Below are 57,671 nucleotides of genomic sequence, written 5' to 3'. Positions count from 1 at the left end.
CAAGGCCCTGCGGGTCAACTCCGCGCTCCGCCCCTGGCCGCGCACCGGCGACGCCCGCCGGCTCGCCGGCGTCACCTCGCTCAGCATCACCGGCACCAACGCCCATGTCGTCCTGGAGGAGCCGCCGGAGCCGCCCGCGCGGCCGGCCGCGGGCCCGGAGCGGGGCATCGTCACGGTCTCGGCCCGCACCCGCGCAGCGCTCGCCCGGTACTGCGAGCGGCTGGCCGCGCACCTGTCCGCAGAGCCGGGTCCCGGCCCCGACCTCTGCCTCGGCGACGTGCTGCACGTGCTCAACACGGGCCGCGACCACCACCCGTACCGCGTCGCGTTCCCCGCCGCCTCCCTCGCCGAGGCGACCGCGGGACTGCGCCGGGCGGCGCGCAGGCTCGGCCGGGGGGCGCGTGCGCACCGCTCGGCGCAGTCCGCCACCGCCCGCCGCGTCGTCCTCGCCGTCTCACCGGAGGCGGACCTCGCCGAGGCGGACGCGGCCCGGCTGGCGGACGTGCACCCGGAGTTCGCCGACGCGCTGCGGCGCTGCGCCGAGGCGGCGCCGCCCGGCGGGCCGCCGGGCTGGTTCGCCCGCAGGTACGCGCTGTGGTGTCTGCTCCAGGCCGGCGGGCTGCGGCCCGACCGGGTGGTGGGCGGCGGCGCCGCGCTGCCGCTGGCCCGGGTGATCCGGGGGGAGACGAGCCTGGCGGACGGCCTCGCGGCGGCCGTCGCGGACCCGTACCCCGCCCGCACCGGAACCGGGCCGGGGTCCGGGCCAGGGACCGAACCCGTCCGGCTCGACGGGCCGGTCGTGGTCTGCGAGCTGGGCCCCGCCGCCGGCCCGCGGGACGACCTGCCGCCGGGCGCGGTCGCCGCGGGCGTACGCGGGGACGGCGCCCTGCGGTGCCTGGCAGACCTGTACGCCGCCGGGGCGGACCTGGACTGGGAGCGGGCGCACCGGGACTGCACACACGTCCGCGTACCGCTGCCCACGTATCCCTTCGAACCCGTCGTCTGCTGGTGCCGGGAGTTCGCCGGGGAGGATGGTGCCGCCACGGCAGCCGATACGCGCACCGTGCCCGACCCGGACCCGGCCGGGGCACCCGCGCCGCGTACCCGGGAGGAGTGCTCGCGTATACTCGCCCGCCTCTGGCAGGACGCGCTCAAGTCCCGCGAAGTCGGCGAGGACAGCGACTACTTCGCCCTCGGCGGCAACTCGATCATCGGCCTCCAGGTGGTGGCGTCCGTGTGGCGGGAACTCGGCGTCCGCGTCCGGCTCCCCGACCTGTACACCCACCCCACCGTGCGCGCCCTGGCCGCGGTGGTGCACGCAAGGCTCCTCGACGCGACGGGTGAGGCGCGCGACCGCATCCCGGCGGTCGCCCGGGGACCGCGCCCCCCGCTGTCGTCCGGCCAGGAGAGCCTGTGGTTCGTCGACCGTCTGCAACCCGGCAGCTGGGCCTACAACGTTCCCCTCGACCTGCACGTCCTCGGCCCGCTCGACCACGCCGCGCTCCAGGCGGCGCTGCGCGCGCTGACGGAGCGCCACGAGGTCCTGCGGACCCGCTACGCCGACGACGAGGGCCGCCCGTACCTCGTCCTCGACCCGCCGGACCGGCTGACCCTGCGGGTGGTGGACCTGCGTTCGCTGGCACCTGCGGAACGGGACCGGGAGGCGGACCGGCTGCTCGGGGCCGAGGCGCGGGAGCCCTTCGACCTGGCCGCGGGGCCGCTGTTCCGGGCGCTGCTCATCCGGCTGGAGGACGAGCGGCACTGCCTGGTGCTCACCGCCCAGCACAGCGTGGACGACGGCTGGAGTCCGCCACTGCTGCGCCGGGACCTGTGGGAGCTGTACGCGGCGCACCGCGAGGACCGCGCCCCCCGGCTGCCGGAACTGCCCATCCAGTACGCGGACTTCGCCGCCTGGCAGCGGGAGCACATGAGCGGCCCCCGGCACGCCGCGGAGCTGGCCTTCTGGACGGAGCGGCTGCGGGGCTGCACCCCGCTGGAGCTGCCCACCGACCACGCGCGCCCCGCCCGGCAGACGGGGGCGGGCGGGCACCACTTCTTCACCATCCCCGGTGATCTGGTCGACCGGCTGCGGCAGTTGGCCGCCGCGGAACGGGTCACCCTCTTCACCGTCATGGTCGCGGCGCTGCAGACGCTGCTGCACCGGCTGTCGGGCCAGGACGACGTGACGATCGGCACCTTCACCGCCGGGCGCAACCGGCCCGAGACCCACGACCTGTTCGGCTACTTCAACAACGCCCTGGCGCTCCGCAGCGACCTCGGCGGCGACCCGTCGTTCCGGACCCTGCTCGGGCGGGTCCGCGGTGTCGTCGTGGACGCGCTGGACCACGACGAACTGCCCTTCGCCGACGTCGTCGCCGCCCTCCAGCCCGTACGCGACCTGAGCCGGCACCCCGTCTTCCAGGTCGGCTACACGCATCAGACGATCCCCGCGATGGACGCGTATCCGCTGCCCGGCGGGCTCCGGCTGGACGAGGAGCGGGGGTCGGTGCTGCGCGGGCTGCCGCCGGGCATCACCAAGTGGGACCTGGACTTCGGGGTGTGGGAGGTCGAGGGCGAGGCGGCCATGGACGCGGTGCTGGAGTACAGCACCGACCTGTTCGAGGAGGAGACCGCGGGCGCCATGGCCCGCAGCCTCGTCACCCTGCTGGCCGGCATCGCCGACGCCCCGGACCGCACGCTCGGCGGACTGCCGCTGCGGACCGGCGCGGAGACCGCCGCGACCGTGGCGGACAGCGCGGGCGCGACGTGGATCACCGGGCCGGAGACGGTCCTCGACGGCCTGGCCGGGGCCGTGGCCGCGCACCCCGGGCGGCGGGCCGTCGTCCACGCCGGGCAGGAACTCGACTACGCCGGGCTCGCGGACCGTGTCGACCGGATCGCGGCGGCGCTGCGCGCCCGGGGAGCGGGGCCGGGCGGCGTGGTCGGGGTGCTGCTGCCGCGCGGCGTCGACCTTCCCGTGGCGCTGCTGGCCGTGCTGCGAAGCGGCGCCGCGTTCCTGCCGCTCGATCCGGAGTACCCGCCGCAGCGGCTCCGGTTCATGACCGAGGACGCCCGGCCCGCCGTGGTCGTCACCACGGCGGCGCTGGCGGACAGGCTGCCGGGCGGCGTCCCGGTGCTGCTGGTCGATGAGGCCGCGGCGGCACCGCCCGGCGCGGCCGGGAGCACCGCGGCCCGGTCACCCGGCCCGGACGACATCGCGTACGTGCTCTACACCTCCGGTTCGACCGGCGCCCCCAAGGGCGTCGCCGTCTCGCACCGCAGCCTGGAGTACTACCGGCGCGTCTGGCTCCAGGCCGCGGGCGGCGGCGGCCTGGTCTGGCTGTCGATGGCCAGCGCGGCCTTCGACGTCTTCGCCGGCGACCTGGTGCGCTCCCTGTGCTCCGGCGGGACCCTCGTGCTCGCCCCCGACGACGTGTGGTCCTCGTCGCGGGCACTGCACCGGCTCATATCCGAACAGCAGGTGCAGGCCGTCGAGTTCGTGCCCGGCCTGGTGCGCACCCGGCTGATCGAGTACGTCACCGAGCACGGTCTGCCGCTGGACTCGCTGCGCCTGGTCATCAACGGCACGCACGTGTGGGCCATGGAGGAGGCGCGCGAGGTGGCGGCGGCGCTGGGTGACGGCGCGCGGGTGGTGACGGTCTTCGGGGTCACCGAGGCGACCATCGACAGCTCCCTGTTCGACGCGACCGCCTCCGCGCTGCCGGACCGGGACCCGGTGCCCGTAGGCCGGCCCTTCCCGGGCACCGAGCTGTACGTGCTGGACGACCTGCTCCGCCCCGTGCCGCCCGGCGTCGAGGGCGAGCTGTACATCGGCGGCGCCGGGCTCGCGGCCGGCTACGTACGGCGGCCCGGCCTCACCGCCGCCCGCTTCGTACCCGATCCGTTCTCCGGCCGCCCCGGCACCCGGCTCTACCGGACCGGCGACCGCGCCCGCCGCCCGGCCGACGGCGAACTGCGGTTCCTCGGCCGGCTGGACGACCAGGTGAAGATCAACGGCCAGCGCATCGAGCCCGGCGAGGTCGAGGCCGCCCTGCGCGACCACCCCGGCGTGCTGGAGGCGCTGGCCGGGGCCGAGGCGGCGCCCACCGGCGACCGGCGGCTCGTCGCGCACGCGCTGCCCGCCCCCGCCGCCCGGCCGCCGACGGCCGCGGAACTGCGCCGGTGGCTGCGCGAGCGGCTGCCCGCGCATCTGGTGCCGGCCGCGCTGACGGTGGTCGACGCCCTGCCGTACTCACCCAACGGCAAGCTGGACCGCGCCGCCTGGCAGCGCGGCCTGACGGGACCGCCGGCCGCCGGGCGCGACCACACGGCCCCCTCCGACGCGGTCGAACTGCGGCTGCTGCGCGTGTGGGAGCGGATCCTGGGCGTCTCCGGGATCGGGGTCGGCGAGAGCTTCTTCGACGTCGGCGGCCACTCCATCCTGGGGGTACGGCTCCTCGACGCCATCGAGCGAGAACTCGGCGCTACGCTGACGCTCGCCCAGCTCTTCCACGACCCGACCGTCGAAGGGCTGGCCGCCGCCGTCCACCGGGAGAACGGCGCTGTCCCCCTGGAAAACGGCGCCGCCCCCCGCGGCTGCCTGCTCGCCATCCGCCCCGGGGGCACCCGGCCGCCGCTGTACTGCGTGCACCCGTCCGGCGGCGGCGTCCACCACTACTACCGGTTCGCGCACGCCCTGGACGCCGGTCAGCCGGTGTACGGGTTCCAGGCGGCGGGGCTGGACGACGGCGCCCCGCCCGACCCCACCGTGGAGCGGATGGCCGAGCGGTACGTGGCGGAGCTGCGCGCCCACCGGCCCACCGGCCCGTACCGGCTGCTGGGCTGGTCGCTCGGCGGCGTCGTCGCGTACGAGATGGCCCGCCAGCTCGCTGCCGCGGGCGTACCGCCGGACCTGCTGGCCATCGTGGACGCGGACGCCGCCGAGGTGTACGAACCGCCGCCGTCGGACGACGAGGCGATGCTGCGGCTCCTGCTGCGCGTGAACTCCGGCTTCACCGTCCCCGAGGACCGGCTCGCCCCGCTGACCGGGCCGGAACGGCTGGAAGCCGTCGTGGACCTGGCCCGGCGCTCCGGCGCGCTGCCCCGGCAACTGCCGCTGTCCCGGGTGCGGCAGATGGCCCGCGCCCTGCGGGACACCGACGCCGCTCTCGCGCGCTACCGCATCGGGCCGTACGCGGGCGACGTCCACGTCCTGCGTGCCGCGGACGGCGCCGGCCGCGGCCCCGGTCTCGGCTGGGACCGGTACGCGGGCACGGTGCGCGCCACGGCCGTACCCGGCGGCCACTATGACCTGTTCGACCGCCACCACGCGGCGCTGGCCGAGGCGGTCGAGGAGATCGTCGCGGCCCTGCCCGCCGCGGCGGAACCCGCAACAGAAGCGGCACCCGCCACAGAAGGAGAACCCGCATCACGATGACCGAAGCAGCGGACGACCGCCAGTACGACGTGGTGGTCAACGACGAGGAGCAGTACTCGATCTGGTTCACGGGCCGCGACCTGCCCGCGGGCTGGTCGAGGGCGGGCTATACCGGAACCCGGCAGGACTGCCTGGAGCACATCGACCGCGTGTGGACCGACATCCGCCCGCTCAGCGTCCGGCGCGGACTCGAGGAGACGGGCGGGGACAGCGCGGTATGAAAGGTCTGGGTGCCGACTTCCGGCGGCTGTGGTGCTCCTCGGCGGTCTCCAATCTGGGCGACGGCGTACGGCTGACGGCGCTGCCCCTGCTGGCCGCCGCGGTGACCCGGGACCCGGTGGCCGTCGCCGTGGTGTCCGTGGCGGCCGAACTGCCGTGGCTGCTGGTCAGCCTCCCCGCCGGCGCCCTGGCGGACCGGGTGGACCGCCGGCGGCTCATGGTGGCCGTCCAGCTCGTCCGGATGTGCCTGGTCGTGCTGCTCACGGCGGTCGTGCTGGCCGACGGTTCCTCGATCGCGATCCTGTGCGGCTTCGTGTTCCTACTGGGGATCGGGGAGGTGGTCTTCGACGCCGCGGCGCCCACGATCCTGCCGCGGATCGTGCCGAAGGATCAGCTGACGCGGGGCAATGCGCGGCTGTTCGGGGTGGAGCTGGGCGCCAACGAGTTCGTGGGACCGCCGCTCGGCGGCTTCCTCTTCCGGCTGGGGCAGGCGGTGCCCTTCGTGCTCGACGCGATCAGCTTCGCGGTGAGCGCTGCGCTGCTGGGCCGGATGCGGGGCACGTTCCGGCCGGACCGCGCCCCGGACGCCGACTCCTCCGCCGCCGGGCTGCTGCGCGAGGTGGGTGAGGGCTTCGGCTGGCTGTGGCGCAACCCGGTGATCCGGACCCTGTCGGTCGTCGTCACGTTCATGAACCTCGCCCGCGCCATGACCATGGCCATCTTCGTGCTGTACGCACTGGAGACGCTGGACCTGTCGGAGGTCGGCTTCGGCGTGCTGTCCAGCGCCGTCGCGGTCGGCGCGGTCGCCGCGTCCTGGGCCGCCGAGCGCATCCGCCCCGGCGTGGCGGGGCCGTGCCTGGTCGCGGCCGTCCTCGGGCACGGGCTGACCACCGTCGCGATGGGCGCGACCTCCAACCCCTGGGTGGCGGGTGTGAGCAGCGCCGCGTTCGGCTTCGCGACGATGACGTGGAGCGTGCTGACCGCCGCGGTGCGCCAGACCGTCGTGCCGGACCGGCTGCTGGGGCGGATCAGCAGCGTCCACCGGTTCCTGAGCTGGGGCAGCCTGCCGCTGGGCTCGCTGCTGGGCGGGGTGCTGGCCACGGCGTACGGGCTGCGCGTGCCGTTCGTCGCGGGCGGGCTCGCGGTCGTGCTGGCCGCCCTCGTCGCCGCCCGCGTCCTGCTGGGCGTCTCCGCGCTGCTGGAGGAGCACACCGCGGAAGTGAAGCACACCGAAGCCGGAGCCGACCCCCAGGGACCGCCGTGACCCGCGGCGGCCCCCGGGACGGCAGGAGAACGCGGACGGGTGGGAGCACATGACGCACGCGAAGGACGGCACGGTCGTCGTGGTCGGCGCCGGTGTCATGGGAGCAGGCGTCGCGGAGGTCACCGCGGCGGCCGGATACCGGGTCGTACTGCTGGACGTGACGGCCGCCCGGCTGGACGCCGCGCGGGACACCATCAGGCGCGGGCTGAGCGCGCGGAGCCTGCTGCAGCCCGGCGGGCCGCCGGTGCCCGAGGTGCTGGGGCGGATCTCGTACGGCACCGACGACGCCGTACTCGCGGACGCCGCCGTCGTCCTGGAGAACACCACGGAGGACCGTCACGCCAAACGGGACGTGCACCTGCGCATCGACCGGCTGTGCGGGCCCGGCACGCTCGTGGCCGCCAACACCTCGGCCATCCCCATCCGGCATCTGGCCGAGGGCACCCGCCACCCGGAGCGGGTCGTCGGCACCCACTTCATGAACCCCGTGCCGCACAAGCCGCTCGTCGAGGTCGTCAGGTCGGAGCTGACCGCGGACGGGACCGTCACCCGCGTGACGGACTTCCTGCGCTCCATCGGCCGCCGGGCGGTCGTGGTCGGCGACGCCCCCGGGTTCGTCTCCAACCGGATCCTGATGGCCGTGATCAACTCCGCGGCCCGGCTGGTCGAGGAGGGCGTCGCCTCCCGCGCCGACGTGGACGAGGTGTTCCGCTCCTGCTTCGGCCACCCCATGGGCCCGCTGGAGACCGCCGACCTCATCGGCATCGACACGGTCGTGCGCTCGCTGCGGGTGCTGCACGAGTTCACCGGAGAAGCCCAGTACGAGCCGCGGCCCCTGCTGCTGGACCTGGTGGCGCGGGGACGGCTCGGCGACAAGAGCGGGGAGGGCGTCCACGCGCGGCCCTCCGGGACGGGGAAGGGAGACAGCGCGTGACCGCATCCGGCAACGACCACGCATCCGGCAGCACAGCCGCGGACGCCGTACGGGAACGGGTGCGCGGCTTCCTGCACGACGTGCTGCGGCAGCAGATCGGCGACGACGTGAACCTCTTCGCCACCGGACTCGCCGACTCGCTGCTCGCCATGCGGCTCGTGACGTTCGTCGAGACCGCCTTCGGGCTCACCGTGGAGGCCGAGGATCTCGACCCCGCGCACTTCCGGTCCATCGACGCCATCACGGACTTCGTGCACCGCAAGCACGCCGGCGTCCCGGGGGAGGGCCCGTGAGCCCGCCGCCGCCCGGGGGCGGCCCCCCGGACTTCGCGCGCTTCGCGGCAGAGGTGGTGGGTCCCCGCGCCGGCGAGACCGACCGCGCCCCGGGCCTGGCCCCGGAGCTGATCCGCGAGGTGGCCGCGGCCGGTCTGCTCGGCGCGATGATCCCCGCTCGCTACGGCGGACTCGGCCTGGACGCACCGGCGTTCGGCCGGGCCTGCGCCGAGGTCGGCTCCTGGTGCACGGCGACCCGCGCCCTGCTGACCGTACAGAACATGGTGGCCGGGGCCATCGCCCGCTGGGGCACGCGGGAGCAGCGGCAGCGCTGGCTGCCCGGTCTCGCGGACGGCAGCCGGCTCGCCGCGTTCTGCCTCACCGAGGCCGACGCCGGCAGCGACGCCGCGGCGGTGGCCACGGAGGTGGCGGAGGAGGCACCCGCGGACGGCGGCGGGTGGGTCGTCGACGGGCGGAAGCTGTGGGTCACCGCGGGCGCGGTGGCCGACCTCTTCCTGGTCGTCGGCACGACGGCCGGCGCTCCCACCGCCGTCGTGCTGGAACGGGGCACCCCCGGGCTGCGCGTCGAGCCGGTCGGCGACCGGCTGCTGGGGATGCGGGGCGCGCTGGTCGCCCACGTCGGCCTGGCGGGCTGCCGGGCGCCGGCCGGCGCCCGGCTCGGGCCGGTGGGCGCCGGGTTCTCCCACGTGGCCGCGGTCGCGCTGGACCTCGGGCGGCACAGCGTGGCGTGGGGAAGCGCCGGGCTCGCCGAGGGCTGCCTGCGCGAGGCCGCGCGGTACGCCACCGTACGCCGTCAGTTCGGCCGGCCGCTCGCCGAGCACCCGCTGATCCGGAGGCTGCTGAGCGACATGGTCGTACGGGCCCGCTCGGCCCTGCAGTTGTGCCAGGCCGCCTCCGCCGCCCACGCGGCCCGGGAACCGGACGCGGTGCTGGAGACCATGGCGGCCAAGTACGCCGCGTCCACCGCCGCGTTCGCCAACGCCACCGACGCGGTCCAGATCCACGGCGCGGTGGGCTGCACCACCGGCCACCCGGTCGAGCGCTTCCTGCGCGACGCCAAAACCCAGCAGATCATCGAGGGCACCGACCAGATGCACCAGCTCGGCGTCTGCGAGCTGGCCCTCCGCGAGTACGGCGAGAAGCCCGGCGGGCCGGACCCGGTGGCCTCCGCGGTCCCGGGAGCCGGGCATGGCACGGCGGTGGAGGAGGGGGCCCGATGACCGGAATCGCCGCCATCCGGATCCTGTTGCCCGACACCCTCACCGCCCTCACCGCGCTGCCCGAGTACGCGACGCTGACCGAGGAGGACAGGACGCTGGCGGCGGGTCTCGGCATCGAGACCGTCGCCGAGGCCCCCGGCACCGACAGCGGCGAGCTCGCCGCCGCGGCGGTACGCGGGCTGCTCGCCGACCGCGGTCTCGACGGCCGCGACATCGACGCCCTCGTGCTCGTCGGCGGCCGGGTGCCCGCGTACTTCGTGGCCTCGGAGGCCACCCGGGTGCAGCACCTCGCGGGGCTGACCGGGGCGCTGTCCTTCACCGTCACCGACCTGGGCTGCGCGGCCAGCACCGGCGCGCTGCTCACCGCGCGGTCGCTGCTGGCCGCGACGCCCTCCTGGAGCCGGGTCGTGATCGCCCACGGGTGCCGTCCGCCCGGCCCCCGGAGGCTGCGCAGGCCGGTCACCGTCAACGGGGACGCGGGCATGGCCGTGCTCCTCGAACCGGACGGCGCCATGCGCGTACTCGACGTGGAGATGGAGACCGACGGCCAGTACTGGGACCTCTTCCGCGTCGACTTCCGGGACCGGCCGCCCGCCGAGTGGGCGGAGGTCTGCACCGACGAGTCCCGCTACTCCTTCCGGCTGGCCGTCGAGAGCCAGAAGCGGTTCGCCGCCCTCAACCAGCGGCTCCTGCGGCGCAGCCGGCTCGACATGTCCGACGTGGACCACGTCGTCATGCAGAACCTCTCCGAGGGCGCCTTCCGGTTCTACGAGGAAGGGCTGGGCCTCACCGTCGCCGCCGTGTGCCGGGACAACCTCCGCCGCTACGGGCACCTCGGCCCCGTCGACGTGCTGGCCAACCTCCACGGCGGTGCCGCCGGCGGCGAGTTCGCGCCCGGGGACCTCGTCCTCGTGATGAACAACAGCCCGGTGGCCGCCTGGAGTTCGACCCTGATCGAGGTGTGACGATGACCGAGCGGGAACCGTATGTGAAGTGCCTGGTGTGGGATCTGGACGGCACGGTGTGGGACGGCACCCTGCTGGAGGACCGGGACGTGCGGCTGCGGCCCGGCGTACGGGACACGCTCAGGACCCTCGACGAACGCGGCATCCTGCACTCCGTCGCCAGCCACAACGAGGAGGCCGACGCCCTGGCCCAGCTCGCCGGACTGGGCCTGGCGGAGTACTTCCTCCGGCCGCGTATCGGCTGGTCGGCCAAGTCGGTGCTGCTCGACCAGGTGGCGGAGCGGCTGCGGCTGGGCCCCGGAGCGCTGGCCTACGTGGACGACCGGGCCTACCAGCTCGACGAAGTCCGCTCCGCCAGACCGGAGATCCGCTGCTACCCCGCCGACGCCGTGCCGCATCTGCCCGGGCTCGCCGAGTTCTCCCCGCCGGTCACCGGGGCCGCCGCCGGCAGGCGGCGGTCGTATCGCGACCAGCACCGCAGGGAGGACGACGAGGAGGCGTTCACCGGTCCCCGGCACGAGTTCCTCGCGGGTCTCGGCACCGTCCTGACCGTGGCCCGCGCCGACGAGGCGGACCTCGCCCGCGCCGAGGAGCTGACGGTCCGTACCCACCAGCTCAACACCACGGGGCGTACCTACTCCCGCGCCGAACTCGCGGCCCTGCGCCGCTCACCGGACCACCTGCTGCTGATGGCCTCGCTGCGCGACCGCTACGGCGATCTGGGGCAGGTCGGGCTCGTACTGCTGCACACCGGGCCCGAGGTGTGGACGCTCCGGCTGCTCCTGCTCTCCTGCCGGGTGCTCGGGCGCGGCATCGGCGAGGCGCTGCTCGCCCATGTGCTGCGGCTCGCCCGCCGCGCGGGCGCCGTGACGCGCGCGGAGTTCGTGCCGAACGACCGGAACCGGGTCATGCACGTCACGCTGCGGTTCGCGGGCTTCGCCCCCGCCGGCGGCACCCTGCTGGAACACCGGGGCGACCCGCCCGCCGTGCCCGGTCACCTCACCCTGCGCGAGGTGCCCGCATGACCAGCCGGGCGAGGTCCTCCACGGTGGCGGCGTCGGCCAGGACGGACCGCAACGGTACGCGGACGCCGAGGCGCCGGCGGATCCGGGAGACGATCAGCGCGGCATGGATCGAATCGCCGCCGGCGGCGAAGAAGTCGTCCCGGGGGCCGAGCGCACCGTCCTTGAGCACCTCGCGCCAGATGTCCAGCAGCACCGCGGTGGGGTCGGCAGGCTCCGGTGGCCCGGGCGTCGGCTCGTCCGCGGCGGGCGGCTGTCGCGTCATGGGAACGGCGTCTCCCTTCCCGGACGGACCGGTCGCGGCAGCAGCAACTATCCGGACGCGGCGGGAGCGCTGTCAAGGGTGCACCCGGGCGGCGGTCCGGGCGGTGCGGAGCGTACGGGAAGGGGCGGTGGCATGAGCGCGGCGGGCGGACTCGTCGGCCTGACCCGGACGGCGGCAGGGCCGGATCCGGGCCTGGTCTCGGTGAGCTTCACCGGCACCGAGGCGGGCCAGGACCTCGACCGGCTGCTCGCGGCGGACACCCGGGGCCGCGCCGCGTACCGGCTCGATCCGCTGGGGGACATGACCGCAGTCGGCCGGCCGGTCACCCTCGCGGAACTGGCCCGCGGCTACGCCGACGCGCTCGGCGCTCTCGATCCACCGCCCGCCGCGCTCGTCGGACACTGCAGCGCCGCGCTCCTGACGCAGGCGATCGCGGCCGGACTCGGGCCCCACCCGCCGCGGTTCCTCCTGCTCGACCCGGCCCTGCCCACCGCCGAGTCGGTCGTGGAGACCTTCGCCGAGCTGCGCAGCGGACTCGGCCGGCCGGCGCTCGGCGCGGACGATGCCCGCGCGACCGTGCGGTCCTGCGCGGAAGATCCGGGGGCGGCGCTGGAGCGGATGGCCGCCGTACTCGCCGCGGACGCGGACGCGTTCTGCACCGAGAGCGGGCTCGGCGACGACGGCGCCGCCGTCACCGGCGAACTCGTCCCGCGCTACACGGCCTGGCTCGCCCTCCTGCTGGCCACCGTCCACCACCGGCCCGAGGCCACGCCGGGGCCGGCGTACTGCCTGCTCTCCCGGCACCGCGCCCTGCCACCGGCGCTGCCGGGCCGTGCCGCGGTCACGGTGCGCCGGCTCGACCTCACCGCGCGGGAGCTGACCTCGGCGGCCCCGGTACGCGAACTCCTCCACGACCTCGCCGAGGGGGACGCCCCCGCCTGACACCGCCGGCAGCACCCGCCGACCCGCTGCGAAGGGAGAACCATGGCTCTGCCCGACGCCCCCGCGTCCTCCGACTCGGTCCTGCGCGGCGCCCGTTCGCCGCTGCCGGCCGGCACGGCGGGCGACCTCGTGCTGGCGCGGATCGCGGCGCGCCCGGACGACACCGCGCTGGTGTGCGGGCCCGTCTCCCTCACCTACGGCGAACTCGGTGACCGCGTCCGCCGGCTCGCCGGCGCGCTGGCGGAGGCCGGCGTCCGCCGCGCGGACCGCGTCTGCGTCCTGCTCACCCGGTCCACGGACAGCGTGGCGGCGATGCTGGCGGTCTGGCTGGCCGGCGCCGTCTACGTGCCACTGGATCCGGAGTACCCGCCGGAGCGGGTGGCGTTCGTCTTCCGCGACTGCGGCGCCGGCGTGGTGCTGACCGAGAGCGGCGCGGCGGCGGGGCTGGACCTCGCGGAGGCGGCGCTCGTGTTCGCGGACGGCCCGGAACCAGGCCCGTACCCCGGCACAGGCACAGGCACAGGCACAGGCACAGGCACCAGCACCGGCACCGACGCCGGCACAGGGACGCACGCCGGCCAGGGCGCCCCCGGGGTGCGTACACCGCTCGACGACACGGCCTACGTCATCTACACCTCCGGCTCGACGGGCCGCCCCAAGGGAGTGGAAGTCGGGCACCGGGCGCTGGCCAACTTCGTCCGCTACCTCGGCGTCCGGCCCGGGCTCCGCCCCGGCGACGTGGCCGCGTCCGTCACCAGCGTCGCGTTCGACATCTCCCTGCTCGACTTCCTCGCCCCGCTGACCGCGGGCGCCACCCTGGTGATCGTCCCCCGCGAGGTCGCCGCGGACGGCGAGCGGCTGGGCCGGCTGCTCAGCGCCGGCGGCGTCGGCTTCCTCCAGGCGACCCCCACCACCTGGCAGCTCCTGCGGGACGCCGGCTGGACGCCGGACCGGGAGTTCGCCGCGCTCGCCGGCGGCGAGCCGCTGCCTGCCGAACTGGCGCGCTGGCTCCTCGGCCGGTGCACCCGGGTCACCAACGCCTACGGCCCCACCGAGGCGACCGTCTGGGTCACCTTCCAGGAGGTCACCGAGGACATCCTGCGGGACGCCCACACGGTGCCGCTCGGCCGCCCGATGGACAACGTCGACATCCACGTCCTCGACGACAGCGGCGCGCCGGTCCCGCGTGGCAGCCTCGGCGAACTGTGCGTCGCGGGCACCGCGCTGGCGCACGGCTATCTCGGCCGCCCGGAAGAGACCGCGCGTGCGTTCGTGCCGCACCCCGGCACGCCCGGCACCAGGCTCTACCGGACGGGGGACACCGCCGTGCTGGGCGCCGACGGCACACTGCACTTCGCGGGCCGCCGCGACCAGCAGATCAAGCTGCGCGGCCACCGGGTCGAACCGGGCGAGATCGAGGCGGTGCTTGAGGAGTCCCCGGCGGTGGCCCAGGCCGTGGTCACCGCGGAGCGGCGGGCGGGCGCCGGGACGCGTCTCGTCGCGTACGTACGGCCCGCGAGCCCGCCGGACGCCGGTGCCCACGGGGGGAACGGGGCTGCGCGGGAGGCGGCGGACGCGCTGGTGGAGCAGTGGCGCGGCGTCTTCGACGAGGTGGACGACGCGGCCGGTCCTGACGTGCGGTTCAACACCCGGGTGTGGCGGAGCAGTTACACCGGAGCGCCGGTGCCCGCGGACCAGATGCGGGAGTGGGTGGACGGCACGGCCGGGCGGATCCTCCGCCACCGGCCGCGTCGCGTACTCGAGATCGGCTGCGGCGACGGGCTGCTCACCTGGGCCCTGGCGCCGCACTGCGACACCTACGTGGGCACGGACCTGTCGGGCGTCACCGTCCGCCGGCTCGACGGGGCGCTGCGCCGGGCCGGTCTCGGGCAGGTGCGCGTGCACCACCGCGAGGCTCCCGACCTCGCCGGGCTCGGCGCGGACTTCGACGTCGTCGTCCTCAACTCGGTGGTGCAGTACTTCCCGCACGAGACGTATCTGGAGAGGGTGCTGTCCGGGGCCCGCGCGCTCGTACGGGACGGCGGGGCGCTGTTCGTCGGGGACGTACGGCACCACGGGCTGCTGGAGGCGTTCTGCGCCTCGGTGGAGTTCGCCCGCGCCGACGCGGACGGCGAGCCCCTCACCGTGGCGGAGCTGCGCGAGCGCGCCGGGCGGCGCGCCCGGGAGGAGAAGGAACTGCTCGTCGACCCCGCCTACTTCGACGCCCTCGCCCAGCGCCTGCCGGGGATCCGCCACGTGGAACTGCTGCCCCGCCGCGGGCTCCACCGCAACGAGATGACCGGCTTCCGCTACGACGCCGTGCTCCACACCGGACCGCGGGCCGCCCCGGTACGGGTGCCCGAGTGGCTCCAGTGGCGTCCGGACGGCACCACGTGGCAGGAGCTGCCGGGACGGCTGCGGGAACGGGCCGGCGCGGTGCTCGGCGTCCGCGGTGTGCCCAACGCCCGGCTGTGCCGGGCACTGCGCGAGGCGCGCCTGCTCCGCGACGCGCGGGGCACAGCCGCAGACGCCGCGCCCGTCACGGAACTCCCGCGCACCGCGGGCACCGACGGCGCCGACCCAGAGGAACTGCACGCCCTCGGCGCGCGGTACGGCTACGAGACGCATGTGCAGTGGTCGACGCACGACGCCGCCGCACTCGACGTCGTCTTCCTCCCCGCAGCCGGAACCCCGGCCGGGGCCCCGGCACTGGCCGAACGGCCCGGCACCCCGCCCCGCCCCACCGGCCCCGTCGTCAACGCCCCCGCCACCACCCACCGCGAGGCCTCGCGCAACCGGGAACTGATCCGGCACCTGCGTGCGCACCTGAGCCGCCGCCTCCCGGCGTACCTGACCCCCGCCGCTTTCGTGGTGCTGGACGCGTTCCCCCTGACACCCAACGGCAAGGTCGACCGCGCCGCCCTGCCCGTACCGGCCACCCGGCCGGAGGCGGCCGGCGCATACGTCCCGCCCGGCAGCGCCGCCGAGCGCGAGCTGACCGCCGTCTGGGCGGAAGTCCTCGGCACCGGCCGGGTCGGCATGCACGACGACTTCTTCGCCCTGGGCGGCGACTCTCTCCAGGCCACCCGCCTCGTCTCCCGCCTCCGGCGGGCCTTCGGCGTCCAACTGCCGCTGCGCGAGGTCTTCGACCACCCCACGCCCGCCGCTCTGGCGCCCCGCGTCCGCGCGCTGCGCGGCCGCGACTCGCCCGACGCCCCTCTCGTCCCGGCCGCCCGTACGGACACGCTGCCGCTGACGCACTCCCAGCAGCGGCTGTGGTTCCTCGACCAACTGGAGCCGGACACGGCCGCGTACAACCTGCCCTCCCTCTTCCGGCTCCGCGGCACCCTCGACGTGCCGGCCCTGCGCCGGGCACTGCGGGAACTCACCGTCCGGCACGAGGTGCTGCGCACCGTGTACGTCGCCGAGAACGGCGAACCGCGCCAGTACCTCCGCCCCCCGCGGGACGTCCCGACGGCCGTCGACGACCTGCGTCCGCTCCCTCCCTCCGGCCGCGCGCGCCGAGCCGCCGAGCTGATCGCCGCGGACGTCGCCACCCCCTTCGACCTCGCCACCGGACCGCTGCTGCGCGCCCGGCTGGTGCGACTGGCCGACGGCGAGCACCTCTTCCTCGTCACCGTGCACCACATCGTCAGCGACGGCTGGTCGATGGACATCACCCTGCGCGACCTCGCGCGGTGCTACGAAGCGGCTGCCGGCGGCGGCGCCCCCGCACTCCCGGCGCTGCCCGTCCAGTACGGGGACTACGCCGCCTGGCAGCGCGACCGGCTGCGCAGCCCCGACCTCCGCCGGCAGCTCGGCTACTGGACCGAGCGGCTGGCCGGCGCCCCGCCCGTACTGGAACTCCCCGCCGACCGCCCCCGCCCGCCCCTGCAGACGTTCACCGGCGCGACGCACTGGCTCGACGTCCCGGCGCCGCTCGCCCGCGCGGTCGCCGCGGCCGGGCGCGCCGAGGGCGCCACGGTCTTCATGACGCTGCTCGCCGCCTTCGGGCTGCTGCTGCAACGCCAGTGCGGGCGCGACGACCTCGTGGTGGGCACCCCGGTCGCCGGCCGCACCCGCGCGGAGACCGAGGACCTGATCGGGCTCTTCATGAACACCCTCGCGCTGCGGCTCGACCTGTCCGGCGACCCCACCGGCCGCGAGCTGCTGCGCCGCGTCCGCGACCTCACCGTGGACGCCGTGACGCACCAGGAAGTGCCGTTCGAGCGGCTGGTGGAGGTGCTCAAGACCGACCGGGACCTCGGCCGGACGCCGCTCGTGCAGGTGCTCTTCAACCACGTCCTGCTCAACGAGGACCATCTCGACGCCGGCGGCGTGCACTGGCAGCGCGAGGACGTGGACGAGGCGGCGGCCAAGTTCGACCTCAGCCTCTATGTGTGGGAGAGCGCGGGGGAGTTCCGCTGCCAGTTCATCTACAACGCGGACCTGTACTCGGCCGAGCGCGTCGGCTGGCTCGCCCGCCAGTACCTCCAGGCGGTACGCGCCCTCTGCGACGCGCCGGACGCCCGGTTGTCCGCGGCATCGCTGAGCACCCGCGACTGGCAGCACGGCACCGGTGCCGAAGCCGCGCCCGCCGTCCCGCGGCGGACTCCGGAAGAGCTGGTGACCGGGGTGCTGGCCGCTGCCGCCCGCCACCCCGGGCGCCGGGCCGTCACCGACGCCGAGGGGGAGTGCTCGTACGCCGGACTGGTCCGCCGGCTGCACACGGTGAGCGCCGCCCTGCGCGCGCACGGGGTGGGCCGGGGCGATGTCGTCGCCGTCCTGGCCGACCGGTCCGCGTGGACCCAGGCCACCGCCCTGGCCGTCCTGCACGAGGCGGCGGTCTACGCGCCGCTGGACCCGGCGTACCCCGCGCGATGGCTGCGGCGGCGGCTGGACGAACTGCGGCCGGCGGCGGTGGTCGACCTCCGGGAGACCGGCCCGGCCGGCCCGTCCGGCGCCGGCGGGGACCTCGGCCTCGCGGGCACGGCCGTCCTGCGGCCCCGCCGGATACCGGCCGGGCCCGCGACGTCCGGCGCCCGGCCGGCGGCTGACCTCACCGCGCCCGCCCTGCTCATGTTCACCTCCGGCACCACCGGTACGCCCAAGGGCGTGGTGAGCGCGCAGCTTCCGCTGGTGCGCTTCCTGGACTGGCAGGCCGAACGCTTCGGGCTCACCGCGGCCGACCGGTTCGGCGCCCTCTCGGGCCTGGGACACGATCCCGCGCTGCGCGACATGTTCGCCGGGCTCCGGTGCGGTGGCGAGGTGCACTGGCCCGACGAACGCGACATCCGCGAGTCGGCGCGGCTCGCCGACTGGCTGCGCGGGCGCGAGGTGTCGGCGCTCCACCTGCCGCCGCCCCTGCTGGATCTGCTCGCCACCCGGGAGGCTGGCCGGGTGCCCGCACTGCGGCATCTGTTCTTCGGCGCGGCCCCGCTGCGCCCGGCGCACCTGCGGAAGGCCCGCCGGTGGGCACCGAACGCGCGGCCGGTCAACCTGTACGGCACGACGGAGACACCGCAGGCCGCCGCCGCCTTCCCCGTACCGGCCGGGCTGCGGCTGCCGACCGTGCCGGTCGGCAGGGGAGCGGCGGAGGCCCGGATCCTCGTGCTGGACCCCGCGGGCCGGCCCGCGGGGCCGGGGGAGCTGGGCGAGGTGGTGGTCGAGTCCCCGTATCTGGCGCTGGGTTATCTGCCGGCAGGCGGGCGGTCCTCGGCTCCGGCGGCGGGCCCGCCGCTGGACGGCTCGCCGTTCGAGGGCGGCCGTTACCGTACGGGCGACCTCGGGCGGTTCCGGCCCGACCGTACGGTCGAGATCGCGGGGCGCCGGGACCGGCAACTGGACCTGCGGGGCCACCGCGTCGAACCGAGTGAGGTCGAGGCCGCGCTGACCGAGCACCCCGAGGTGTGGGAGGCCGCCGTGGCGGCGCGTGCCGGCCTGCTCGTCGCCTGGGTCGTACCGTCGCCCGGCACCGCCCCGGAGCCGCCCGCCCTGCGGGCACACGCCGCGGAACTGCTCCCCGCCCACCAGGTGCCGCACCGGATCGTCCTCACCGACATGCTGCCCCTCACCTCCCGGGGCAAGGTGGACTTCGCGGCGCTGCCCACCCCGCGGCCGGCCGCGGCGGACCAGGCGGCCGGGCACCGGCAGCCCGCCGGAGACGTCGAACGGGAACTGGCCGTCCTCTGGCAGGAGGTGCTCGGCGTCCCGCCCGCCCACCGGGACCAGAGCTTCTTCGAGGTCGGCCACTCCCTGCTCGCCGCGCAGTACCTCGCCAGGATCACGCGGCAGTTCGGCGTCCGGGTGCCGCTGCGCGATCTCTTCGCCCAGCCGACGATCGCCGCGCTCGCCGTGCGCGTGAAGGAGCCGCAATGACGTCCCGTCCCCGCCCCCGCCGCGAGGTGCACGTCGATCTCGACGCGATCCGGCACAACGTACGCCTGGCCCGCGAACTGGCCGGTGACGCCGAGGTGATGGCGGTCGTCAAGGCGGACGGTTACGGGCACGGGGCGGCGCCGGTCGCCCGTGCCGCGCTGGCCGCGGGTGCCACGTGCCTCGGAGTCGCCTACCCGGAAGAGGGCCGCCGGCTTCGGCAGAGCGTTCCGCACGCGCCCGTGGTCGTGCTGACGGACCCGCTGCCGGGCGAGGAGGACGACGCCGTGGCCCACGACCTCACCGTGACGGTCAGCACCCCGGACACGGTGCGGCGGGTGGCTGCCGCGGCGCGCCGGGCCGACCGGCGGGCGACCGTACACCTCAAGATCGACACCGGACTGCACCGGCTGGGTACGCCGGCCCGGGACGCGGGGCGACTGGCCGTGCTGGCACGGGAGCACGGCCTGGCCGTCGAGGGCGTCTGGACGCACTTCGCGCTGGCCGACGACCCCCGGGACCCGTTCGTGGACACCCAGCTCGACCGCTTCCACCGCGCCGTGGAGGAGCTGCACGCACTCGGTGTCCGCCCCCGGTACCGCCACGCGGCGGGCAGCGCCGCCGCCGCGGCGCGGCCGGCCGCCCGGCTCGACCTGGTCCGCCTCGGCGCGCTGCTGTACGGCATCAGGCCCGGCCCCGCCGTCCCGCATCTGGACGGCCTCCGGCCCGCGTTGACCTGGTACGGCACGGTGGTGGCCGTACGGCGCGCCGACCGCGGGGAGAGCCTGGGCTACGGCCTGAAGTACCGCCTCGACGCCGACACCACGCTGGCGGTCGTCGGCGCCGGATTCGCCGACGGGCTGCCCCGGCTGCTCGGCAACCGCGGCCACCTCCTCGTCGGCGGCAGGCGGCGCCGGATCGCCGGCGCGGTGGGGATGAGCCACACCGTCCTCGACTGCGGAGACGACGACGTGGCCGTCGGCGACCGGGTGGTGCTGCTGGGCGCCGACGGGGACGCCGAGGTCGGCGCCGAGGAGTACGCGGGGTGGTCGGGCAGCTCGGTGTACGAGGCGGTCACCCGGATCAGCCCGGGGGTCCCGCGGATCTACCGCGGTGGCGACGCGGACGGAAGCAGCGCGAACGGAAGCAGCGCGAACGGGAGCTGCGCGAACGGGAGCTGCGCGAACGGGAGCTGCGCGGAAGGGAGCTGCGCGGAAGGGAGCTGCGCGGAGGGGAGGGGGACCCCGCGATGAGCCGCACGGACACCGGCGTCGACGACCGGCTCCCGGACGCGGACCTTGAGGAGCACGCCCGCCACGCGCCGGACCTGCCGGCCGTGCTGTGCGAAGGGCAGCAGACCACCTATGGCCAGCTCAGCGCACGGGTCAACCGGCTGGCCCGGCTCCTCGTGGAACACGGCGCAGGACCCGAGCGGTTCGTCGCCCTGGCGCTGCCCCGCGGGGCCGACCTGATAGCCGGCGCGCTCGCCGTCCTCAAGACCGGTGCCGCCTATCTGCCCGTCGACCCGGACCATCCCGCCGAGCGCATCCGCCGACTCTTCGACGACGCCCGGCCGCTGTTCGCCCTGACCTCGGGCGACGCCCCGCTGCCCGGGGGCGCAGGCACGGTGCCGCACGTCGCACTGGGCACCCCCGCGGGGGAGGAGCGGCTCGCCCGCTGCCCCGCCGACCCCTTCCCTGCCGGAACGCGCCCCGGCGGCTGCCGGCCGGCCACGGCCGCGTACCTCCTCTACACCTCCGGCTCCACCGGGCGCCCCAAGGGAGTGGTGGTGACGAGGCGCAATCTCGCGCACCTGCTCGCGGACGTGCGCACCCGCTTCCCGCTCCGGCCGGATGACCGGATGCTGGCCGTCACCACGCCCGCGTTCGACATCTCGGTGCTGGAGATGTTCCTCCCGCTGCTGCACCGGGCGGCCCTCGTCGTCCCCGGTCCACGGACGGTACGCGACCCGCGGGCCCTGGCCGCAGTGATGGAGCGCGAGCGCGTCACCTTCGCGCAGGGCACTCCGACGCTGTGGCAGCTCATGGCGGCGATCGTCCCCGAAGCCGTCGCCGGAGTGCGGCTGGTCATCGGCGGCGAGGCGCTGCCGGCGCAACTGGCCGCCGGACTGCGCAGCCACGGCGCGTCGGTGACCAACGGCTACGGGCCGACCGAGGCAACGGTGTACACCACCTTCGCCGCGCTGGACCGCGAGCGGCCCGGGGCGCCGCCGATCGGCCACCCCCTCCGGCACGTGCGCGTCCATCTCCTGGACGACGGCCTCAGCCCCGTACCCGACGGATCGGCGGGCGAACTGTACGTGGCAGGCGGCGGCGTCAGCCGCGGCTACCTGCACCGCCCCTCCCTCACCGCGCCGGCCTACCTCCCCGACCCGTACGGTCCGCCCGGCTCGCGGATGTACCGGACGGGGGACCTGGCACGCCGCGGGCCGGACGGCGCGCTGGAGTTCCTGGGCCGGGCGGACGACCAGGTGAAGGTGCGCGGCTTCCGCATCGAACCCGGCGAAGTCGAAGCCGCACTCGCCGCCCACCCCGCCGTGGCCCAGGCGGCGGTCGCCGCGCGCCCGTACCCGGGCGGGCTCGGCGGACACCGGCTGGTCGGCTACGTGGTTCCCCGTCCGGACTCCCGGCGGGACGGCACCGTGCCCACGTCGTCCGCCATCCGCACCCACCTGGTCCGGCTGCTCCCCGACTACATGATCCCGTCGACCGTCGTCGTCCTCGACGCCCTCCCGGTCACCCCCACGGGCAAGCTGGACCGGACAGCCCTCCCGGATCCGCCCTGAGCGCAGACCTGTGCCTGCCGTAAACATTGACAAAATTTTACAGGAATGCTTGGCGCGGGTGGCAGATGTTTGCCGTACGCACTCGGCATGTCATTCCGCTGCGCCGGCTCCAGAATGGTCGGGTGTTCCGTGGACAGGTCACCGGACAGGTCACCTTTGTGCTTGACGTCCCTGACGGGCTGTCGATATATCAAGCCCTGTAAACGCTCGTAAACAGGGCAGGGCAAAGGGGGCCTTCTGGGCTTTCGCAAGTGGTAAGGAATCTCTGCCAGTTCATGAGCGCGCGGGGAACGTCCCCGATGTCGTGCTCACGGAAGTGTGAAGAGGGGCTACGTGTCCGAAATGTTCGATGAGCGAAGAGTCTCCCGTGAGACTCACTCATTTCTCATCAGTTCCCTGTTGCCAGCGGACTCCCCCCGGCTGGCGGGCGAGATCGAAGAGCACACACGGACACTGGCCGAGTCGGACGCCCCCTTACCGCCCATCGTCGTCAACCGCTCGACGATGCGGGTCGTGGACGGCATGCACCGGCTGCACGCGGCGCGTCTGCGCGGCGCGCAGTACATCGAAGGCTGGTTCGTGGAGGGCACGGAGGAGGACGCCTTCGTCCTCGCCGTCGAGCTCAACGCCAAGCACGGGCTGCCGCTGTCCCGGAAGGACCGCAACGCCGCGGCGCGGCGCATCGTCGAGAGCCATCCGCACTGGTCGGACCGGCGGATAGCGTCCGCGACCGGACTGTCCCCGAGCGCGGTGGGCGCGCTGCGCGACACCGTCGACACGCCGGTGGCCCACCTGTCCCTGCGCGTCGGCCGGGACGGGCGCGCCCGGCCGCTGAACAGCGCCTCGGGCCGTATCGCGGCCAGCAAGGTCATCACCGAGTCCCCCAGCGCCTCGCTGCGGGAGATCGCCAGCCGGGCGGGGGTCGCGCTCGCCACCGCCCGGGACGTACGCAACCGTATGCGCATGGGGCTGGACCCGGTGCCCCCCAAACTGCGGGCCGCCGAGGCGGACTGCGATCAGGTGACCGAGTACGTGCCGGAAGTCCCGGGGGCGGCCCCCGGCCAGGCCGGAGTGAGCTACGAGGACGCGCTGGCCAGGATGCGCCGCGACCCCTCGCTGCGCATGTCGCAGAACGGGCGGACGCTGATCCACCTGCTGCTCTCGCAGCAGCTCGCGGAGGACCAGTGGCGGGAACTGGTGGCGGGCGTCCCCGCGCACCGTGCGGTCGACGTGGCGCGCGCCGCCCAACTGTGCGCCGACCGGTGGCTGAAGTTCGCCGTCGACGTCCGGGCGCACCGGGCGCGGGCCCAGGCCCAGCCGCAAGCCGAGGACGCGGCGCCGGAGGACGGCGGCCTGCGGCGGCTCTCACCGGGTGCCTGAGCACCCGACGGCACATCCGGCAGCGGAACCACGAGAGGACCTGAGGCCATGACGAGCACGGTCAACGCGTTCGACGATCCCCGCGCGCAGTACCGCGTACTGGTCAATTCCGAGGACCAGTACTCCCTGTGGCCGGCGCGCACCGACGTACCCGCAGGCTGGGAATCGGTGCACGGCCCGGCCGAACGGGCGCAGTGCGTGCAGTACATCGAGAGAGGCTGGACCGACATGCGGCCCAGAACGCTGAGAGCCGCCCTCGACGAGGCGTGACCGGCGGGGGAAGAGCGGTGGGGGCGGGTCCGCGTGCGTGGGCCCGCCCCCACCGGGGTGCTTCCGTGCCGGAGCCGCGCTCACCCGGCCGCCGGCACCAGCCCGGTGCGGAACCTGCTGATCGCCGTCTCGTGGCGCGCGCGCAGCTCCGGGTCGCTGACCCCGAGCCCTTCATGGGGCGCCAGGCACAGCACGCCGACCTTGCCCTGGTGCAGGTTGCGGTGGACGAGGTGCACCGCCTGCGCCGTCTGCTCCAGCGGCACCACCTCGGACAGCGTGGGATGGATCCGGCCCTGGGCGATGAGCCGGTTGGCCTCCCACGCCTCGCGGTAGTTGGCGAAGTGCGTGCCGACGATCCGTTTGAGGTGCATCCACAGGTAGCGGTTGTCGTACGTGTGCTGGAAGCCCGAGGTCGACGCGCAGCTGACGATCGTGCCGCCGCGGCGCGCGACGTACACGCTGGCGCCGAAGGTCTCCCGTCCCGGGTGCTCGAACACGATGTCCGGGTCCTGGCCGCCGGTCAGTTCCCTGATCCGGGCGCCGAACCGGCGCCACTCGCCCTGGTCCTGCGTGTGCTCGTCCTTCCAGAAGCGGTAGCCCTCCGCGCTCCGGTCGATGATCAGCTCCGCGCCCATCCGGCGGCACACCTCGGCCTTCTCCGCGCTGGAGACCACGCACACCGGCGTCGCCCCGCCGTTGAGCACCAACTGCGTGGCGTACGAGCCGAGCCCACCGGACGCGCCCCAGATCAGCACGGTGTCGCCCTGCTTGAGCCGGGCGCCGTTGGCGGACACCAACTGCCGGTAGGCGGTGGAGTTCACCAGCCCGGAGGCGGCGGCCTCCTCCCAGGTCAGGTGGCCGGGCTTGGGCATGAGCTGGTTGGCCTTGACCAGCGCCAGCTCGGCCAGACCGCCGAAGTTCGTCTCGAACCCCCAGATCCGCTGCTCCGGATCGAGCATGGTGTCCGCGTGTCCGTCGGGGTGGTGCAGCTCGACCGACAGGCAGTGAGCCACCACCTCGTCCCCGGGCCGCCACGGTGTCACCCCCTCGCCGCAGCGCAGCACCACGCCGGCGAGGTCCGAGCCGAGGACGTGGTACGGCAGGTCGTGCCGCGCACCCTGCGGTGACACCTTGCCGTAGCGGGACAGGAACCCGAACGTCGGCAGGGGTTCGAAGATCGACGACCACACCGTGTTGTGGTTGATCCCGCTGGCCATCACCGCGACCAGCACCTCACCGGCGGCCGGCGCCGGTGTCGCCACCTCGTCCAGGTGGAGGGACGTGCGCGGATCCTTGTCGCGGCTGGCCACTCCGTCGAACATCGCGACCTCGTCGGCGTGCAGGGTGACGCCCCGGTAGACGTCGGGGACCGGGAGGCGCCCCACGTCGCCGGATGCGCCCGCGACGATCGCGTCAAGGATCTCTTGCATGACTCCAGCCCTCTTTCCGGCTTATTCCGCGAGCACCGCAGAACGTGGGTGATGCGAGGTTTTCCGTGGGAAGGTATTCGAGCCGCTACGGATGTCCGTTTTGCTGGCGCCCTGCCGGATTGTCGGGGCAGGCGCACGGTTCATGCTGGCACCCGGCGGACGGCGCAGTCCAGCCTTACCGCCCCCGGGCCGATGCCCGCGACCGGCGCACCGCGGACTCCCGGGTGTTCAACTGACCGGGAAAGACAGTTGAACACCCGGCGCCCGGCGGCGGGTTCTCTATTTCTTGACGGGTCACCGGGCTTCCTGGAAGCTGACTTGCCGGCAGGAGAGCCGCTTGGGAAATGTGCCGACCGGCTGGCCGGACTACTTCACTGCCCGCTGAGTATGCGGCGGGCTGATGCTTCAGATCGTGCTCGCTCTTTCCGTGAGGGTGCGGGCGCGCGGTGATTTCGCGCCATTCGCTCCCGGGCCCGGCCCGATGGCAGGCGCGCCTGAGTCGAGCACGCGAGGGGGCAGTCGGATGCGGGTACGCGATTCGGAGTCGCTGGTCGACCATTTCCGTACGGTCTTCGAGGCGCAGCCGGAGCAACAGACCTTCCGGTTCCTCGTGGACGGCGAGGGCGAGCCGGAGGCCCTCACCAACGGCGCATTCGACCTGCGGGTCCGTACGATCGCCGCGGCGCTCCGGGAGCGCGTTCCCGCCGGGGAGCGGGCGCTGATCATGTGCCCGGCCGGACTCGACTACGTGACCTCCTTCTTCGCCTGCCTGTACGCCGGCGTCCTCGCGGTGCCCGTCTACCCGCCCGACCCGGCCTTCCTGATGCGCACCCTGCCGAGGCTGACCGGGGTCATCGAGGACGCCGAACCCGGAGTGATCCTCGCTCCGGCCGAGACCGTCGCCCTGGCCGACCGGTTCGCCGAACACGCCCCCGCACTGCGGGACATCGCCTGGCTGACCGTCGACGACCTCGACCCGGCCGCCGCCGACGGCTGGCGGCACCCCGGATCCGTCCGCGACGACATCGCCTTCCTGCAGTACACCTCGGGTTCGACCAGCCGCCCCAAGGGCGTCATGGTCAGCCACGGCAACCTGCTGCACAACATCGCGGGGATGAACCGCCGGTTCTTCGACGACGACCCCGGCCAGCACATGGTCAACTGGCTGCCGCCGTTCCACGACATGGGGCTGATCTTCGGCCTGCTCACCCCCGCCTACGCCGGTTTCCCGGTGACGTTCATGTCGCCGTTCTCCTTCCTCAAGCGTCCGCTGCGCTGGCTGCGGGCGATCTCGGCAGCCGGCGGCACCGCGTGCGCGGCGCCCAACTTCGCCTACGACCTCGCCGTCCGGAAGGTGACCGAGGAGGAGCGGCGCACCCTGGACCTGAGCACCTGGCGCATCGCCGCGAACGGCGCCGAGCCGGTCCGGCAGCAGACCATGGAACTCTTCTCCCGCACGTTCGCCGACTGCGGCTTCCGGCCGTCGGCGCACGCCCCCTCCTACGGCCTGGCCGAGGGCACCCTGCTGGTCTCCACCGGCGATCCCACCGCAGCACCGCCCAGCAGAAGGCTGCGGGTGAGCGGCCTGCTGGCCGGCGCCGCCGAGGACGCCGGGCCGGACGACGCCGCGCGGACACTGCCCGGCTGCGGCACCTCGCTGCCCGACCAGCGGGTCGTCGCGGTCGACCCGGAGACCTGCGCCGCGCTGCCCGACGGCCGGATCGGGGAGCTGTGGGTCGCGGGGCGCAGCGTCGCCGGAGGGTACTGGCGGCGCACGCGGGAGACCGAGGAGACCTTCGGCGCCCGGCTCGCCGGCAGCGGCGAGGGCCCGTTCCTGCGCACCGGCGACCTGGGCTTCACCGACGGCGGCGAGATCTACGTCACCGGCCGCATCAAGGACGTCATCATCATGGCGGGCCGCAACCACTACCCGCACGACATCGAGCGCACCGTCGAGGCCGTCGACGGCGGCCTGCGGTCCGGCTGCGGCGTGGCGGGCGCCCGCGACATCGACGGCGAAGAGCGCCTGATTGTCGTCCAGGAGTACCGGGGGAGCCGTTCACCGGAGGACCGTGCCCGGATCATCGACGGTATCCGCGCCGAGATCACCCGCGAGCACGGCCTGCAGGCGTTCCTCGTCGCGCTGGCGCGCCCCGGGACCGTACCGAAGACATCCAGCGGGAAGCTCCAGCGCCAGGCGTGCCTGGACGCGGTGCTGGACGGGACCCTGAACCCGCTGGCCCAGTGGCGGGCGGACGACGAGGTCCGGGAGGGCCGGGCGGACGCGTCCGGGCCCCCGGCGGGTCCGGATGGTGCGAACGGCACCGGCCGGGCCGCCCCGGACGCGGCCGGGATCGAGCAGTGGCTGCGGGAGCTGCTCGCCGCCGCGACCGGAGGCCGGGCCGAAGACGCCGACCCCCAGCTGCCGTTCGCCGGGTACGGGCTCAAGTCGGTCGACATGGTCGCCATGGTCGGCGACCTCGAACAACGGCTCGGCGCGCCGCTCTCGCCGACCGTGGTGTGGGAACACCCCACCCCCGCCAAGCTCGCCGCGCATCTGGCCGGCGGCGACCCGGCGGCGCTCCCCGCGGCACCGGCCGCGACGGACGAGCGGCCCGCCGGCCGCACCGGGACCGGCGCCCGCCCCGCCGGGCCCGTCGCCGCACCCGAACCCGTCGCGATCGTCGGCATCGGCTGCCGCTTTCCCGGCGGCGTAGAGGGCCCCGACGACTTCTGGCGGCTGCTGACCGAGGGCCGGGACGCGGTGACCGAGGTCCCCGCGGACCGCTGGGACGCCGAGCACTACACCTCCGACGACCCCGCCGCCCCCGGCCGTACGACCAGCCGCTGGGGCGGGTTCCTCGACGGTGTCGACCGCTTCGACGCGGGCTTCTTCGGCATCTCGCGCCAGGAAGCCACGCGCATGGACCCGCAGCAGCGCCTCCTCGCCGAAGTCGCGTACGAGGCGCTGGAGAATGCCGGGATGCCCTCCGACCGGCTGGCCGGCTCGGCCACCGGCGTGTTCGTCGGCATCTCCTCCTTCGACTACGCCACCGGCCAACTGCGCGACCTCGACGCCATCGACCCCTACACCGGCACCGGCAGCGCCCTGAGCATCTCCGCCAACCGCCTGTCGTACCTGCTGGACCTGCGCGGCCCCAGCCTCGCGGTGGACACCGCCTGCTCCTCCTCGCTCGTCGCGGTCCTCCAGGCGTGCGCGAGCCTGCAGCGCGGGGAGTGCGAGACGGCGCTGGCCGGCGGTGTCAACCTCGTCCTGTCCCCGGCCTTCGCCATCAACTTCAGCAAGGCCGGGGCGATGTCCGCGGACGGCCGGTGCAAGCCGTTCGACTCCGCCGCCGACGGATACGTGCGCTCCGAGGGCGCCGGCGTCGTCGTACTCAAGCCGCTCAGCCGCGCGCTCGCCGACGGCGATCCCGTCCACGCCGTGATCCGCGGCGGCGCCGTCAACCAGGACGGCGCCAGCAACGGCCTCATGGCGCCCAACCCGCAGGCCCAGGAGGCGGTGCTGCGCGCCGCCTACGGCAACGCCGGCGTACGGGCCGCGGACATCGGCTACGTCGAGGCCCACGGCACCGGCACGGCCCTCGGCGACCCGATCGAGGCCAAGGCGCTCGGCGCCGTCCTCGGGGAGGACCGCGACCGGGCCCGGCCGTGCCTGATCGGCTCGGTGAAGTCCAACCTGGGGCACATGGAGGCCGCCGCGGGCATCGGCGGGCTGATCAAGGCCGCACTCGCGGTCCGCCACCGCACCGTGCCGGCGACCCTGCACTACCGCGAGCCGAATCCGCACATCCCCTTCGACACCCTCCCGCTGCGGGTCGCCGACACCCTCCAGCCCTGGCCGGCCGGCGGGGACGGCGAGGAAGACGCAGCCCTGGCCGGGGTCAGCTCCTTCGGCTTCGGCGGCACCAACGCCCACCTGGTGCTGGAGCAGCCCCCGGCCACCGGCCCCGCGCCCCGGCCGGCCCCGGCAGACGCTCTGGCCGACTCCCCGGCCGAAGAAGCAGTCCTGCTGACCGTCTCGGCCCGCGACGCACAGGCCCTGCGCGACCTGGCCGCGGCCTACGCCGACAAGCTCGCCGCGGTACCCGCCCCGGCCCTGGGCGACTTCGCCACCGCCGCGGCCGTGCGCCGTACCCACCACGAGCACCGGCTGGCCTGCACCGGCGAGTCGGCGGTCGAACTGCGCGCCGCGCTCGACGCGTTCGGCCGCGGCGCGGAGGCACCCGGCCTGTCCACCGGCATCCGGCGCGTGGGCTGGCGGCCCAAGCCGGTGTTCGTCTTCTCCGGCCAGGGGCCGAGGTGGTGGCCCCTGGCCGGAGACCTGCTCGCCGGCGAGCCGGTCTTCCGCGCGGTCGTCGAACGCTGCGACGCCCTGCTGCGCCGGCACACCGACTTCTCGCTGCTGGAGCAGCTCACCGCCGACCCCGCCGCGTCCCGCCTCAAGGACACCGCCGTCGGGCAGCCCGCCCTCACCGCCGTGCAGATCGCCCTCGGCGCCCTCTGGCGCTCCTGGGGCGTGGAACCCGCCGCCGTCGTCGGCCACAGCGTCGGTGAGATCGCCGCGGCACACCTGTCGGGCGCGATCACGCTGGAGGACGCCCTCGTCATCGCGCTGCACCGCGGCACCGCCCTGCACAGCGCCACCGGCAGGGGCCGGATGGCGGTCGTCGGCGTGGGCCTCGAACGGGCCCGGGAGATCCTCGCCGAACGACGTCCCGGACAGGTGTGGACCGCGGCGGCCAACAGCCCCGGCTCCACCGTCCTTTCGGGGGAGAGCACCGCCCTGGAGGCGCTCGCCGGGGCGCTCCAGGAAGAGGGCCTGTACTGCCGCGTCCTGGAGTCGGTCGACTTCGCCTCCCACTGCCCGCTGATGGAACCCGTCGCGCAGGAGCTGTGGGGGCTGCTGTCGGACCTGCGGCCGCGCACCGGCACCCTGCCGATGATCTCCACCGTCACCGGACAGCCCGTCGACGGCGACCGGCTCGACGCCGAGTACTGGGCGTCCAACCTCAGCCGGCCGGTGCTGTTCGACACCGCGGTCACCGCGCTGGCCGAGTCCGGCCACGACGTCTTCGTCGAGATGTCGCCGCACCCGATGCTCACCGACGCCGTCACCGAGCGGCTGTCGTCGTACGGCCATACGGTCGCCGTCTCGTCCCTGCGCAGCGACCAGCCGGGCCGCGCCACCGTCCGCGCCGAGCTGGGCCGGCTCTACACCGCCGGCCACCCCGTCGACTTCACCCGGGTGTACGGCCCGGCCGCGCCCATGGCCGACCTGCCCACCTACCCCTGGCAGCGCACCCGCTACTGGTACGCCGAGCAGACCCGGTACCGGCCCGAGCACCGCGGGCACCCCGTGCTCCGTACCCCCGTGCGCTCCGCCCTGCCCCCGCACGCCGCCCACTGGTCCGCACCGGTCGCCCTGGACGACTTCGGCTACCTCGCCGACCACCGGGTCGGCGACAGCCCCGCCCTGCCGGGGGCGCTCGTCCTCGACGCGGCCCTCGCGGCGGCGCGCGAACACCTCGGCGGCCCGGCCGCCCTCGCCGACGTCCGCTTCACCCGGCTGACCGTCGTACCCGAGCACGCCGAGGACAGCACGCTGCAGCTCGTCCTCGTCCCCGAGACCGCCGACACCGGCTCGCTGCGGGTGTTCACCCGCACCACGGCCGACGACGAGTGGACCGAGGCCGCCCACGGCACCTTCCGCCGCGGCGCCCCCGACCCGGGCGGCCAGCCGCTGGCCGCCGTACGCGACCGCTGCGCCACCCCCGTCGACACCGACTCCCACTACGCCGCGCTGCACCGGGCCGGGCTGGCGTACGGGCCGGCCTTCCGGGGCGTGGCGGAGCTGTGGTGCGGCCCCGGCGAGGCCGTGGCCCGGCTGCGCGAACGGGCCGCCCTGACCGCGGACCGCGGCGAGCACCCCGTACACCCGGCCGTGCTCGACAGCGCACTGCAGACGCTCATGGCCGCGCTGTCGTCCGGCACCGGCCCGGACGACGCCGTCACCGCCACCTATCTGCCGGTGCGCGTCGGCGGCTTCGCCCTCTTCACCGACCGGGCGGAACCAGGCTGGGCGCACGCCGCGGTCACCGCGCCGGAGCCCGGCGCCGAGGAGATCACCGACGCCACCGTCGTGCTCTACGACGCATCCGGCGCCCCGGTCGGCGAGGTCACGGGCATCGCGCTCAAGCGTCTGGACGGGGCAAGCGCCCAGGATCCGCTGGCGGAAGCCCTGTACGACATCGCCTGGCGGCAGACGCCCGCCGAGGCCGACGCCGATTCAGGCGCCGATTCAGCCGACGGTGCCGGCGCGGAGCCCGGCACCTGGCTGGTGTTCGCCGACGCCGGCGGCACCTGCGACGCGCTCGTCAGCGGACTGCGCGCCCGCGGCGCCACCTGCCTCACCGCCACCGCCGGCCCCGGCTACGGCAAACCCGCCCCGGACCACTACGTGCTGGACCCCGCCCGGCGCGAGGACGTCGCCGCACTGCTGGCCGACCTCGCCGACGCCGGCATCCGCCCCGACGGCGTCGTGCACGCCTGGGCCCTCGACGCCGCGCTCACCGAAGACGACACCCCCGCCCGGCTGCTCGCCGTCCAGGACGCCGTCACCGTGCCCGCCCTGCACCTGGTCCAGGAGATCGCCCGCGCCGGACAGGACCCCGCGCCCCGGCTGGTGCTGCTCACCCGCGGCGCCCAGAAGGCCGCCGACGGCGACGAACTGTCGGTCGGCCAGGCGCCGCTGTGGGGACTGGCCCGGGTGATCGGCCTGGAGCACACCGAACTGCGCCCCGTCGTCGTCGACCTGGACCCCGCCCGCCCCGACGGCGAAGCGGAACTGCTGCTGGCCGAGGTCCTGCGCCCCGGCGACGACGGCCAGGTCGCCCTGCGCCACGGCGAGCGCCTGACGCCCGCGCTCCAGCGGTTCACGCCCGCCGACGCGGCCCCGGACACCCGGCCCGCCTGGGCCTTCGACGCCGCGCGCGACGGCAACCACCGGCTGCTCGCGGCCCGCCCGGGCCGCCTCGCCAGCCTCGCGGCCACCCGGTGGCACCGCACCCCGCCCGGGCCCGGCCAGGTGGAGATCGAAGTCGCCGCCGCCGGCCTGAACTTCAGCGACGTCCTGAAGGCGCTGGACACCTACCCCGGCGCGGAGGGCGTCGTGCCGCTCGGCGCCGAGTGCGCGGGCCGCGTCGTCGCCGTCGGCGAGGGCGTGACCCGCCACCGCGCCGGCGACCGGGTGATGGCGGTCGGCGCGCACAGCATGGCCGCGTTCACCACCGTCGGCGAGGAACTGGCGGCCCCCGCGCCGCCGTCTCTCGACGAGGCAGAGGCCGCCGCCGTGCCCATCGCCTTCCTCACCGCCGTCCACGCCCTGGAGCACCTGGCCCGGCTGCGCGAGGGTGAGACCGTGCTCGTCCACTCCGCCACCGGCGGAGTGGGACTGGCCGCGCTGCAGGTCGCCCGGCGCCGCGGCGCCCGCATCTACGCCACGGCCGGTACGCAGGCGAAGCGCGAACTGCTGCGCGGCCTCGGCGTGGAGCACGCCATGGACTCGCGCACGCTCGCCTTCGCCGACGAGGTCAGAGAACGCACCGGCGGTCGCGGCATCGACGTCGTGCTCAACTCCGCCACCGGTGAGGCCCTGGTACGCAGCCTGCGGCTGCTGGCACCGGGCGGCCGGTTCGTCGAGATCGGCAAGCGGGACGTCTACGCCAACAGCCACATCGGTCTTGAGCTCTTCAAGGACAACCGCGCGCTGTTCGCCGTCGACCTGGAGCGCACCATCCGGGAGCGGCCCGAGGAGATCGCCGAGCTGTTCGCCGACGTCCTGCGGGGTTTCGACAGCGGCGAGTTCACCGCGCTGCCCGTCACCACCCACCCCTTCGCCGACGCACCCGCCGCCTTCACCGCCATGGCGCAGGCGCGGCACACCGGCAAGCTGGTGCTGCGGCCCGGCCCACACGAGCGGGTCACCACCGCCCCGGGAGCCGCTCCCGTACGGCCGGACCGCACCTACCTGATCACCGGCGGGCTCGGCGCGCTCGGTCTTCAGACCGCGCAGTACCTGGCCGGCCAGGGCGCCCGCCACCTGGTGCTGACCGGCCGCAGCGCCCCCTCGGCCGCCGCCGGAGAAGTCATCGCCGACCTGCGCGACAGCGCCGAGGTGGCCGTCGTCGGCGCCGACGTGTCCGATCGCGGCAGCCTCGATACGGTCCTGGCCCGCATCGACGCCGGCATGCCGCCGCTGGCCGGCGTCGTGCACGCCGCCGGTGTCCTCGACGACGGCCTGCTGACCGGCCTGGACCCCGAGCGGTTCCGTACGGTCGCCGCGCCCAAGTCCACCGGCGCCTGGCACCTGCACCAGGCCACGTCGGGCCGCGACCTGGACTTCTTTGTGCTGTACTCCTCGGCCGCCGCCGTACTCGGCTCGGCCAGCCAGGGCAACTACGCCGCCGCGAGCGCCCTCCTCGACACCCTCGCCCAGCACCGGCACAGCCGCGGGCTGCCCGCGCTCAGCATCGACTGGGGACCCTGGTCGGAGATCGGCCTCGCCGCCCGCCCCGACCGCGGCGGGGCGCTGGCCGCCCGCGGCATCGAGAGCATCAGCCCCGGCGAGGGCATCGCGGCCCTCGACCGGCTGCTGCGCACCGACGCCGCCCAGGTCTGCGTCCTGCCCCTGGACCGCGGCAAACTGCGCGACCACCCCGGAGGCGGCCTCCTCGCCACCCTGCTCGAGGATGCCGACGGCGAGTCCCCGGCCGGCCGGCAGGCCACGAGCGAGGTGCGCCGCCGGATCCTCGCCGTCGAGCCGGGGCGCCGCCGCCGGGCCGTCCTGACCGAGCACTGCCGGGCCGTCGCGGCCCGCGTGGTGGGCGCCGAGCCCGCCAGGATCGACACCAGCGCCCCCATGAACAGCATGGGATTCGACTCGCTGCTCTCCCTGGAGCTGCGCAACTCGCTGGTGTCCTCGCTCCGGGTGCAACTGCCCTCGACGATCGCCTGGCGCTTTCCCACCATCGACGCCCTGGTGCCCTATCTGGCGGAGCGCATGGACGTCGAGCTGGAACCCGCCGGAACGGCCCCCGAAGGCCCCGGGGAGAAGCCCGGTTCCGACCCGCCAGGTCCGGTGCCGCGCGGCCCGGAGAGCGCCGGACCGCCCGCGGCGGACGCTCCGCCCGACCTCGACGCGATGTCCACCACCGAACTCGAGGCGCTCCTGCTGGCCAAGACGAAGCAGATAGACGAAGGGGGTCGGCGATGACGTCTCCGGAGAAGACCCCGGTGTCGGCTGACACGCTCAAGAACGCCTACCTGACGATGGAGCGCCTGCAGCGCCAGGTCGAGGAGTACGAGCGGGCGCGTACCGAACCCGTCGCCGTCGTCGGAGCCGGCTGCCGCTTCCCGGGCGGCGTCACCGACACCGACACGTACTGGCGGATGCTGACCGACGGTACCGACGCCATCGGCGGCATCCCCGCCGACCGGTGGGACCACGACGCGTTCTACGACGAGGAGGCCGGCAAGCCGGGCAAGATCTACACCCGGTCCGGCGCGTTCGTCGACGGTCTCGACCGGTTCGACCACGACTTCTTCGGGATCTCCCGGCGCGAGGCACTGGCGATGGACCCCCACCAGCGCCTGGCCCTCGAAGTGTGCTGGGAGGCCCTGGAGAACGCCGGCCAGGCTCCCTCCAGCCTGGCCGGCAGCGACACCGGCGTGTTCATGGGCACCGCCAGCTCGGACCACGTCACCTCCCGGATCCGCCGCCCCGAGGACGTCACCGCCTACACCAGCTCGGGCGCGGCGGCCAGCTTCGTCCCGGCCCGCATCGCCTACCTGCTCGACCTGCGCGGCCCCAACGTCGCCGTCGACACGGCCTGTTCGTCCTCGCTGGTCGCCGTCCACCAGGCATGCCAGAGCCTGCGTACGGGGGAGTGCGACATGGCGCTGGCCGGCGGCGTCAACGTGGTGCTCTCCCCGGTCCTGCTGATCTCCCAGTCGCAGTTCGGCTCGGTGTCCCGGCAGGGGCGGGCGATGAGCTTCTCCGACGCCGCCGACGGCTACGTACGCGGCGAGGGCTGCGGCGTCGTCGTGCTCAAGCGGCTCTCGGACGCCGTACGGGACCGGGACCGGATCCTCGCCGTCCTGCGCGGCAGCGCGGTCAACCAGGACGGCCGCAGCGCCGGCATCACCGCGCCCAACGGCGCCGCGCAGGTGGGCGTCTACCGCCGCGCCCTGGCGGCGGCCGGGATCGCGCCGGAGCGCGTCGGGTACGTCGAGACGCACGGCACCGGCACCCGCCTCGGCGACCCGATCGAGGCCGGGGCGCTCGCCGAGGTGTACGGCCGGGACCACGGCGCGCCGCTGTACCTCGGCGCCGTCAAGACCAACATCGGCCACCTGGAGGCCGCGGCCGGCATCGCCGGGCTCATCAAGGCGGCGCTGTGCGTCTCCCGCGCGGCCATCCCCCCCAACCTGCACTTCACCCGGCTGAACTCCAACATCTCCTTCGAGGGCACCACGTTCGACGTGCCCACCCGCGTCACGCCCTGGCCGGAGACCGAAGGACCGCGCACCGCCGCGGTGAGCAGCTTCGGTCTCAGCGGCACGAACGTGCACCTGCTGCTGGAGCAGGCGCCGGAGGCCGCGCCGCCGCCCGCGGACGAGCGGCGGCCGGCCGCCGTGCTGGCCCTGTCCGCCCGCACCGAGACGGCGCTGACCGCGCTGGCCGGCCGGTACGCCGACCGGCTCGCCGACGGCGACGGCACGCCGCTGGCCGACCTGTGCCACTCGGCCGCCACCGGCCGCAGCCACTTCCGCCACCGCCTCGCCGCCGTCGGCACCACCCGCGAGGAGGTCGCCGGCAAGCTGGCCGGCTTCGTCCGCGGCGAGCCGGGACCCGGCCTCGCGCTCGGCGAGGCCCGCGGCTCCGACGTGGTATTCCTCTTCACCGGGCAGGGCGCCCAGCGCCCCGGCATGGCCCGCGGCCTCTACGACACCCAGCCCACCTTCCGGCGCGCCGTCGACGAGTGCGCGCGGATCCTTCAGCCGCTGCTCGACCGCCCGCTGCTGTCGGTGCTCTTCCCGGACGGCCCCGAGGACCGGCAGATCAACGAGACGGCGTACGCCCAGCCCGCCACCTTCGCGGTGGAGTACGCGATGGCCGAGCTGTGGCGCTCCTGGGGGGTGACGCCCGCGGCGGTCCTCGGCCACAGCTTCGGCGAGTGCGTCGCCGCATGCGTCGCGGGCGTGATGTCGCTGGCGGACGGGCTGGCGTTCGCGGTGCAGCGCGCCCGCGTCATCCAGGAGCACTCGCTGCCGGGCACCATGGCCGCGGTGTTCGCCCCGGAGGAGGAGGTCGCCGCCGAGATCGCCGCCCATCCGGACCGGATCGCCATCGCCGCGGTCAACGGCCCGGCCAGTACCACCATCTCCGGCGACCGCGACCTGGTCGAGGCCGTCTGTGCCGCCTTCGCCGCCCGCGGCGTCAAGGCCAAGCCGCTGCACATCGCCTCCGCCGGCCACTCGCCGCTGATGGACCCCGCCGTCGAACCACTGCGCCGCGCCGCCGACAAGATCGCGTTTTCCGCTCCCCGTATCCCCCTGGTCTCCAACGTCAGCGGCGAGCTGTGGCCGTGGGAGCAGGTCCCCGGCGCCGACTACTGGGGCCGGCACGTGCGGGGCACCGTCCGCTTCGCGGACGGCGTGCGGACGCTGCGCGACCTGGGCCACCACACGTTCGTCGAGGTCGGCCCCGCCCCGACCCTGCTCGGTGTCGTCAGCGACGCCCTGCCGCCCGACCACGAGGACCTGCTGCTGCCCAGCCTGCGGCCCAAGCAGGACGACTGGGAGGTGCTGCTGGAAACGGTCGCCGAGCTGTACGCATCCGGCGTCGGCATCGACTGGAACGGGTTCGACGGCGACTACACCCGCGCCAGGACCCCGCTGCCCACCTACCCCTTCGAACCGACCCACTGCTGGCAGCCGCCCCGGCCCTGGCACGGCGACGGGCCGGTTGCGCCCGCCGCCGACGACACCCCCGGGACGGGGGACGACGGCTCCCGTACCCGCCCGGCCCGCTCCTCCCGGCGCTCCTCGCGCGCCCGGCGCCGCCCGAGCCGTATCCCCACCGCCGCCGAACTCCGCGCGCTTGCCGGGCCCGGGCAACTGGACACCCTGGCCGCCGGGTTCGTGCTCAGCGTCAAGGACGTCCTCGGCTCCGCCTCCGGCGACGTGGACCTGGACGAGCCGCTGACCGGCTTCGGCCTGGACTCCCTGATGGCCGTCGAACTGCGCAACGAGATCCAGAGCAGGCTCGGCCTCACCCTGCAGATCACCGACTTCCTCGGCGGCGCGACCATCCGCAGCGTCGCCGAGCGCATCGTCAAGGAACTGGCCGCCACCGGCGGCGACTCCGGGACGGACACCACCCACGACGGCCCCGGGGCAGCGACGGCGATCCGGCGCGTACCCCGGTCGGCGGACGTGGCCGCCGCGCTGCTCGCGGAGGTCACAGAGCCCGCCGCCCGGGACGCCGAAGGCAAGAACGCCGCAGGCCAGGACCCCGCCGCGGAGGAACGGAAGTGACCGACGACGAGCTGACCCGGAAGCTGGCCGCCCTCACCCCCGAGCAGCGCGCCCGCTTCGACGCCCTGCTCGCCGAGCGCGCACCCGCCGAGGACACCTTCCCCCTCGCGGTCCTGCAGCGCGGCACCTGGTTCCTCGAACAGCTCCGGCCCCGCAACCCCGGCTACATCGTGCCCGGCGCGGTCCGCATCGAGGGCCGGCTCGACACCGGCCTGCTGCGTGCGGCGGTCGCCGGGATCGTCCGCCGCCACGAGGCCCTGCGCACCACCTTCCAGCTCCGCGGCGGCACACCCGTCCAGGTCGTCCACCGCCACCTGGCCGTCGACATCCCGGAAACCGACCTGACCGGCCCGGCGTACACCGATGCCGACCGCCAGAAGTGGATCGACGGCGCCCTGGCCGAACCCTTCGACATCGACACCGGCCCGCTGCTGCGCGTCCGGCTGCTGCGCACCGGACCCGAGCAGTGCGTGCTCGTCGTCGCGATGCACCACCTCGTCTCCGACCGCTGGTCCACCGAGGTCTTCCTCGGCGAACTGTCCGAGCTGTACGAGGCGTTCGCCGCCGGCACGTCCTCACCCCTGCCGGACCTCGCCATCCAGTACGGGGACTTCGCCGCCTGGCAGCACCAGCAGCTCGACGACGGCGGCTGGCAGCAGGACCTCGCGTACTGGCGCGGCCACCTGGCCGGCGCGCCCACCGTGCTGGACCTGCCCACCGACCGCCCCCGGCCCGCCGCCCAGGGCTTCAACGGCGGCTCCGTCCCCGTCGACCTGCCGCCCGGCCTGATCGGCGACCTGACCGCGCTGGCCGGCCGGCACGGCGCCACCCCGTACATGGCGCTGCTGGCCGCCTTCCACGTCCTGCTGCACCGCTACACCGGCCAGGACGACATCGTCGTCGGCGTGCCCTCCGCCCTGCGCGGGCGCGCCGAGGTCGAGCCGCTCATCGGCTACTTCGTCAACACCCTGCCCCTGCGGGCCGATCTGTCCGGCAACCCCGACTTCACCTCGGTCCTCACCGGCGTCCGGGACGCGTGCCTGGGCGCGTACGCCCACCAGGACGTGCCCTTTGAGCTGATCGTCGCCGACCTCAACATCCCCCGCGACCTCAGCCGGCCCCCCGTCTACCAGGTCAGCTTCAGCTACGGCCGGGAGCCCGTGCCCACCCTCGCCATGGCCGGCGCCCGCCTCACCCGGCTCCCGGTCCGCAGCGAAGGCGCCCGCTTCGACCTGGAGCTGCAGGCGTTCGACACCGACGGGGGAGTCACCGGCTGGTTCGAGTACGACCGCGACCTGTTCGACGAGTCCACCATCGTCCGCCTCGCCGGCCACTTCCACCGCCTCGTCGAACAGGTCGTCGCCCGCCCCGGCACCCCCGTCGACGACCTGGACCTCCTCGACGACGCGGAACGGCACCGCGTCCTCACCGAGTGGAACGCCACCGACAAGCAGTGGCCCCACGGCCTGGTCCACGAGTGCATCGAGGAACAGGCCCGCAGGACCCCCGCGGCCGAGGCCGTCCGGTACGCCGGCACCTCCCTCACCTACGCGGAGCTGAACGGGCGCGCCAACCGCCTCGCGCACGTCCTGCGCGGGCGGGGGGTGGGCCGGGACGTCCTGGTCGGCGTCGCCATGGAACGCTCCCTCGACCTCGTCGTCGCGCTGCTCGCCGTCCTCAAGGCCGGCGGCGCGTACGTGCCGTTCGACACCGAACTGCCGCCCGCCCGGCTCGCCGCCATCGCCGAGGACGCCCGGCCGCGGGTGGTCCTGACCCAGGGCGACCCGGCGGGCCGGCTGCCGGAACTCGACTGCCCGGTGCTGCACGTGGCGGACCTCGCCGCGGAGCTGGCCGCGCAGTCCGCGGACGACCCCCGAGCCGCGGTGGACGGCGAGGACCTGGCGTACGTCATCTTCACCTCCGGCTCGACCGGCCGCCCCAAGGGCGTGATGAACGTCCACGCCGCCCTGCGCAACCGGCTGCTGTGGATGCAGGACGCCTACCGCCTGGACGCCGCCGACCGGGTGCTGCAGAAGACGCCGTTCTCCTTCGACGTTTCCGTCTGGGAGTTCTTCTGGCCGCTGATGACGGGCGCCGTCCTGGTTGTTGCCCGGCCCGGCGGCCACCGCGACAGCGCCTACCTCGCCGACACCATCGCCGCCGAACGGATCACCACCGTCCACTTCGTGCCGTCCATGCTCCAGCTCTTCCTCACCGAGCCCCCGGAGAAGTCCGCCGGACTGCGCCGCGTCTTCTGCAGCGGCGAGGAACTGCCCCGCGCCCTGCACGACCGCTTCCTGGACCTCCACGAGGCCGGACTGCACAACCTGTACGGGCCGACCGAGGCCGCCATCGACGTCACCGCCTGGCACTGCCGGCCGGGTCCTGACCCCCGGCCGGTGCCTATCGGCCGTCCCATCGCCAATACCCGCATGTACGTCCTGGACCGCCGGGGCCGCCCCGTCCCGGCCGGGGTCCCCGGCGAACTGTGCATCGGCGGCCGGGGCCTGGCCCGCGGCTACCTGGGCCGCCCGGAGCTGACCGCCGAGCGCTTCACCGACGACCCGTTCGTGCCCGGCGCCCGCATCTACCGCACCGGCGACCTCGCCCGGCACCGCGCCGACGGTGCGCTGGAGTTCCTCGGCCGCCTCGACCACCAGGTCAAGCTCCGCGGCCAGCGCATCGAACTCGGCGAGATCGAGGCGGTCCTGACCCGCCACGACACCGTGCGCGAAGCCGTCGTGGTCGCCCGCGAACACGCCCCCGGCGACGTCCGCCTCGCCGCCTACGTCACCGCCGCCGGCGCCGCGCCGCCCGCACCCGGCGCGCTCGCCGCCCACCTGCGCGCGTACCTGCCCGAGTACATGGTCCCGGCCTCCTTCACCGCGCTCGACGCACTGCCGCTCACCCCCAGCGGCAAGGCCGACCGCAAGGCCCTGCCCGAGCCGTCCACCGGCCGCCCCGACCTCGAAGCCCGGTTCGTCGCGCCCGAGGACGGCCTGGAGCACGCGCTCGCCGAGATGTGGCGCGGCCTGCTCGGCGTCGAGCGCGTCGGGGCGCGGGACAACTTCTTCGATCTGGGCGGCCACTCCCTGCTCATGGCGGAGTTCCGCACCCGCCTGGCCGCCGGCCTCGGTCACGAACTGACCATGGTCGAGCTGTTCCAGCACCCGACCGTCGGCTCTCTGGCCGGGTACCTCGGCCGCTCCCGCGCCACGTCCGGGACCGCCGCGCAGGGAGAGGGAGCCAGGCAGCGTGCGGAAAACCGTCGTCAGTCCCGCAGCCGGCGGCAACAGGCGGCCGAGCGCCGGGCTTCCTCCCGCGGAGACAGGTGATCGAAGTGCCACAGCCACAGCAGGACCCGACCCGCGCACCCGGCGACGACCCAGGGCAGGACCTCGACCGCGTCGCCGTCATCGGCATGGCCGGCCGCTTCCCGGGCGCCGGCGACGTGGAGGCGTTCTGGGACAACCTCGCCCAGGGCCGCGACGGCATCACCGCCTTCTCGGACGACGAACTGGCTGCCGCCGGCGTCGACCCCGCGCTCCTGGCCCAGGACGGCTACGTCAAGGCCAAGGGCGTGCTGGAGGACGCCGACCTGTTCGACGAGGGGTTCTTCGGATACAGCCCCCGCGAGGCCGAACTCCTCGACCCCCAGCACCGGGTCTTCCTCGAATGCGCCTGGCAGGCCCTGGAGTCCGCCGGGGTCGACCCCGCACGCTTCGACGGCCGCATCGGCGTGTTCGCCGGCGCCGGACTCAACTCGTACCTGCTGTTCAACCTCATGAACAACGAGCAGGTCCGCGACGCGGCCGGCATGTACCAGGTGCTGCTCGCCTCCGACAAGGACTTCCTGGCCACCCGCGTCGCCTACAAACTGGACCTCACCGGGCCGGCGGTCACGGTCCAGACCGCCTGCTCCACCTCGCTGACCGCCGTCCACCTGGCCTGCCAGAGTCTGGTCAACGGCGAGTGCGACATCGCGCTGGCCGGCGGCGTCTCGGTCTCGGCGCCGCTGCGCGCCGGCTACGCCCACGAGCCCGGGGGCATCCTGTCCCCGGACGGCACCTGCCGCGCCTTCGACGCCGACGCCTCCGGGACCGTCGCCGGCAACGGCGCCGGCATCGTCGTCCTGCGCCGGCTCGCGGACGCGGCCACCGACGGCGACGCCGTCGACGCGGTGATCCTGGCCACCGCCGTCAACAACGACGGCTCCCTGAAGGCCGGTTACACCGCGCCGAGCGTCGACGGCCAGGCCGACGTCGTCGCCGAGGCCCTGGCGCTGGCCGACATCGACCCCGCCACCGTCGGCTTCGTGGAAGCCCACGGCACCGGCACCCCGCTCGGCGACCCCATCGAGGTCGCCGCCCTCACCCGCGCCTTCCGCCCCGGCACCGAGGACCGGGGCTACTGCGCCCTCGGCTCGGTCAAGAGCAACGTCGGCCACCTCGACGCCGCGGCCGGCGTCACCGGCCTGATCAAGACGGTCCTCGCCCTCAAGCACGAGGGCATCCCGCCGACCGCGCACTACGAACGGCCCAACCCCGCCCTGGAGCTGGCGACCAGCCCCTTCTACGTCAACGCCGACCTGCGCGCCTGGCCGCGCGGGGCCGAGCCGCGGCGAGCCGGCGTCAGCTCCTTCGGCATCGGCGGCACCAACGTCCACGTCGTCCTCGAAGAGGCCCCCGCCGACCGGCCGGCCGGGGCCGGCGGCGGCGCGGAGACGGCCGGCGCGGCGACCGCCGAGTCCCCGGCGCGGCTGCTGCCGCTGTCGGCGAAGTCCGCGCCCGCGCTCGCCGAAGCCGCCGCACGCCTCGCCGACCACCTCGAAGCCCGCCCCGGCACCCCGCTCGACGCCGTGGCCCACACCCTGGCCTGCCGCCGCGCCGCGTTCCCCCACCGTCGCGCCGCGGTCGCCCGCACCACAGAGGAAGCCGTCACCGCGCTGCGCCGGCTCGCGGGCGACGCGGCCTCGGCCGCCGCGGCGCCCGACAGCGCCCCGGTCGCGTTCCTCTTCCCCGGGCAGGGCGCCCAGTACCCCGGCATGGCCCGCGGGCTGCACGCCCGCGAGCCGGCCTTCGCCGCCGAGTTCGACCGCTGCGCGGACCTGTTCGCCCCCTACCTGGAGGAGGACCTGCGCGCCCTCCTCCTCGCCCCGGACGACCCGCGGACCGAGCAGGACGCCGGCGAGCGGCTGCGGCAGACCGGCGTCGCCCAGCCCGCGCTGTTCTGCGTCGAGTACGCGCTCGCGCGGCTGTGGCAGTCCTGGGGCGTCCAGCCGCGCGCCATGGCCGGCCACAGCGTCGGCGAGTACGTCGCCGCATGCCTCGCCGGGGTGTTCTCGCTGGAGGACGCCGTACGCCTGGTCGCCGCCCGCGGGCGGCTCGTCCAGAAGCTGCCCGGCGGCGCCATGCTCAGCGTCTTCCTGTCCGAGGAGGAGACCGCGGCCCGCCTCGGCGACGGCTTGTCCCTGGCCGCCGTCAACTCCACCGCGCTCTGCGTGGTCTCCGGGGACCCGGAGGCCGTTGACGGCCTCGAACGGCGGCTGAAGGACGACGGCGTCGGGTGCCGCCGGCTGCACACCTCACACGCCTTCCACTCGCCGGCGATGGACCCCGCAGTGCCGCCCTTCACCGACGAGGTGCGCGGCGTCGTCCTGCATCCCCCGGCGATTCCCTTCCTCTCCGACGTCACCGGGACCTGGATCACCGACGAGCAGGCCACAAGACCCGACTACTGGGGCGCCCACCTGCGGCAGCCGGTGCGGTTCAGCGACGCCCTCGACGTCCTGCTCGCCGACCCCGCGCTGGTGCTGCTGGAGGCGGGCCCCGGCCAGAACCTCGCCAACTTCGCCCGCGCCCACCGGTCCTGGACCCCGGATCGTACCGCCGCTGGCTCGCTGCGGCATCCCGGCGAGGACACCCGCGACGACGCGCACCTGCTGACGGGCCTCGGCGCCGTGTGGAGCGCGGGCGCCGCCGTGGACTGGGCCGCGGTCCTGGGTGACCAGCCGCACCCGCCGGTCCGGCTGCCCGGCTACGCCTTCCAGCGCCGCCGCTACTGGGTCGAACCCACCGACGCCCCCCGCAGCACCGCCCCGGCCGTCACCACCGCGGACCGCTGGTTCCACACCCCCGGCTGGGAGCGGCTCACCCTGCCCGCCCGACGCACCACCGGACCCACCGGCGACGTCTGGGTGGTGCTGGGCGCCGGACTCGCCCTGGGCGACGTCCTCGCCGACCGCCTGGCCGCCACCGGCGACCCCGTCGTCCGGGTCACCGCGGGCGACGGCCTGGCCGGAGCCGGCGACACCTGGACCGTGGCCCCGGCCGACCGGGACGACCTGACCGCGCTCGTCTCCTCCCTCGCCGGCCAGGCCGGTGACGGGGCGCGCCTGCGCTTCGTCCACCTGTGGAGCACCACCGTCGATCAGGCAAGCGACCCGGCCGGCGACCCGCCGCCGGAACAGCCGCCCACCCCCGAGCGGCTGGACGCCGCCCGCCGCACCGGCTTCGACAGCCTCCTGGCGCTGGCGCAGGCGCTGTCCTCCGGCGGGCGCCCCGCCGTGCCCGCGACCGTCGACGTGGTGTGCCGCGGCGTGTACGACGTCACCGGCGACGAGACGCTGCGGCCCGAGCACGCCCTGCTGCTCGGCGCCGCCACCGTCATCCCCCAGGAAACCGCCGACACCGCCTGCCGGGTCCTGGACGTCACCGGCACCGACCCCCGTGCCCCCGAGGACGACGTCGTGCGCGCCCTGCTCACCGCCCTTACCGGCGCGGCGGAGGAGCCCGAACTCGCCCTGCGCGGCCGGCACTGGTGGCGCCGCACCTTCACCGCCACCGGGCTCGAAGCCGACGGCACCGGCCTGCGCGACGACGGCGTCTACCTGATCACCGGCGGCCTCGGCGGCCTCGGCCTGGCCATGGCCGAGCACATCGCCGCCGCCGCGGAGCGGCCCGTACTCGCCCTCCTCGGCCGGTCCGCGTTCCCCCCGCCCGGCGACTGGGACGCCCACCTCGCCGCGCACGGCGAGAACGACCCCGTCAGCGCGCGCATCCTGCGGCTGCGCCGCATCCAGGACCTGGGCGCCCGCGTGCACCTCCTGCGCGCCGACATCACCGACGAGGAACAGACGCGGCGGGCCGTACGCGAACTCCGCGCCGCCGCCGGCCCGCTGAACGGCGTCGTGCACGCCGCCGGCAGCCCCTCCCAGGGGATGATCGCCACGAAGTCCCCGGCCGACACCGACCACGTGCTCGCCGCCAAGACCCGCGGCCTGCTTGTGCTGGACGGCGCCTGCCGCGACGACGACCTGGACTTCCTGCTGCTGTGCTCCTCGGTGACCGGCGTCCTCGGCGGGCCCGGCCAGAGCGACTACGCCGCGGCCAACGCCTTCCTCGACGCGTTCGCCCAGTTCAAGCGCCGCGAGACCGGCGTGAAGGTCACCGCCGTCGGCTGGGACACCTGGCAGGAGGTCGGTATGGCCGCCGGCCTCGGCGCCCGCTTCGGCGCGGCCCCGCACGGTGCCGGGGCCGGCGGCCACCCGCTGCTCCAGCGCCTGGTCCGCAGCACCCCCACGTCCCGCACGTACGCCACCGTCTTCAGCACCGCCGACAGCTGGATCGTCCGCGACCACCGCATCCAGGAGCACGGGCTCGTCCCGGGAACCGCCTACCTGGAACTGGTCCGGGCCGCCGTGGCCGAGCAGGCCGCCGGGCGGGACATCGAGATCGGCGACGTGCAGTACACGATCCCCGTCGTCGTGCCGGACGGGCAGACCCGCGAGGTCTTCACCACCGTCGGGGAACGCGACGGCCGCTGGCACTTCCTCGTACGCAGCCGGACCGGCGCACCCGGGGCCATGGCGTGGCACGACCATGCGAGCGGCACCGTCGCCTTCCCAGAACCCGCCCCCGACACCGTGCGCGACCTCGCCGAACTCCGCGCCGCCTGCGAGGTGAAGGAGGTCCTCGACACCGAGGAGTCGATCACGCTCGGGCTCGGCCTTGACCGGTTCCAGAAGGGCGGGCCCATCGAGTTCTCCTTCGGGCCGCGATGGAACTGCATGCGCGAGATCCAGGTCGGTCCGCGCCGGGTCCTGGCCACACTGCACCTGGACGAGGAGTTCCACGGCGACCTCGACCACTACCTGCTGCACCCGGCGCTGCTCGACGCGGCCGGCGGCACCGCCCGGGTGCACGCGCCCGACACCTACTACCTGCCGTTCAGCTACCGCAGCCTGCGCTTCCACCACGGCCTGACCGGCACCGTCCACGCCCACGTCGAGCTGAAGGAGTCCGCCGACGCCACGGGCGAGACCAGCACCTGCGACATCGAACTCCTCGACCCGGAAGGCCGGGTCCTGGTCCGTATCGGCGACTTCACCATCAAGCGCATCAACGACCTGGACGGTCTGCGCGACCAGATCGCCCGTGCCGCCGAGCCGCCCGCGCCCGGCCACGGCCCCCTTGCCGGCGGGGACGGCGGGGACGGCGGGGACAGCGGGGACGGCGGCGACGAGCCGGCCGGCGCCGGCATCCTGCGCACCCTGGCGGAGGGGATCACCGAGCAGCAGGGCAAGGACGCCTTCGCCCGCATCCTCGCCGCCCCCGACCTGCCCGGCCACCTCGTCGTCTCCCACCGCGACTTCACCGCCGTCCGCGAGCTGGCCCGCTCCCTGACCCCGGCGCTGCTCGCCCGGGAGATGGACGAGCTGGCGCTGCCCGGCGCCACCCATCCGCGACCCGACCTGGACACCCCGTACGTGGCACCCCGCACGCCCCGCGAACAGGCGGTCGCCGAGGTGTGGCAGGAGGTGCTGGGCCTGGACCGGGTCGGGGTCGACGACGACTTCTTCGCCCTGGGCGGCCACTCCCTGGCCGCCGTGCAGATCGGCACCCGGCTGAAGTCACGTCTCGGCACCGAACTCGAGTTGCGCGCCTTCTTCGAACGCCCCACCGTCGCCCACACGGTGGAGGTCCTGGACTCCCGCGCGGGCGCCCCGGCCACCGGCCCGGACGACGCGATCGAGGTCCTGGCCCGCGACGGCTCCGACGGCGCGGACGGCGCCGATGCCGACGCGCTCGCGCACCTCACCGACGACGAGGTGGAGGCCCAGTTGCGCGAGCTGCTGGCCGCGGAGGGAGAAGAGGCGTGAACGGGTCCCGCACCGCCGGCCGACACGGCGTCACCGCCCCACCGACCCCGGGAGAGCGCGTATGAGTGACAGTTCCCCGGCCCCCGTCGCCCTGGTGGCGGGAGGCTCCCGCGGCATCGGGCGGGCCGTCGCCCTGCGGCTCGCCCGGGACGGCTACGACGTCGCCGTCGCCTACGCCTCCGACGACTCCGCCGCCCGTGAGGTGGAGAAGGAGATCACCGCCGCGGGCCGCCGCGCCCTGGTCCGGCGCGCCGACGTCGCCGACCCCGACGCCGTCGAGACGTTCGTGGACGCCGTCGAGGACACCCTCGGGCCCGTGCACGCCGCCGTCACCTCCGCGGCCGTACTGCGCGACCAGCCCCTGAAGCTGATGGAGGACGCGGACTGGCACGACGTGCTGCGCACCAACCTCGACGGGGTCTTCCACGTCTGCCGGGCCGTCGTCGGCGACATGGTCGAACGCCGGCGCGGCGCGATCGTCACCCTGTCCTCCGTCGCCGGCCTGCACGGCAACGCGGGACAGACCAACTACGCCGCGTCCAAGGCCGGGATCGTCGGCTTCACCAAGTCCCTGGCCCGCGAGGTGGGCCGGTACGGCATCCGGGCCAACACCGTCGCACCCGGCTTCATCGCCACCGACCCCGTGCTCGCTCTCGAACCGGACATCCGCGGCCGGTTCGAGCAGCGCATCGCCCTCGGCCGGCTCGGCCGTCCCGAGGAGGTCGCCGACCTCGTGTCGTTCCTCGTCTCGGACCGGGCCGGCTACCTGACGGGCGCCACCTTCACCATCGACGGCGGCATGGCCACCTGACCCGCCGCCCCCTCGCCATCGAGCCCAGCCCCTCGTGAACCGGAGGATGCCGACCATGCGCATCGAAGCCGACGCCGACACCTGTGTCGGCTCGGGCATGTGCGCCCTGACCACATCCGAGCTGTTCGACCAGTCGGACAAAGACGGAACGGTCGTGGTGCTGCGGTCCGTACCGACGGACATGCAACTGAAGGACGCCGAGGAGGCGGTACGCCGCTGCCCGTCGGGCGCCCTGAGCCTGACGGACTGAGACGAAACGGACCGAGTCGAAGGAGTAAGCCATGGTGCGCAGCCCGTGGTTCGGCCGCCACGAGCCCGGGAAGGAGGCCGCGTTCCGGCTGTTCTGCCTGCCGTACGCCGGCGGCAGCGCCGCCGCCTACCGCGACTGGCACGACCTGGCGCGCCCCGGCATCCAGGTCTGCCCGCTCGAACTGCCCGGCCGCGGTGGCCGCATCCTCGAACCGCCGATGACCGCGCTGCCGGACCTCGCCGGTGCGGTGGCCGAAGCGCTGGCCCCCCATCTGGACCGGCCCTTCGCCGTGTTCGGCCACAGCATGGGCGGCCTGCTCGCGTTCGAACTGACCAGGACCCTGCGCCGCTCCCGACGGCCGCTGCCCGCCCACCTGTTCGTGTCCGCAGCCGCCGCGCCCGACGTCCCCCGCACCCGGCCCCCGGTGCACCAGGCGTCCGACACGGACGTCGTCGACGAACTGCGCGTGCTCGGCGGCACCCCGCGCGAGCTGCTGGAGGACGAGGAGCTGATGAAGCTGATGCTGCCGACGATACGGGCCGACTTCGCGGCTCTGGAGACCTACCGGTACCGCCCCGAGCCGCCGTTGCCGGTCCCCCTCACCGTGCTCGGCGGCACCGACGACCCGCTGGTGCCCCCGGGCAACCTGGAGGGCTGGCGCCGGCAGACCGACGTGGACGCGGGCGTGCGCCTCCTGCCGGGGGGACACTTCTTCCTCCACCCCGGCGACGGCGTCATGGCCCTCGTCGCCGAAGCGGTCGGCATCCCGGCCTCCGCCCGCTGAACCGCGTTCAACCGGCCGCAGCGGACAGTTGAACACCCACCCGTGCGCACCGCGGCGTATGACGGCGGTGGACTACCCGGTTCACCTGGTGCCAGCATGCATCGCGCCGTCGTCCCGCGCCCGGCAGGGCCGTTGCACGCGGAACACGAGCGCCCCCTTCCCCTCCCACCGGTACCGCGTATTCGACTGTTCCGCCTGTTCCGCCGCCGAGACCAACGATCAGGAGATTCGCGCATGACCGAGATCGACCTGACCAGCCTCACGGCGGAGCAGAAGCGCAAACTCCTCGCGGAGCGGCTGCGGCGTACCGGCGGCACCCCCGCCGCGCCGCGCCGCCGGCGCTTCGCCGCTTCGTTCCCCCAGCAGCGCATGTGGTTCCTGGACCAGTTGAATCCGGGCAGCGCCGCGTACAACATCCCGGCGGCGGTGCGGCTCCACGGCCCGCTGGACGTGGACCTCTGGCGCCGGAGCCTGGCCGAGATCGTCCGCCGGCACGAGACGCTGCGCACCACGTTCGACGAGGTCGACGGCGAGCCGGTGCAGGTCGTCCACGACTCCGGCGAGCTGGAGCTGACCGTCGAGGAGTGCGGGCACCTGCGCGGCCCCGCCGGCGAAGCGGCCGTCGACGAGCTGGCGCGCCAGGAGTTCGCCCGCCCCTTCGACCTGGGCACCGGGCCGCTGATGCGGATGAAGTTCCTCCGGCTGGCCGCCGACGAGCACATCCTGCTGCTCACCATGCACCACATCGTCGCCGACCTCTGGTCGACCTCGGTGCTCTTCGGCGAGCTGGTCGCCCTGTACCAGGGCTACCTCACGGACAGCGAAGCCGCGCTGCCCGAACTGCCCGTCCAGTACGCCGACTACGCGGCCTGGCAGCGCAAGAAGCTGGCGGGCTCCGGCCTGGCGGCCGAGCTGGAGTACTGGAAGGAGACGCTCCAGGGCGCCGCACCCACCCTGGAACTCCCCACCGACCGGCCCCGGCCCGCCGTGCTGGGCACCGCCGGCGGTTCGCGGCCCTTCCACCTGCCCGCCGACGTGATGAACGGTGTGCGTGAGCTGAGCCGGAGCGCCGGTGCCACCCCGTTCATGACCCTGCTCGCCGCCTACGTCGTGCTGCTGCACCGGTACAGCAGACAAGAGGACGTTGTCGTCGGCGTGCCCGTCGCCAACCGCGGGCAGCACGAGGTCGAGCGGCTCATCGGCTACTTCGTCAACACGCTGGCGATCCGCAGCGACGTCTCCGGCAACCCGTCCTTCACCGAGCTGCTCGGCCGGGTGCGCACGGCGGCGCTCGGGGCGTTCGCCCACCAGGAGGTTCCGTTCGAGCGGCTGGTGGAGGAGCTGCACCCGGAGCGGGACCTGTCCCGCTCGCCGGTCTTCCAGGTCTCGTTCGTCTTCCAGAACATCCCGATGCCCGAGTTCGAGGCCGGGGGGCTGCGCCTGGAGCTGATGGAGGTGGCCGGCTCCACCGCGCGGTTCGACCTCGAACTGCAGGTGTTCGAGCAGGGCGACGAGCTGAGCGGCTGGTTCGAGTACAACACCGAGCTGTTCGACGCCGCCACCGTCGACCGCATGGGCGGCCACCTGAAGGTGCTGCTGGACAACCTCCTCGACGACCCGGAGCAGCCGGTCCTGGACGTCGCGCTGCTGACGGACGAAGAGGAGCGCGAGCAGCGCAGGGAGCGGGCGGACACCCGCAACGAGTGGCCCGACCAGCTCCTCACCCACCAGCGCATCGAGCAGCAGGCGGCGCTGCGGCCGGACGCCGAGGCGGTGTACTGCCGGGGCGAGACGCTCACGTACGCCCAGCTCGACGCGGACGCGAACCAACTGGCCCGCAGGCTCAAGCGCCTCGGTGTCGGGCGTGACGTGCTGGCCGGGATCTGCCTGGAGCGCTCGACCGACATGGTCGTCGCGGTGCTGGCCGTGCTCAAGGCGGGCGGCGCGTACGTGCCGATCGACCCGGAACTGCCCGCGGACCGCATGGCGTTCATGATCGAGGACGCCGGGCTGCCGGTCCTGATCTCCCAGCGCTCGGTGGTCCCGGGCCTGCCCGCCTCCGGCGCCGCCGTCCTGTGCGTGGACGAACTGCGCGAGGAGATCGCCGCCGAGCCGGCCGGACCGCTCGGCGAGCCGGTGGCCGCCGCGGACCTCGCGTACGTGATCTACACCTCCGGCTCGACCGGCCGCCCCAAGGGCGTCCAGTTGCCGCACCGTGCGCTGCGCAACCTCTTCTGGGCGATGGCGCAGTGGCCGGGCATCGACGCCGACGACAGCCTGCTCGCGGTCACCACGCTGTCGTTCGACATCGCGACCCTGGAGCTGCTGCTCCCGCTGGCCGAGGGCGCCCGGGTGGTGCTCGCCACCCGGGAGACGGTCACCGACGGCAGGCTGCTGGCCGAGGAGATGGCCGCCACCGGCGCGACCATGATGCAGGCGACCCCGTCCACGTGGCGGATGCTGCTCGACGCCGGCTGGCAGGGCGTCCCGGGGCTGCGCGGGCTGATCTGCGGTGAGGCGCTGCCGCCGGACCTGGCGCGCCGGCTGCTGGCCAAGGGCGTGGACCTGTGGAACATGTACGGGCCGAGCGAGACCACGATCTACTCGCTGGGCACCCGGATCACGGACGGCACGATCACCATCGGCGGGCCCATCGCCAACACCGAGGTGCACATCCTCGACCCCGAGGGCCGCCCGGTGCCCCCGGGCGTCCCCGGCGAGCTGTGCATCGGCGGCGACGGGCTGGCGCGCGGGTACCTCGACCGGCCGGAGCTGACGGCGAAGCAGTTCGTCGCGAACCCGTTCGCGTCCGGTCTCTCCGACCGCCTGTACCGCACCGGGGACCTGGTACGGCGCCGGGTGGACGGCCGGGTCGACTACCTGGGCCGGCTCGACCACCAGGTCAAGCTGCGCGGCTACCGGATCGAACTCGGCGAGGTCGAGACGGTGCTGATGTGGCAGAAGCAGGTGAAGGACGCGGTGGTGGTGGTCCGCGAGGACCGGCCCGGCGACCAGCGCCTGGTCGCGTACCTGGTGGCGGACCCGGCCGCCGGCCCGGCCGCCGAGCTGAGCCGCCACCTGCGTACGGCGCTGAACGACAAGCTGCCCGCGTACATGGTCCCGTCCGCGTTCGTGTACCTCGACGCGCTGCCGCGCACCCCCAGCGGCAAGACCGACCGCGGCGCGCTGCCCGCACCCGAGCCGGGCCAGTCGGCCCGCGCGGCCACGGCGTACGCGGCGCCCCGCGACGACGGGGAGAAGGCCCTGTGCGCGCTGTTCGCCCAGGTGCTGAACGTGGCCGAGGTGGGCATCGACGACAACTTCTTCGACCTCGGCGGGCACTCGCTGCTGGCCACCCGGCTGGTGGCCAGGATCCGCGCGACGCTCGGCGTCGAGGTGCCGGTGCGCGGCCTGTTCGAGAGGCCGACCGTGGCGCGGCTGGCCGGCCTGCTGCGGCAGGGCGGCGGCGGCACCCGCCCCGCGCTGGGCCCCATGACCCGGCCAGAGCCGCTGCCGCTGTCGTTCGCCCAGCGGCGGCTGTGGTTCCTGCACCAGATGGAGGGGCCCTCGCCCACGTACAACCTCCCGGTGGTGCTGCGCCTGGCCGGAGCGCTGGACGTGGGCTGCCTGCGGAGGGCCCTTGCCGACGTGGTCGGGCGCCACGAGTCGCTGCGGACCGTCTTCCCGGGCGCGGCAGCGGTGCCGTACCAGCGCGTCCTCGCCCCCGGACAGGCGCGGCCCGCGCTGCCGGTGACCGAGGTCGACGCCGACGGCCTGGACGCCGCGGTGGCCGCCGCGGTCCGGCACCCGTTCGACCTGACCGCGGAGATCCCGCTGCACGCGGAGCTGTTCGCGGTCGGCGCCGACACCCATGTGCTGGCCGTCGTCGTCCACCACATCGCGGCCGACGGCTGGTCGCTGGCACCGCTGCGGCACGACCTGGCGGTCGCCTACCGCGCCCGGCTCGCCGGCCACGCCCCCGAGTGGGCGCCGCTGCCCGTGCAGTACGCCGACTACACCCTCTGGCAGCGCCAGTACCTCGGCGCACAGGACGACCCCGAGAGCACGTGGTCGGGCCAGCTCGACCACTGGCGCGGTGTCCTGGACGGCCTGCCCGAGCGCATCGCCCTGCCGGTCGACCGGCCGCACCCGGCCGAGGCGTCCCACGACGGGGACACGCTCACCTTCCGGTGGGACGCCGACCTGCACGAGGGCCTCGTCCGCCTGGCCCGCACCTGCGACGTCAGCATGTTCATGATCCTCGACGCGGCGCTGGCGGTGCTGCTCCGCCGGCTCGGCGCCGGCGCGGACATCCCCGTCGGCGTGGCCACCGCGGGCCGGGACGACCAGGCCACCGAGAACCTCATCGGCTTCTTCGCCAACACCCTCGTGCTGCGTACGCAGATCGCCGACGGCCAGACGTTCCGGGAACTGCTCGCGGCGGTACGGGAACGGACCCTGGAGGCGCTCGCGCACCGGGACATCCCGTTCGAGGCCCTCGTGGACAGCCTGCGGCCGACCCGGTCGATGGCCCACCACCCGCTCGTGCAGGTCATGCTCTCCTGGCAGACCGTGACCGACGAGAGCCTGGCGCTGCCCGGCATCGAGGCGGCGCCGATGGTGAGGAGCACCGGCACGGCGCGGATGGACCTGGTCTTCCTGCTCCACGAGCGCCTCGGGGCCGACGGCACGCCGGGCGGCATCGAGGGCGGTATCGAGTACAACGCCGACGTCTTCGACCAGGAGACGATACGCACCATGGCGCACCGGCTGCGCCAGGTGCTGCTGGCGATGGTCGGCGACCCGGACCGGCCGGTCGGCGACCTCGACCTGCTCACCCCGGCCGAGCGGCACCGCGTGCTCGACGAGTGGCAGGGCCCGGCCGCTGAAGCGCCCGTGGCCACGCTGCCCGAGCTGTTCGAGGCGCAGGCGGCCCGTACCCCGGACGCCGTCGCGGTCGGCTGCGGTGACGAGCGGCTGACCTACGCCGAGCTGGCCGCCGCCGCGGACCGCCTCGCCGGCCGGCTGCGCGCGCGGGGGGTCGGCGCCGGCGGCGCCGAAGATGCCGTGTGCCTGCTGATGGAGCGCTCCGTTCGGCTGCCCGTGGCGATCCTCGCCGTGGTCAAGGCCGGTGGCGTGTACGTGCCGCTGGACCCCCGCTACCCCGGTGAGCGCATGCGGCTGATCATGGCCGACACCGGGGCGAGCGTGCTCCTCGTGGACGGGGAGGGGCTGGAACACCCCGCCCCCGGGGGCGTACACGTGCTCGACGTGGCCGCCGAACTGGCCGATGACGCCCCCGCGGATGAAGCCACCGACGCCGCGGACGGCTCCGCCGGCCTCGCCCCCGCGGGCGGCCCCGACCGGGCGGCCTACATCATGTACACCTCCGGGTCCACCGGGCGGCCCAAGGGCGTGGCGGTCACCCATCGGAACGTGGCGAGCCTGGCCGCCGACCGCGCGTGGACCGGCGGCGGCCACGCCCGGGTGCTGATGCACTCCCCGGTCGCGTTCGACGCCTCCACCTACGAGCTGTGGGTGCCGCTGCTGTCCGGCGGCGAGGTGGTCGTCGCCCCGGCCGGCGAACTCGACCCCGACACCCTGGTGCGTACGATCGGCGAACGCCGCGTCACCGCCGTGTTCCTCACGACCGCGCTGTTCAACCTGCTCGTCGAACGTGATCCCGCGGCGCTCGCCGGGGTGGCCGAGGTGTGGACCGGCGGCGAGGCCAACTCGCCCCTCGCGTTCACCAAGGCGCTGGCCGCCTGGCCGCACACCTCGCTGGTCCACGTGTACGGGCCGACGGAGACGACGACGTTCGCCATCCGGCAGACCACCCACGACGTGGCCGACGGCATCGTGCCGCTCGGCACACCGATGGACGGCACCGGTGCGTACGTGCTCGACGAGCGGCTGCGGCCGGTGCCCGTCGGCGTCCCGGGCGAGCTGTACCTGACCGGCAGCGGCCTGGCCCGCGGCTACCTCGGTCAGCCCGGGCTGACCGCGCAGCGGTTCGTCGCCTGCCCGTACGGCGCGCCGGGCACGCGGATGTACCGGACCGGTGACCTGGTCCGCCGGCGCGCGGACGGGCGGCTCGTGTACCTCGGCCGGACCGACGACCAGGTCAAGATACGCGGCTTCCGCATCGAACCGGGCGAGGTCGAGAAGGTCCTCGGCGCCCACCCCGCCGTGGCGGGCGCCGCGGTGGTGGTACGGGAGAAGCCGTCCGGCGGCAAGGACCTCGTCGGCTACACCGTGCTCGCCAGGGGCGCCCAGGCCGAGCCCGCAGAGCTGCGGGCGTACGTGGCCGAGCGGCTGCCGCAGTACATGGTGCCGGTCGCGGTGATGGTGCTCGACGCGTTCCCGCTGACCGGCAACGGCAAGCTCGACCGCCGCGCGCTGCCGGCGCCGGACCTCGGCGCGGGCACCCCGTCCCGGGCGGCGGCCACGCCGGCCGAGCGGACGCTCGCCGCCGTGTACGCCGAGGTGCTCGGGTTGCCCGACGTCGGCGCGGAGGCCGGCTTCTTCGACCTGGGCGGGGACAGCATCCAGGCCACCCAGTTGGTCGCGCAGGCCCGCACGGCCGGACTGGTCTTCACCGTCCGGGACGTCTTCGTGCACCAGACGGTGGCCGGCATCGCCCAGGTGGCCCGCCCGGCCGGCGAGGAGACCGACGGGGGCGTCGTGGACGTCGGCACCGGCGAGATCCCGCTGCTGCCCGTCATGGAACGGCAGCGGCAACTGGGCGGTTCCGTGGTCGGCTTCGACCTGTCGGCGACCGTGGCCCTGCCCGCCGACGTGGACCTGGACCGGCTGACCGCGGCGCTCCAGGCGGTCGTCGACCGGCACGACGCCCTGCGCACCCGGCTGGTGACCGGCCCCGGCGGGCAGTGGTCGCTGCACGCCGACGACCCCGGCGCGGTACGGGTCGCGGACGTCCTGCGCCGCGTCCCCACCGGCGGTCTCACCGATGCGGAGGCACGGGCGCTGATCGCCGAGGAGACCGCCGCCGCCAAGCACCGGCTCGACCCGGCCGCGGGCGCCATGCTCCAGCCGGTGTGGTTCGACGCCGGCGCGGGCCGCGCGGGCCGGCTGCTGCTTGCCGTACACCACTTCGCGGTCGACGGCGTGTCGTGGCGGATCCTGCTCACCGACCTCGCCGCCGCGTGGGACGCCGTGTCCGCGGGCCGCGAACCGGACCTCGCCCCCGTCCCGACGTCGCTGCGCGGCTGGGCGGCCCGGGTCGCCTCCGCCGCGAGCACCACCCGGCACCGCGCCGAACTGCCGGTGTGGGAAGGCATCCTGCGGGACGCCGCGCCGCTGGTGGCCGGCGGACTGGACGCCGAACGCGACGTCACCGGCACGGCCGGCCGGCTGTCGGTGACCCTGCCGGCCGAGGACACCGCGACGCTCGTCGGGCAGGCGCCCGCGGCGTTCCGCCGCGGCATCCAGGACGTGCTGCTGACCGCGTTCGGGCTCGCCCTCCGGCAGTGGCGCGCCCGCCGTACGGGCTCTGATGCAGGCTCGGTGGTGCTGGACGTGGAGAGCCACGGCAGGCACGAGCACCTGGTCGAGGGCACCGACCTGTCCCGTACGGTGGGCTGGTTCACCGCCGTCCACCCCGTCCGCCTCGACTTCGGCGATCTGACCTGGGACGAGGCGACCCGGGCGGGCAGCGGACTGGCGGCTGCGGTCGCCGGCACCGCAAGGCACCTGGCGTCGGTCCCGGAACGCGGCCTGGGCTACGGGCTGCTGCGCTACCTCGACCCCGGCAGCGCGCCGGCGCTCGCCGCGCTGCCCGCGCCGCAGGTGCTGTTCAACTACCTCGGCCGCGTACCCGTCACGGACGACGAGAAGCCGTGGATGCCGCTGCGCGACGACGCCGCGCCGGGCACCACCGGGGTCCGGCCGCTGCTCCACCCCCTGGAGGTCAACGCCGTCACCCAGGACGGGCCGGACGGCCCGCAGTTGGTGGCCGACTGGAGCTGGGCGGCCTCGCTCCTGGCCGAGGACGAGGTACGCGAGCTGGCGGACACCTGGTTCGACGCGCTGCGCGCCGTCGCCCGGTGCGCCCGCGCGGTCGGGGCCGGCACGGTCGAGCCGGTCCACGAGGACGACGAGCGCGCCGCCGCCGACGCGACCGACCTGCTGTACGCGCCGATCCCCAAGGCCGACCGCGGCGACGGCACCGGACTGTCCTTCGGACAACTGGAGTTCCTGCTTCAGCCGGTGGGTCCCGACCACCCGCACCACGGCGTCATCACCGCCTGGCGCGTACGCGGTGACCTGGACGTTCCCGCGCTGCGCCGCGGCCTGAACGACCTCGTGCAGCGGCACGACATCCTGCGCACCCGGTACGCGGGGCAGGGCTCGTCGACCCGCCAGTTCGCCGACGGCCCGCCCGTGTGGCCGCTCGATACCGTCGACCTGCGCGCCCACCGGGGCCGGGACCAGGACGAGAAGCTGCGCGAGCTGCTCACCGCGCAGACGGAGCGCCCGTTCCGTATCGAGACCGGAAACCTCGTCCGGGGGCTGCTGGTGCGGCTCGCCGACGACGAACACGCGCTGGTGCTGGTGGCCCACCACATCCTGGTGGACCACTGGGGCTTCATCGTGATCGTCGACGAGCTGGCCGAGCTGTACGCGGCCCACACCGCGGACCGGCGGCCGAAGCTGCCCGAGGTGGCGGTCCAGCACCTGGACTACGCGGCGTGGGAGCAGGACCTGCTGGCCGTCGGAGCGCTCGACGACCATGTCGAGCACTGGCGCAGGGAGCTGGACGGCGCGGCCCGCACGTTCGACTTCGACGCGCCGGCGCACCAACTGGACGACTTCGTCGAGGGGTACAGCCACGCCGTCGTGATCGATGCGGAGGCGATGGCGGCGGTGCGGGAGGCCGCCCGCCGCGAGGGCGTGACCCTGTTCATGATGCTGATGTCCGCGTTCCACGTACTCCTGCACAGCTACTCGGACGCGACGGACATCGCCGTCAGCCACCCGCTGGCCGGCCGCGAACGGCCCGAGACCAAGTCGATGGCCGGCCCGTTCATCAACGTCATCCTCAACCGGTCGCGGATGGCGGACGACCCGACCTTCCGCGAGCTGGTCCAGCAGGTCCTGCAGGCCGAACTCGACGCGTACGCGCACCAGAACGTGCCGCTGCGCGCGCTGATCCACGACGGCGTCATCGGCGACGGCAACCAGTCGCCCCTGCGCGTGATGC

General features: G+C 74.8%; 24 protein-coding genes (2 of these 24 cut by a window edge). 22 read left to right on the top strand and 2 right to left on the bottom strand.

Annotated features, from left to right (window positions below; genetic code table 11):
* The 8 genes in view from B124_RS12690 to B124_RS12655 are tightly spaced (at most 49 nt apart) and all read left to right on the top strand, a layout consistent with a single transcriptional unit that may run on beyond the window.
* On the top strand, positions 1 to 5,437 hold the 3' portion of the coding sequence (locus tag B124_RS12690) for an amino acid adenylation domain-containing protein (RefSeq protein WP_496502880.1). 1,139 nt of this gene lie to the left of the window's left edge; 5,437 of the gene's 6,576 nt are visible here — the last part of the coding sequence; the start codon falls outside the window, past its left edge; its stop codon occupies positions 5,435 to 5,437.
* Positions 5,434 to 5,658 (top strand): MbtH family protein, encoded by a 225-nt coding sequence (locus B124_RS12685; protein WP_496502879.1) that lies wholly within the window; start codon positions 5,434 to 5,436, stop codon positions 5,656 to 5,658. Before B124_RS12690 ends, B124_RS12685 begins: the two co-directional genes overlap by 4 nt.
* On the top strand, positions 5,655 to 6,920 hold the full coding sequence (locus tag B124_RS12680; protein ID WP_496502878.1) for an MFS transporter: 1,266 nt from the start codon (positions 5,655 to 5,657) through the stop codon (positions 6,918 to 6,920). The genes B124_RS12685 and B124_RS12680 overlap by 4 nt, the downstream gene beginning before the upstream one ends.
* 49 nt (positions 6,921 to 6,969) lie before the next feature.
* A complete protein-coding gene (locus B124_RS12675; protein ID WP_496502877.1) occupies positions 6,970 to 7,854 on the top strand; it encodes a 3-hydroxyacyl-CoA dehydrogenase family protein in 885 nt (294 codons plus the stop codon).
* The gene (locus B124_RS12670) at positions 7,851 to 8,147 is read left to right on the top strand and encodes an acyl carrier protein (protein WP_496502876.1); all 297 of its coding nucleotides are present in this window, start codon (positions 7,851 to 7,853) and stop codon (positions 8,145 to 8,147) included. Before B124_RS12675 ends, B124_RS12670 begins: the two co-directional genes overlap by 4 nt.
* On the top strand, positions 8,144 to 9,367 hold the full coding sequence (locus B124_RS12665; protein WP_496502875.1) for an acyl-CoA dehydrogenase family protein: 1,224 nt from the start codon (positions 8,144 to 8,146) through the stop codon (positions 9,365 to 9,367). Before B124_RS12670 ends, B124_RS12665 begins: the two co-directional genes overlap by 4 nt.
* Positions 9,364 to 10,332 (top strand): 3-oxoacyl-[acyl-carrier-protein] synthase III C-terminal domain-containing protein, encoded by a 969-nt coding sequence (locus B124_RS12660; protein ID WP_496502874.1) that lies wholly within the window; start codon positions 9,364 to 9,366, stop codon positions 10,330 to 10,332. The genes B124_RS12665 and B124_RS12660 overlap by 4 nt, the downstream gene beginning before the upstream one ends.
* Positions 10,333 to 10,334: 2 nt before the next feature.
* Positions 10,335 to 11,357, top strand: coding sequence for an HAD-IIIC family phosphatase (locus B124_RS12655; protein ID WP_496502873.1), 1,023 nt, complete (start codon positions 10,335 to 10,337; stop codon positions 11,355 to 11,357).
* Here the strand turns inward: B124_RS12655 and B124_RS12650 are convergent.
* Positions 11,332 to 11,619 (bottom strand): acyl carrier protein, encoded by a 288-nt coding sequence (locus B124_RS12650; RefSeq protein ID WP_496502872.1) that lies wholly within the window; start codon positions 11,617 to 11,619, stop codon positions 11,332 to 11,334. The two genes, B124_RS12655 and B124_RS12650, sit on opposite strands and share 26 nt — an antisense overlap.
* Positions 11,620 to 11,751: 132 nt before the next feature.
* On the opposite strand from B124_RS12650, the gene B124_RS12645 reads away from it, so the two are divergent.
* The 6 genes from B124_RS12645 (at position 11,752) to B124_RS12620 (ending at position 23,392) form a co-directional block, all read left to right on the top strand.
* A complete protein-coding gene (locus tag B124_RS12645; protein ID WP_496502871.1) occupies positions 11,752 to 12,561 on the top strand; it encodes a hypothetical protein in 810 nt (269 codons plus the stop codon).
* Positions 12,562 to 12,603: 42 nt separating this feature from the next.
* The gene (locus B124_RS12640; protein WP_496502870.1) at positions 12,604 to 18,939 is read left to right on the top strand and encodes a non-ribosomal peptide synthetase; all 6,336 of its coding nucleotides are present in this window, start codon (positions 12,604 to 12,606) and stop codon (positions 18,937 to 18,939) included.
* On the top strand, positions 18,936 to 20,189 hold the full coding sequence (gene alr, locus B124_RS12635) for an alanine racemase (protein WP_496502869.1): 1,254 nt from the start codon (positions 18,936 to 18,938) through the stop codon (positions 20,187 to 20,189). The genes B124_RS12640 and alr overlap by 4 nt, the downstream gene beginning before the upstream one ends.
* Positions 20,186 to 21,742: an amino acid adenylation domain-containing protein gene (locus B124_RS12630; RefSeq protein WP_496502868.1), complete on the top strand. Its 1,557-nt coding sequence runs from the start codon at positions 20,186 to 20,188 to the stop codon at positions 21,740 to 21,742. The genes alr and B124_RS12630 overlap by 4 nt, the downstream gene beginning before the upstream one ends.
* Positions 21,743 to 22,141: 399 nt before the next feature.
* On the top strand, positions 22,142 to 23,122 hold the full coding sequence (locus B124_RS12625; RefSeq protein ID WP_496502867.1) for a ParB/RepB/Spo0J family partition protein: 981 nt from the start codon (positions 22,142 to 22,144) through the stop codon (positions 23,120 to 23,122).
* Positions 23,123 to 23,170: 48 nt separating this feature from the next.
* Complete coding sequence (locus B124_RS12620) at positions 23,171 to 23,392, top strand: MbtH family protein (RefSeq protein ID WP_496502866.1); 222 nt, start codon at positions 23,171 to 23,173, stop codon at positions 23,390 to 23,392.
* 80 nt (positions 23,393 to 23,472) lie between these two features.
* Here B124_RS12620 and ccrA read toward each other — a convergent pair whose 3' ends face one another.
* Positions 23,473 to 24,822, bottom strand: coding sequence for a crotonyl-CoA carboxylase/reductase (gene ccrA / locus B124_RS12615; RefSeq protein ID WP_496502865.1), 1,350 nt, complete (start codon positions 24,820 to 24,822; stop codon positions 23,473 to 23,475).
* A 523-nt stretch (positions 24,823 to 25,345) separates the two neighbouring features.
* Between ccrA and B124_RS12610 the strand changes: the two genes are divergently transcribed.
* The 8 genes from B124_RS12610 to B124_RS12575 form a co-directional block, all read left to right on the top strand.
* Positions 25,346 to 34,117 (top strand): SDR family NAD(P)-dependent oxidoreductase, encoded by an 8,772-nt coding sequence (locus B124_RS12610; RefSeq protein WP_496502864.1) that lies wholly within the window; start codon positions 25,346 to 25,348, stop codon positions 34,115 to 34,117.
* Complete coding sequence (locus B124_RS12605; RefSeq protein WP_496502863.1) at positions 34,114 to 37,443, top strand: type I polyketide synthase; 3,330 nt, start codon at positions 34,114 to 34,116, stop codon at positions 37,441 to 37,443. The genes B124_RS12610 and B124_RS12605 overlap by 4 nt, the downstream gene beginning before the upstream one ends.
* Positions 37,440 to 40,778, top strand: coding sequence for a non-ribosomal peptide synthetase (locus B124_RS12600; protein WP_496502862.1), 3,339 nt, complete (start codon positions 37,440 to 37,442; stop codon positions 40,776 to 40,778). The genes B124_RS12605 and B124_RS12600 overlap by 4 nt, the downstream gene beginning before the upstream one ends.
* Positions 40,779 to 40,783: 5 nt before the next feature.
* On the top strand, positions 40,784 to 46,603 hold the full coding sequence (locus tag B124_RS12595; RefSeq protein ID WP_496502861.1) for a type I polyketide synthase: 5,820 nt from the start codon (positions 40,784 to 40,786) through the stop codon (positions 46,601 to 46,603).
* Between the two features lie 61 nt (positions 46,604 to 46,664).
* A complete protein-coding gene (gene fabG, locus B124_RS12590; protein WP_496502860.1) occupies positions 46,665 to 47,414 on the top strand; it encodes a 3-oxoacyl-ACP reductase FabG in 750 nt (249 codons plus the stop codon).
* A 55-nt stretch (positions 47,415 to 47,469) separates the two neighbouring features.
* On the top strand, positions 47,470 to 47,664 hold the full coding sequence (locus B124_RS12585; RefSeq protein ID WP_496502859.1) for a ferredoxin: 195 nt from the start codon (positions 47,470 to 47,472) through the stop codon (positions 47,662 to 47,664).
* Positions 47,665 to 47,695: 31 nt separating this feature from the next.
* Positions 47,696 to 48,448, top strand: coding sequence for a thioesterase II family protein (locus B124_RS12580; RefSeq protein WP_496502858.1), 753 nt, complete (start codon positions 47,696 to 47,698; stop codon positions 48,446 to 48,448).
* A 234-nt stretch (positions 48,449 to 48,682) separates the two neighbouring features.
* Positions 48,683 to 57,671, top strand: the 5' portion of a protein-coding gene (locus B124_RS12575; protein WP_496502857.1) for an amino acid adenylation domain-containing protein. It continues 338 nt past the right edge of the window; 8,989 of the gene's 9,327 nt are visible here — the first part of the coding sequence; the start codon lies at positions 48,683 to 48,685; the stop codon falls past the right edge of the window.

Source organism: Streptomyces sp. CNP082, assembly GCF_059570535.1.
This window is presented reverse-complemented; position numbering and strand designations above follow the sequence as displayed.

Coding starts and splice junctions, on each gene's coding strand:
- B124_RS12685 (WP_496502879.1), top strand. CDS start 5,434: ATGACCGAAGCAGCGGACGACCGCCAGTACGACGTGGTGGTCAACGAC.
- B124_RS12680 (WP_496502878.1), top strand. CDS start 5,655: ATGAAAGGTCTGGGTGCCGACTTCCGGCGGCTGTGGTGCTCCTCGGCG.
- B124_RS12675 (WP_496502877.1), top strand. CDS start 6,970: ATGACGCACGCGAAGGACGGCACGGTCGTCGTGGTCGGCGCCGGTGTC.
- B124_RS12660 (WP_496502874.1), top strand. CDS start 9,364: ATGACCGGAATCGCCGCCATCCGGATCCTGTTGCCCGACACCCTCACC.
- B124_RS12655 (WP_496502873.1), top strand. CDS start 10,335: ATGACCGAGCGGGAACCGTATGTGAAGTGCCTGGTGTGGGATCTGGAC.
- B124_RS12650 (WP_496502872.1), bottom strand. CDS start 11,619: ATGACGCGACAGCCGCCCGCCGCGGACGAGCCGACGCCCGGGCCACCG.
- B124_RS12645 (WP_496502871.1), top strand. CDS start 11,752: ATGAGCGCGGCGGGCGGACTCGTCGGCCTGACCCGGACGGCGGCAGGG.
- B124_RS12640 (WP_496502870.1), top strand. CDS start 12,604: ATGGCTCTGCCCGACGCCCCCGCGTCCTCCGACTCGGTCCTGCGCGGC.
- alr (WP_496502869.1), top strand. CDS start 18,936: ATGACGTCCCGTCCCCGCCCCCGCCGCGAGGTGCACGTCGATCTCGAC.
- B124_RS12630 (WP_496502868.1), top strand. CDS start 20,186: ATGAGCCGCACGGACACCGGCGTCGACGACCGGCTCCCGGACGCGGAC.
- B124_RS12620 (WP_496502866.1), top strand. CDS start 23,171: ATGACGAGCACGGTCAACGCGTTCGACGATCCCCGCGCGCAGTACCGC.
- ccrA (WP_496502865.1), bottom strand. CDS start 24,822: ATGCAAGAGATCCTTGACGCGATCGTCGCGGGCGCATCCGGCGACGTG.
- B124_RS12610 (WP_496502864.1), top strand. CDS start 25,346: ATGCGGGTACGCGATTCGGAGTCGCTGGTCGACCATTTCCGTACGGTC.
- B124_RS12605 (WP_496502863.1), top strand. CDS start 34,114: ATGACGTCTCCGGAGAAGACCCCGGTGTCGGCTGACACGCTCAAGAAC.
- fabG (WP_496502860.1), top strand. CDS start 46,665: ATGAGTGACAGTTCCCCGGCCCCCGTCGCCCTGGTGGCGGGAGGCTCC.
- B124_RS12585 (WP_496502859.1), top strand. CDS start 47,470: ATGCGCATCGAAGCCGACGCCGACACCTGTGTCGGCTCGGGCATGTGC.
- B124_RS12580 (WP_496502858.1), top strand. CDS start 47,696: ATGGTGCGCAGCCCGTGGTTCGGCCGCCACGAGCCCGGGAAGGAGGCC.